Source organism: Vibrio sp. CB1-5 (assembly GCF_059412285.1).
In genome coordinates, this window is the sequence record NZ_JBJHPB010000026.1 from 1 (window position 1) to 57,473 (window position 57,473).

The 57,473-nt window shown below is 47.0% G+C and carries 54 protein-coding genes and 1 pseudogene (1 of these 55 running past the window's edge); 33 read left to right on the forward strand and 22 right to left on the reverse strand.

Features of this window, described 5'->3' with window-relative positions; translation table 11 throughout:
* Positions 1-76: 76 nt before the first annotated feature.
* The gene (locus ACJB0T_RS16820; RefSeq protein WP_479291067.1) at positions 77-427 is read right to left on the reverse strand and encodes a DUF4156 domain-containing protein; all 351 of its coding nucleotides are present in this window, start codon (positions 425-427) and stop codon (positions 77-79) included.
* The gene (locus ACJB0T_RS16825; RefSeq protein WP_479291065.1) at positions 414-752 is read right to left on the reverse strand and encodes a DUF2956 domain-containing protein; all 339 of its coding nucleotides are present in this window, start codon (positions 750-752) and stop codon (positions 414-416) included. The genes ACJB0T_RS16820 and ACJB0T_RS16825 overlap by 14 nt, the downstream gene beginning before the upstream one ends.
* A 128-nt stretch (positions 753-880) precedes the next feature.
* Here ACJB0T_RS16825 and ACJB0T_RS16830 point away from each other — a divergent pair, with 128 nt between their 5' ends.
* The 4 genes from ACJB0T_RS16830 (at position 881) to ACJB0T_RS16845 (ending at position 4,950) form a co-directional block, all read left to right on the forward strand.
* Positions 881-1,378 carry a DUF2919 domain-containing protein gene (locus ACJB0T_RS16830; RefSeq protein ID WP_479291063.1) on the forward strand — a complete coding sequence of 166 codons (498 nt, stop codon included), beginning with the start codon at positions 881-883 and terminating at the stop codon, positions 1,376-1,378.
* Positions 1,379-1,412: 34 nt separating this feature from the next.
* Complete coding sequence (locus tag ACJB0T_RS16835; protein WP_479291061.1) at positions 1,413-2,318, forward strand: Dyp-type peroxidase; 906 nt, start codon at positions 1,413-1,415, stop codon at positions 2,316-2,318.
* Between the two features lie 134 nt (positions 2,319-2,452).
* Positions 2,453-3,589: a flagellin gene (locus ACJB0T_RS16840; protein ID WP_479291059.1), complete on the forward strand. Its 1,137-nt coding sequence runs from the start codon at positions 2,453-2,455 to the stop codon at positions 3,587-3,589.
* A 227-nt stretch (positions 3,590-3,816) separates the two neighbouring features.
* A complete protein-coding gene (locus tag ACJB0T_RS16845; RefSeq protein WP_479291058.1) occupies positions 3,817-4,950 on the forward strand; it encodes a flagellin in 1,134 nt (377 codons plus the stop codon).
* Between the two features lie 191 nt (positions 4,951-5,141).
* Here ACJB0T_RS16845 and ACJB0T_RS16850 read toward each other — a convergent pair whose 3' ends face one another.
* The 3 genes from ACJB0T_RS16850 to ACJB0T_RS16860 form a co-directional block, all read right to left on the reverse strand.
* On the reverse strand, positions 5,142-5,426 hold the full coding sequence (locus ACJB0T_RS16850) for an Rdx family protein (RefSeq protein WP_479291057.1): 285 nt from the start codon (positions 5,424-5,426) through the stop codon (positions 5,142-5,144).
* Positions 5,427-5,496: 70 nt separating this feature from the next.
* Positions 5,497-6,015, reverse strand: coding sequence for a regulatory protein ToxS (locus ACJB0T_RS16855; protein WP_479291055.1), 519 nt, complete (start codon positions 6,013-6,015; stop codon positions 5,497-5,499).
* A 13-nt stretch (positions 6,016-6,028) separates the two neighbouring features.
* Positions 6,029-6,856, reverse strand: a complete 828-nt coding sequence (locus tag ACJB0T_RS16860; protein WP_479291053.1) for a winged helix-turn-helix domain-containing protein — start codon at positions 6,854-6,856, stop codon at positions 6,029-6,031.
* A gap of 259 nt (positions 6,857-7,115) precedes the next feature.
* Between ACJB0T_RS16860 and htpG the strand changes: the two genes are divergently transcribed.
* The 3 genes from htpG to hemH all read left to right on the forward strand — a co-directional run bounded on the left by htpG (position 7,116) and on the right by hemH (position 11,031).
* Entirely contained in the window at positions 7,116-9,020 is a 1,905-nt protein-coding gene (gene htpG, locus ACJB0T_RS16865; protein ID WP_479291051.1) for a molecular chaperone HtpG, read from the forward strand.
* Positions 9,021-9,309: 289 nt separating this feature from the next.
* Entirely contained in the window at positions 9,310-9,954 is a 645-nt protein-coding gene (adk, locus tag ACJB0T_RS16870; RefSeq protein ID WP_042497123.1) for an adenylate kinase, read from the forward strand.
* A 117-nt stretch (positions 9,955-10,071) separates the two neighbouring features.
* Positions 10,072-11,031: a ferrochelatase gene (gene hemH / locus ACJB0T_RS16875; protein WP_479291049.1), complete on the forward strand. Its 960-nt coding sequence runs from the start codon at positions 10,072-10,074 to the stop codon at positions 11,029-11,031.
* Between the two features lie 83 nt (positions 11,032-11,114).
* Here hemH and ACJB0T_RS16880 read toward each other — a convergent pair whose 3' ends face one another.
* Positions 11,115-12,500: a peptide MFS transporter gene (locus ACJB0T_RS16880; protein WP_479291048.1), complete on the reverse strand. Its 1,386-nt coding sequence runs from the start codon at positions 12,498-12,500 to the stop codon at positions 11,115-11,117.
* A gap of 328 nt (positions 12,501-12,828) precedes the next feature.
* Here ACJB0T_RS16880 and rfaH point away from each other — a divergent pair, with 328 nt between their 5' ends.
* Complete coding sequence (gene rfaH / locus ACJB0T_RS16885; RefSeq protein ID WP_479291046.1) at positions 12,829-13,323, forward strand: transcription/translation regulatory transformer protein RfaH; 495 nt, start codon at positions 12,829-12,831, stop codon at positions 13,321-13,323.
* A 110-nt stretch (positions 13,324-13,433) separates the two neighbouring features.
* Here the strand turns inward: rfaH and dapD are convergent, their stop codons facing one another.
* The 3 genes from dapD to ACJB0T_RS16900 all read right to left on the reverse strand — a co-directional run bounded on the left by dapD (position 13,434) and on the right by ACJB0T_RS16900 (position 16,119).
* On the reverse strand, positions 13,434-14,465 hold the full coding sequence (dapD, locus tag ACJB0T_RS16890; protein WP_042496834.1) for a 2,3,4,5-tetrahydropyridine-2,6-dicarboxylate N-succinyltransferase: 1,032 nt from the start codon (positions 14,463-14,465) through the stop codon (positions 13,434-13,436).
* Positions 14,466-14,788: 323 nt separating this feature from the next.
* Positions 14,789-15,085: a YebG family protein gene (locus tag ACJB0T_RS16895; protein ID WP_479291044.1), complete on the reverse strand. Its 297-nt coding sequence runs from the start codon at positions 15,083-15,085 to the stop codon at positions 14,789-14,791.
* Between the two features lie 101 nt (positions 15,086-15,186).
* Positions 15,187-16,119, reverse strand: coding sequence for a LysR family transcriptional regulator (locus ACJB0T_RS16900; RefSeq protein ID WP_479291043.1), 933 nt, complete (start codon positions 16,117-16,119; stop codon positions 15,187-15,189).
* A 96-nt stretch (positions 16,120-16,215) separates the two neighbouring features.
* On the opposite strand from ACJB0T_RS16900, the gene ACJB0T_RS16905 reads away from it, so the two are divergent.
* The 4 genes from ACJB0T_RS16905 (at position 16,216) to recD (ending at position 26,923) form a co-directional block, all read left to right on the forward strand.
* Positions 16,216-17,190: a TDT family transporter gene (locus ACJB0T_RS16905; protein WP_479291041.1), complete on the forward strand. Its 975-nt coding sequence runs from the start codon at positions 16,216-16,218 to the stop codon at positions 17,188-17,190.
* Between the two features lie 68 nt (positions 17,191-17,258).
* Positions 17,259-20,771, forward strand: a complete 3,513-nt coding sequence (gene recC, locus ACJB0T_RS16910; RefSeq protein WP_479291040.1) for an exodeoxyribonuclease V subunit gamma — start codon at positions 17,259-17,261, stop codon at positions 20,769-20,771.
* A 357-nt stretch (positions 20,772-21,128) separates the two neighbouring features.
* Entirely contained in the window at positions 21,129-24,761 is a 3,633-nt protein-coding gene (gene recB / locus ACJB0T_RS16915) for an exodeoxyribonuclease V subunit beta (protein ID WP_479292306.1), read from the forward strand.
* Positions 24,761-26,923 carry an exodeoxyribonuclease V subunit alpha gene (gene recD, locus ACJB0T_RS16920; RefSeq protein ID WP_479291038.1) on the forward strand — a complete coding sequence of 721 codons (2,163 nt, stop codon included), beginning with the start codon at positions 24,761-24,763 and terminating at the stop codon, positions 26,921-26,923. Before recB ends, recD begins: the two co-directional genes overlap by 1 nt.
* Before the next feature lie 120 nt (positions 26,924-27,043).
* Here the strand turns inward: recD and ACJB0T_RS16925 are convergent, their stop codons facing one another.
* Both ACJB0T_RS16925 and argA read right to left on the reverse strand, forming a co-directional pair.
* Positions 27,044-27,229 (reverse strand): hypothetical protein, encoded by a 186-nt coding sequence (locus ACJB0T_RS16925; protein ID WP_042496841.1) that lies wholly within the window; start codon positions 27,227-27,229, stop codon positions 27,044-27,046.
* A gap of 203 nt (positions 27,230-27,432) precedes the next feature.
* Positions 27,433-28,770: an amino-acid N-acetyltransferase gene (gene argA / locus ACJB0T_RS16930; protein WP_112478276.1), complete on the reverse strand. Its 1,338-nt coding sequence runs from the start codon at positions 28,768-28,770 to the stop codon at positions 27,433-27,435.
* A gap of 143 nt (positions 28,771-28,913) precedes the next feature.
* Between argA and ACJB0T_RS16935 the strand changes: the two genes are divergently transcribed.
* The 4 genes and pseudogenes from ACJB0T_RS16935 (at position 28,914) to ACJB0T_RS16950 (ending at position 31,996) form a co-directional block, all read left to right on the forward strand.
* Positions 28,914-29,369 (forward strand): DUF2850 domain-containing protein, encoded by a 456-nt coding sequence (locus ACJB0T_RS16935; RefSeq protein ID WP_479291036.1) that lies wholly within the window; start codon positions 28,914-28,916, stop codon positions 29,367-29,369.
* Between the two features lie 70 nt (positions 29,370-29,439).
* Positions 29,440-30,531, forward strand: a pseudogene (mltA, locus tag ACJB0T_RS16940) (murein transglycosylase A); the annotation flags it as partial.
* Between the two features lie 208 nt (positions 30,532-30,739).
* The gene (gene tcdA / locus ACJB0T_RS16945) at positions 30,740-31,555 is read left to right on the forward strand and encodes a tRNA cyclic N6-threonylcarbamoyladenosine(37) synthase TcdA (RefSeq protein WP_479291034.1); all 816 of its coding nucleotides are present in this window, start codon (positions 30,740-30,742) and stop codon (positions 31,553-31,555) included.
* 9 nt (positions 31,556-31,564) lie between these two features.
* On the forward strand, positions 31,565-31,996 hold the full coding sequence (locus ACJB0T_RS16950; RefSeq protein WP_479291032.1) for a SufE family protein: 432 nt from the start codon (positions 31,565-31,567) through the stop codon (positions 31,994-31,996).
* 79 nt (positions 31,997-32,075) lie between these two features.
* Here ACJB0T_RS16950 and csdA read toward each other — a convergent pair whose 3' ends face one another.
* From csdA to ACJB0T_RS16970, 4 genes are all read right to left on the reverse strand, one after another.
* Complete coding sequence (csdA, locus tag ACJB0T_RS16955; protein WP_479291030.1) at positions 32,076-33,275, reverse strand: cysteine desulfurase CsdA; 1,200 nt, start codon at positions 33,273-33,275, stop codon at positions 32,076-32,078.
* On the reverse strand, positions 33,268-33,873 hold the full coding sequence (locus ACJB0T_RS16960; RefSeq protein WP_479291028.1) for a DJ-1 family glyoxalase III: 606 nt from the start codon (positions 33,871-33,873) through the stop codon (positions 33,268-33,270). The genes csdA and ACJB0T_RS16960 overlap by 8 nt, the downstream gene beginning before the upstream one ends.
* Complete coding sequence (gene panE, locus ACJB0T_RS16965) at positions 33,866-34,759, reverse strand: 2-dehydropantoate 2-reductase (protein WP_479291027.1); 894 nt, start codon at positions 34,757-34,759, stop codon at positions 33,866-33,868. The genes ACJB0T_RS16960 and panE overlap by 8 nt, the downstream gene beginning before the upstream one ends.
* Positions 34,760-34,882: 123 nt before the next feature.
* Complete coding sequence (locus ACJB0T_RS16970) at positions 34,883-35,707, reverse strand: outer membrane protein OmpK (RefSeq protein WP_479291025.1); 825 nt, start codon at positions 35,705-35,707, stop codon at positions 34,883-34,885.
* A gap of 300 nt (positions 35,708-36,007) precedes the next feature.
* On the opposite strand from ACJB0T_RS16970, the gene ACJB0T_RS16975 reads away from it, so the two are divergent.
* The 3 genes from ACJB0T_RS16975 (at position 36,008) to ACJB0T_RS16985 (ending at position 37,956) form a co-directional block, all read left to right on the forward strand.
* Positions 36,008-36,604, forward strand: coding sequence for an LON peptidase substrate-binding domain-containing protein (locus ACJB0T_RS16975; protein WP_479291023.1), 597 nt, complete (start codon positions 36,008-36,010; stop codon positions 36,602-36,604).
* A gap of 91 nt (positions 36,605-36,695) precedes the next feature.
* A complete protein-coding gene (locus tag ACJB0T_RS16980; RefSeq protein ID WP_479291022.1) occupies positions 36,696-37,274 on the forward strand; it encodes an RNA polymerase sigma factor in 579 nt (192 codons plus the stop codon).
* A 1-nt stretch (position 37,275) separates the two neighbouring features.
* Positions 37,276-37,956 carry a ChrR family anti-sigma-E factor gene (locus ACJB0T_RS16985; RefSeq protein WP_479291021.1) on the forward strand — a complete coding sequence of 227 codons (681 nt, stop codon included), beginning with the start codon at positions 37,276-37,278 and terminating at the stop codon, positions 37,954-37,956.
* Positions 37,957-38,013: 57 nt separating this feature from the next.
* Here ACJB0T_RS16985 and ACJB0T_RS16990 read toward each other — a convergent pair whose 3' ends face one another.
* The 4 genes from ACJB0T_RS16990 to ACJB0T_RS17005 form a co-directional block, all read right to left on the reverse strand.
* Positions 38,014-39,390, reverse strand: a complete 1,377-nt coding sequence (locus ACJB0T_RS16990; protein ID WP_479292305.1) for an AmpG family muropeptide MFS transporter — start codon at positions 39,388-39,390, stop codon at positions 38,014-38,016.
* Between the two features lie 93 nt (positions 39,391-39,483).
* A complete protein-coding gene (locus ACJB0T_RS16995; RefSeq protein ID WP_479291019.1) occupies positions 39,484-40,032 on the reverse strand; it encodes a peptidylprolyl isomerase in 549 nt (182 codons plus the stop codon).
* A complete protein-coding gene (locus ACJB0T_RS17000) occupies positions 40,032-40,601 on the reverse strand; it encodes a YajG family lipoprotein (RefSeq protein ID WP_479291017.1) in 570 nt (189 codons plus the stop codon). The genes ACJB0T_RS16995 and ACJB0T_RS17000 overlap by 1 nt, the downstream gene beginning before the upstream one ends.
* 108 nt (positions 40,602-40,709) lie before the next feature.
* Complete coding sequence (locus ACJB0T_RS17005; protein WP_479291015.1) at positions 40,710-41,846, reverse strand: methyltransferase; 1,137 nt, start codon at positions 41,844-41,846, stop codon at positions 40,710-40,712.
* A gap of 154 nt (positions 41,847-42,000) precedes the next feature.
* Here ACJB0T_RS17005 and bolA point away from each other — a divergent pair, with 154 nt between their 5' ends.
* From bolA to ACJB0T_RS17070, 13 genes are all read left to right on the forward strand, one after another.
* On the forward strand, positions 42,001-42,309 hold the full coding sequence (bolA, locus tag ACJB0T_RS17010) for a transcriptional regulator BolA (RefSeq protein WP_479291014.1): 309 nt from the start codon (positions 42,001-42,003) through the stop codon (positions 42,307-42,309).
* A 504-nt stretch (positions 42,310-42,813) separates the two neighbouring features.
* Positions 42,814-44,154, forward strand: a complete 1,341-nt coding sequence (locus ACJB0T_RS17015; protein ID WP_479291013.1) for a Na(+)-translocating NADH-quinone reductase subunit A — start codon at positions 42,814-42,816, stop codon at positions 44,152-44,154.
* Between the two features lie 3 nt (positions 44,155-44,157).
* Positions 44,158-45,399, forward strand: coding sequence for an NADH:ubiquinone reductase (Na(+)-transporting) subunit B (locus tag ACJB0T_RS17020; RefSeq protein ID WP_479291011.1), 1,242 nt, complete (start codon positions 44,158-44,160; stop codon positions 45,397-45,399).
* A complete protein-coding gene (locus ACJB0T_RS17025) occupies positions 45,389-46,156 on the forward strand; it encodes a Na(+)-translocating NADH-quinone reductase subunit C (RefSeq protein WP_479291009.1) in 768 nt (255 codons plus the stop codon). Before ACJB0T_RS17020 ends, ACJB0T_RS17025 begins: the two co-directional genes overlap by 11 nt.
* Positions 46,156-46,788, forward strand: coding sequence for an NADH:ubiquinone reductase (Na(+)-transporting) subunit D (locus ACJB0T_RS17030; protein WP_479291007.1), 633 nt, complete (start codon positions 46,156-46,158; stop codon positions 46,786-46,788). The genes ACJB0T_RS17025 and ACJB0T_RS17030 overlap by 1 nt, the downstream gene beginning before the upstream one ends.
* Before the next feature lie 7 nt (positions 46,789-46,795).
* A complete protein-coding gene (nqrE, locus tag ACJB0T_RS17035; protein ID WP_479291005.1) occupies positions 46,796-47,392 on the forward strand; it encodes an NADH:ubiquinone reductase (Na(+)-transporting) subunit E in 597 nt (198 codons plus the stop codon).
* A gap of 17 nt (positions 47,393-47,409) precedes the next feature.
* Entirely contained in the window at positions 47,410-48,633 is a 1,224-nt protein-coding gene (nqrF, locus tag ACJB0T_RS17040) for an NADH:ubiquinone reductase (Na(+)-transporting) subunit F (protein WP_479291004.1), read from the forward strand.
* A 151-nt stretch (positions 48,634-48,784) separates the two neighbouring features.
* Positions 48,785-49,810, forward strand: coding sequence for an FAD:protein FMN transferase (locus ACJB0T_RS17045; RefSeq protein ID WP_479291002.1), 1,026 nt, complete (start codon positions 48,785-48,787; stop codon positions 49,808-49,810).
* Between the two features lie 12 nt (positions 49,811-49,822).
* Complete coding sequence (gene nqrM / locus ACJB0T_RS17050) at positions 49,823-50,056, forward strand: (Na+)-NQR maturation NqrM (RefSeq protein WP_042477741.1); 234 nt, start codon at positions 49,823-49,825, stop codon at positions 50,054-50,056.
* A gap of 118 nt (positions 50,057-50,174) precedes the next feature.
* A complete protein-coding gene (gene dinB / locus ACJB0T_RS17055; protein WP_479292303.1) occupies positions 50,175-51,245 on the forward strand; it encodes a DNA polymerase IV in 1,071 nt (356 codons plus the stop codon).
* Position 51,246: 1 nt separating this feature from the next.
* On the forward strand, positions 51,247-51,750 hold the full coding sequence (locus ACJB0T_RS17060; RefSeq protein ID WP_479291000.1) for a GreA/GreB family elongation factor: 504 nt from the start codon (positions 51,247-51,249) through the stop codon (positions 51,748-51,750).
* A 90-nt stretch (positions 51,751-51,840) separates the two neighbouring features.
* Positions 51,841-52,584, forward strand: coding sequence for a DUF2884 family protein (locus ACJB0T_RS17065; protein ID WP_479292301.1), 744 nt, complete (start codon positions 51,841-51,843; stop codon positions 52,582-52,584).
* Positions 52,585-52,816: 232 nt separating this feature from the next.
* Positions 52,817-54,178, forward strand: a complete 1,362-nt coding sequence (locus tag ACJB0T_RS17070) for a sodium-dependent transporter (protein WP_479290998.1) — start codon at positions 52,817-52,819, stop codon at positions 54,176-54,178.
* A 61-nt stretch (positions 54,179-54,239) separates the two neighbouring features.
* Here ACJB0T_RS17070 and ACJB0T_RS17075 read toward each other — a convergent pair whose 3' ends face one another.
* From ACJB0T_RS17075 to ACJB0T_RS17085, 3 genes are all read right to left on the reverse strand, one after another.
* Entirely contained in the window at positions 54,240-54,431 is a 192-nt protein-coding gene (locus ACJB0T_RS17075) for a DUF4250 domain-containing protein (protein ID WP_479290996.1), read from the reverse strand.
* Between the two features lie 9 nt (positions 54,432-54,440).
* Positions 54,441-54,647, reverse strand: a complete 207-nt coding sequence (locus ACJB0T_RS17080) for a YaeP family protein (RefSeq protein ID WP_042496892.1) — start codon at positions 54,645-54,647, stop codon at positions 54,441-54,443.
* A gap of 137 nt (positions 54,648-54,784) precedes the next feature.
* Positions 54,785-56,254, reverse strand: a complete 1,470-nt coding sequence (locus tag ACJB0T_RS17085) for an aminoacyl-histidine dipeptidase (RefSeq protein ID WP_479290994.1) — start codon at positions 56,252-56,254, stop codon at positions 54,785-54,787.
* An 891-nt stretch (positions 56,255-57,145) separates the two neighbouring features.
* Between ACJB0T_RS17085 and ACJB0T_RS17090 the strand changes: the two genes are divergently transcribed.
* On the forward strand, positions 57,146-57,473 hold the 5' portion of the coding sequence (locus ACJB0T_RS17090) for an NCS2 family permease (protein ID WP_479290992.1). The gene runs 965 nt beyond the window's last position; 328 of the gene's 1,293 nt are visible here — the first part of the coding sequence; the start codon lies at positions 57,146-57,148; the stop codon falls past the right edge of the window.

The window sequence follows — 57,473 nt, forward strand, 5'->3', positions numbered from 1 at the left end:
CGGTCGCTTATGAAAAAAGAACCCCGCTAAAAAGCGGGGTTCGTCAGCAATCTGAAGCCGAAGCTAAGCTTCGGCTTTATTTTTTGCAGCGATAGGCGCTACCAAAGAGGGTAACGGAAGTGTCGAAGTCGACCGGACTGAGCAGTAGTACGGTGTCACCACCTAATTTCGCTGTGTGATTCTTGATAGCGTTGACGGCACCTTGTGTCAGTGACGCATTATTGAAGAATAGATAGGTATACCAGTACCCCTCCGAACCTCTCACGTCCCCTTTCCATTCACAGTGGGATACATCCAAACTCGCATCCAGACGCACTTCTACCTGCGATGCCAGATCGGATTCCAGTTGGTTGAATGGCTGAACGCAACCCGATAGCAATACAGCCAGCGTCGCCACTAATGCAGAGGAGCGTTTAAAGTGCAACATAGGCAATAAATCCTACCCAGCTAATGGCAAGTAGTGCCCATGGCAAAACGCCGGAGTGAGAGGCTGAGACAGTGTCGCTGCTTTCAAGGGCTACAGGGCTCGCAACTGACTCGGAGGACTTAGTGCGCTTCTGCTTTTTCTGAGCTTTATCGGCCTGTCGTTTTTTCTCTTTTTGCTGCTTCTTGTAAAGCGCAATGCCTTTTTCGATGCCTTGAGCAACGAGCTTGGTCTGCTCCTTGGTTTGTCCCGGCTTTTGCGTAGCTTTGGCTATTTTAATCGCCTCTTGTTGAGTTTCCACTGAAGGGGTATTTTTATTGCTTTTCATTTAGGTCCCGTACAAACTTTTCACGCTTGTTGTTTTTCGCACATCTTAACACAATGGCTTATCTAGTCTTGAATCAAAGCGCGAATAGCACCATATAGTTTGATATTAGATAATTTTAGAGACGTACAATGCGCTATGCCATAGAACAGTATGACCAACATGGTTTGCTCAAGCCACCCGTTTGGTTGTGGTTGGGGTGGGCTTTTTTGATTCGCGCATGGGTGGTGTTCGTGGTTGCCGGTGCTAGTCGTCAAGAAGGCAGCAACATTCTCCAGTACGTCTATCCTAATCATACGATGTTGTATATTGGATTGGCGATGGGGTTGCCTATTGTTATCGGAATGTGGTTGGTCGGGCTTCGTAAGAGTGACTCTGATAAAACGAACTTTGCGGTGAGTCTGCTAAAGCCTGCAACCCTCGTGATAGTGGCAATGCAGTTAGTCCATACTGGGTACTTAGTTAATTTGCATCACTGGCAGTTTAGTTGGCCTAACGCTGTGACGTTGGTACTACTTGCGTGGTTCGCGATTTATCTTATGAAAAGCCGAAGGGTGAAAGATAGTTTAGCGTTGCCCGCTAAAATCACTTCAGTTCCTGATCAAGGTCATACAATCAACCATCAGTAGAAAATACACTGAGCGGAAAAACAGAGGAAAGACAATGTCATTACCACAAAGCGCGATTACGCCGGAAGCTGAACCTTTTGCGTTGTACGCTCAATTAAAAGTTAATCAGAACGCTCAACAGGTTTTGGATGCGCTACAGACCCTACCAAGTTTAGTAGAAGAGCTGAACCAATCTCAGCCTGGTGCAGAGCTGACGCTCTCTGTGGCGTTTTCTCATTCTTTTTGGTCACAGCTAGACCAAGCGATGCCTGCAGAGCTAAAACCCTTTCCTGAGTTAGGTGAAGGTGATGTGATTGCACCATCAACAGACGCAGACGTGTTGATTCATTGTCATTCACAGCGCCATGATTTGCACTTTTATCTGCTCAGAAAACTGATGAGTCAGATTTCTGAGCACGTCACTATTGTCGATGAGACGCAAGGTTTCCGTTTTATGGACTCGCGCGACATGACAGACTTCGTTGACGGTACTGAGAACCCTAAAGGCGAGCAACGTGCTGAAGTCGCTCTAGTGGCGGATGGTGAGTTTGCTGGTGGCAGCTATGTCATGGTTCAGCGCTTTGAACACAATCTGCCTGCGTGGAACCGTTTGAACGTTGCGGCGCAAGAAAAAGTGGTTGGTCGCACCAAGCCTGACAGTATTGAGCTAGAAGACGTTCCAGCAGCTTCACATGTGGGGCGAGTTGACATCAAAGAAGAAGGCAAAGGGCTGAAAATCGTTCGCCATAGCTTGCCTTACGGCACGGTGAGTGGCCCACACGGTCTGTTGTTTATTGCCTACTGTAATACTGTCCACAACTTCGATGCGATGTTAGAGAGCATGTATGGCGTTACTGATGGCAAAACTGACCAGTTGCTTCGCTTTACCAAAGCAGTCACAGGCGCATACTTCTTTGCTCCTTCACAGGCGATGCTAGCAGCGTTAACTGTTAAATCTTAATCTCAGTCGCTCTCCGATATAACACCGTCAAGGTCAAATCATTTGCCCTTGGCGGTGCCTCTCTAAATCTCTCAAGTTTCCAAATCATTGGTCGATAACTGATCTATTCAGTTCATCCCGATTTTGGAAGCGACATGTCGATTACTGTGAATACCAATGTCAGTGCTATGGTAGCGCAAAACCACTTGGGAGCGGCGAGCAAAGCGCTTAGCCAGTCCTTAGAGCGTTTGTCATCTGGACATCGTATCAACAGCGCAAAAGACGATGCTGCAGGTTTGCAGATAGCCAATCGACTCGATGCTCAGATTAGTGGACTTGGTGTTGCTCAGCGTAACGCGAATGACGGCATCTCCATCATGCAAACGGCAGAAGGTGCGATGAATGAAGCAACACAAATCCTACAGCGCATGCGTGATCTTTCTTTGCAAAGTGCCAACGGTGCTAACTCCTCACAAGACAGGCAAGCGTTAGAGCAAGAGTTTGTCGCGCTTAATGATGAATTAAACCGTATTGCTGAAACGACAAGCTTTGGCGGAAGGAAGCTCCTTAACGGCACGTTTGGTACCTCAGCGTTTCAAATTGGTGCTCAGTCGGGTGAAGCTCTGCAAGTGGGGCTTGCTAACTTGCGAACGGATCAATTGTCCATGGGCGGCGCAGTTTATCAAGCCGGTAACAGCGCCCCACCAGAGTGGAGAGTAGGGCAGAGCAATAATGCCCTAGCATTTAGCTATGTTGATGCCCAAGGGAGCAACCAATCAGTAACGATTGAGCTCAAACAAGGGGATGATATCGAGCAGGTGGCCACCTACATTAATGGGCAAACGGATGTATTGTCGGCGTCAGTTGATGAGAACGGTCAACTTCAGGTCTTTGCCGATTCGGACAAAGTAGCTGGAACGGTGAGTTTTTCGGGCAGCTTTGCCAGTGAAGTCGGTTTGCAAAATGGTCAAGTCGTGACCGTCAACGACATGTCTATTGGCACCGTCGGCGGAGCACAACTGTCAGTGTCTGTGCTAGATAAGGCGATGAAGTTTGTCGATCGCCACAGAGCAGAACTTGGCGCGACTCAAAATCGTCTCAACCATACCATCAATAATCTCGCCAATATGGAAGAGAACCTTTCCGCCTCACAAAGCCGTATCCGCGATACCGACTATGCCAAAGAGACCACTCAAATGCTTAAGCAACAGATCTTGCAGCAAGTGAGTACGACGGTTTTGGCGCAAGCGAAACAAACACCGAATTTGGCGTTAACCCTATTGCAAGGCTAAGGGCATCGACTGTTTAAAGTCGAACTTTAGCCTTTTTTTGATAAAACATTTCTTTTTACCATTTCCGTCACATCTTCCATTCAAAAGCTCAAAAATTGGTAACTTTGTTCACTTTTTATCTCAAGTGTTTGGTTTTAAGGACGATAAAGAAAGTAACTTTGAGAGAACTACTTGGTTTTCCGAGACGTCGGAAACCGCTACACCGGAAAATCAATTGGAGAAACACCATGGCAGTGAATGTAAATACAAACGTATCAGCGATGACAGCGCAGCGTTACCTAAACAACGCAAACCAAGCTCAACAAACCTCAATGGAGCGTTTGTCATCTGGCCACAAAATTAACAGCGCTAAAGACGACGCAGCAGGTCTACAAATCTCGAACCGTTTGAACGTGCAAAGCCGTGGTCTTGATGTTGCTGTTCGTAACGCCAACGACGGTATCTCAATTGCACAGACAGCTGAAGGTGCGATGAATGAGACAACCAACATCCTGCAACGTATGCGTGATCTATCACTTCAATCATCAAACGGCTCTAACTCAAAAGCTGAGCGTGTTGCGATTCAAGAAGAAGTGACAGCGCTAAACGACGAACTAAACCGTATCGCAGAAACTACCTCTTTTGGTGGTAACAAGTTGCTTAACGGCACATACGGCACTCAATCATTCCAAATTGGTGCTGATAATGGTGAAGCCGTGATGCTGAGCCTACGTGATATGCGCTCTGATAACTCCCAAATGGGTGGTAGCAGCTACCAAGCAGGCAACGCAAAAGACAAAGACTGGACAGTAGCGGCAGGTACTAATGACTTAACTATTGACCTAACAGACAGCTTCGGTGATGCGCAATCTATCACTATCAACGCGAAAGCGGGTGATGACATTGAGCAGTTAGCGACGTACATCAATGGTCAAACGGATTTAGTCAAAGCCTCTGTTGACCAAGACGGTAAGCTGCAAGTATTTGCTGGTAACAATAAAGTTGACGGCGCAGTGGCTTTCTCTGGCGGTCTAGCGGGTGAGCTAGACATGCAAGCAGGTAATGCAGTAACAGTTGATACGATTGATGTAACAACGGTTGGTGGTTCGCAAGAGTCGGTTGCTATTCTTGACTCAGCACTAAAATACGTGGATAGCCACCGTGCAGAGCTTGGTGCATTCCAAAACCGTTTCAATCACGCAATCAACAACTTGGATAACATTAACGAGAACGTGAACGCGTCGAAGAGCCGTATCAAAGATACTGACTTCGCGAAAGAAACGACGTCGATGACCAAGAGCCAAATTCTATCGCAAGCATCAAGTTCAATTTTGGCGCAAGCGAAGCAGGCACCCAATGCGGCATTGAGCCTACTAGGCTAATCGGATATATCGATAAAGCACTCAGTCATCCCCTTGAAAAAAGGGGCTTCTAAAGCGCGCTGTGGACGAAAAAAAGGTGAGCTCGTTTCCCTTTTAGTTTACAACGCGCTTTTTGCGATCTTCACGTTTGTGAAGATGACGTAGGTAAGAAAAACTGATGTAGGTTGGCGAAGAGTGTTTAGTGCATTTGGTTAACGCTTCGTACTATCCACATGCCCCAAGTCGCGATCTGGCGCGATAATATCTCGCACTTTCTGCTTAAGCACTTTAGCCTCTGGAAAGCCGCCATCGCGCTTTCGCTCCCAAATCTGCTCACCATTGCACCAAATTTCAAATCGCCCACCTGTATCTGGATGCAGACGGATGGTCTCGACTTCTTCGCTAAAAGTGTGCAGCAGCTCTTGGGTCATCCAAGTAGCGCGTAGCATCCAGTTACACTGGCGGCAATAATAAATATCGATGGTCGCTTTTTGCATAGTCTTCCCTGTTGTCATGACTAAAAAAGGAGGCTTGCGCCTCCTTTGAATGTTTCATATCTGAACTGTGTTAGTTTGAGAACAAGATAGAAGAGCCTTGGTTCAAGCTGGTCAACAGCAGTGTCTTCTCGTTCACAATGTCGATACGACGGCTTTGCTGCGCTTCCATTTTTAAGAACTGCTTGATCATCGCAAGTTGCTCATGAGTAAACTCATCAGACTGTGCGGCCGCTGTGTCCTTAAACTCTCGTGGCGAAATCAGAAGATAGTTATCACTGATTGTCCACGTGCCCATTTCAGAAATTTTAATCAACGTGTGAGTCTCTGGATCATCACCAAACAAGCGCATAGAAGACTCACGAATATACTCACCACCCGGTAAGTACTTCACGTTTGCTGACATTTCTAAACGGCTCAATGGACCAATATCCGTATCTGGATAATGTCGCGCGGCAATAATGCCAACCATGTTCGATTGCCATTCGTTGGAGGTCAGCACTTGCTCCAGCTTGAGATCGCTTCCCCAATATAGCCAGGCACTCAACGCAGTTGAGATTGCCAGTAAGATAGCGGCGTATTTCATTTTCATCGGTTACGACTCCTTACTGGCACACTTTAGACAAATCAGACTGTTCAGTGAAGATACGCATTGTGCTGTTCTCACTTGAATGATCGACAGTGTGAATGAAGTTGAGAGCGATTTGATCGGTTTGATCGCCAGTGACAATCACTTGTGCCGGTAGCATGTCACCAGTGTGTGTTTCCACGTATTTCGCTACGCATTGCTCAATTTTTGGCAACCAGCTTGTCACGTCAGGGTGACTTTCTGGCGTCACAATTTGAACTTCATTGACAACGCTCAGTGGTGTAAAGGTCGATTGCGCAGGGTTGGTGACCATTAACACTAATATCGGTAACAAGATAGCTGCCGCAATCATCGCCCAAACACTTGGTGGCGTTTTGGGTTTTGGTGTGATAGCAACAGTGGCCGCTGTTGGCGCAGCTGCAGTGGCTACCGTTTCTAGTTTGTCTGCTGGAAGTTCGGCAACCGGTGCTTCATCTAGTGTGTCAGAGGACGCTTTGGGTGCAGAGCGTTCCACGGCCGAAATCAGTTGGTAGCCACGTTTTGGCACCGTTTTAACAAACTGAGGAGATTTTGTAGGGTCTTTCAGCATTTTACGCAGCGTAGAGATAGCTTGCGTAAGGCTAGAATCGTCAACTTCGAAGCCTTGTTCACGCCAAACGAAATCATGCAGTTCGTTTCGAGTGACCACTTCATTCGGTCTTTCAGCAAGTAGAAGTAAGATGCGACTTTCATTACTACCAAGACGAACAACTTCATCGTTATTGGTTTGATCGACCAACGAATTGCTATTTGGGTCAAAAATGTACTTCTGGCCGAGTATAAACTTAGTGCCTATGTTACTCATTGCATTCTTCTTTTTAGTGCCGCAACGCGACGGAACAGATATTCAGGCGCTGCATGTCTTCAGAGCCAATTATAGAATTTTAGGATTTTTTTATAGTCAGGTGCAGTAGGATAATAAAAACAAATCAAAAAAACAGTATTTTTATGTATCTTTACCTTGAATTTACAATCTTCATCCTCATCTCTTTAATCAACTAATCATAGCGATATCGAGTGTGACTTTAGCGACACTCGGTATGAAATATGTAAATGGAGATAGCATGAGCACCGTTGAGACTAAGAACAAAGAGACCCGTGGCTTTCAATCCGAGGTAAAACAACTTCTTCACCTTATGATTCACTCTCTGTATTCAAACAAAGAAATTTTTCTAAGAGAGCTGATTTCAAACGCATCGGACGCCGCTGACAAGCTGCGTTTTCAAGCCCTATCTAATACAGAGCTATATCAAGGCGATGCTGACCTAGGCGTCAAGTTATCGTTTGATGAAAAGAACAATACTTTGACTGTTTCGGACAACGGTATTGGTATGTCCCGCGATGATGTGATTGAGCATTTGGGCACCATTGCTAAATCTGGAACCAAAGAATTTTTTGCCAAATTGTCTGAAGAGCAGAGCAAAGACTCACAGCTTATCGGCCAATTTGGTGTGGGTTTCTACTCTGCCTTTATTGTTGCTGATGCAGTGACCGTACGCACTCGCGCTGCAGGCACGTCAGCAGACCAAGCGGTGCAATGGCATTCGGCTGGTGAAGGTGATTACACCATCGAAGACATCACCAAAGAGACTCGCGGTACCGATATCGTGCTTCACATGCGTGAAGAAGGTAAAGAGTTCTTATCTGAATGGCGCCTACGAGATGTGATCAGCAAGTATTCTGACCATATCGGTATTCCAGTGTCTATTTGGACACTTGAGCGTGACGAAGAAGGTAAAGAGACCGACCAAGGTAAGTGGGAGCAAATCAATAAAGCTCAAGCGCTTTGGACGCGTAATAAATCTGATATCAAAGACGAAGAATATCAAGAGTTCTACAAACATGTTTCTCACGATTTCGCTGATCCACTAGTTTGGAGTCACAACCGTGTAGAAGGTAAAAACGACTATACCAGCCTGCTTTACATCCCAGCAAAAGCACCATGGGATATGATGAACCGTGACCATAAGAGCGGTCTAAAGCTTTACGTTCAACGCGTGTTCATTATGGATGATGCCGAGCAGTTTATGCCATCTTACCTACGATTCGTACGTGGTTTGATAGACTCGAACGATCTACCACTAAACGTTTCTCGCGAAATCCTTCAAGACAACAAAGTGACCCAGTCGCTACGTGGTGCCTGCACTAAGCGTGTGCTCACTATGCTTGAGCGCATAGCAAAGAATGACGAAGAGAAATATCAGTCATTCTGGAAAGAGTTTGGCCTAGTGCTAAAAGAAGGCCCTGCCGAAGATATGGCGAACAAAGAGAAAGTGGCAGGCCTACTGCGCTTTGCTTCGACAGAAGTTGATTCTGCAGAGCAGACGACTTCTCTAGCGTCTTATGTTGAGCGCATGAAAGAAGGCCAAGATAAGATCTATTACCTAACAGCAGACAGCTACGCAGCCGCGAAGAACAGCCCGCACCTTGAGCAGTTTAAAGCGAAAGGCATTGAAGTTGTCTTGATGTATGAGCGCATCGACGAATGGCTAATGAACTACTTAACAGAGTTTGATGGTAAGCAGTTCCAGTCAATCACTAAAGCGGGTCTTGATCTGAGCAAGTTCGAAGGCGAAGAAGAGAAAGAGAAGCAAAAAGAGACGGAAGAAGAGTTCAAGTCAGTGGTTGAGCGCACGCAAACCTACCTAGGTGAGCGCGTTAAAGAAGTTCGCACTACGTTCAAGCTAGCAAGCACACCAGCGGTTGTGGTCACTGATGACTTCGAAATGGGTACACAAATGGCGAAGCTTCTAGAAGCGGCGGGTCAAGAAGTACCAGAGGTGAAATACATCTTTGAAATTAACCCTGAGCACGAGCTGGTTAAGCGCATGGCAGATGAAGCCGACGAAGAAGCATTCGGCCGCTGGGTTGAAGTGTTGCTTGGTCAAGCGATGCTTGCAGAGCGCGGTTCGATGACCGATCCATCGCAATTCTTGGGTGCGATCAACAAGCTTTTGGCTAAAGTCTAATTCCCTTGCGGAGTCGAACACCCTAGTCTAATTCAAGAGCTCGAGGATTCGAGCTCTTGTTTTCTCAGGGCTAAACGCACACTTTTAGCTTACTTTAGAGTGCAAAGCAGGATCTTTAGACACTTTTGGCGTCAAGCAAGCGATTTCTATGATAGAATGCGCGCCAAGTTAAAGATTCAACTATTTTTGAATAAACCGTTTATACCGAAACGTATCGCAGCAAACATGCCCATTGGGTATCAAGCAGTAGGCTTCGGTATAAATCTTTTTTTATATAAGAGGACAAGTCATGCGCATCATTCTTTTAGGTGCTCCAGGTGCAGGTAAAGGCACACAAGCTCAATTCATCATGGAAAAATATGGTATCCCACAAATTTCTACTGGTGACATGCTACGTGCAGCAATCAAAGCAGGCACTGAGCTTGGTAAGAAAGCGAAAGCAGTTATCGATGCAGGTCAACTTGTATCTGACGACATCATTCTTGGTCTAATCAAAGAGCGTATCGCTCAAGACGATTGCGAGAAAGGTTTCCTACTTGACGGTTTCCCACGTACTATCCCTCAGGCTGACGGCCTAAAAGAGATGGGCGTAGATGTAGACTACGTGATCGAATTCGACGTAGCTGACGACGTAATCGTTGAGCGTATGGCTGGCCGTCGTGCTCACCTAGCTTCTGGTCGTACTTACCACGTTGTTTACAACCCACCTAAAGTAGAAGGTAAGGATGACGTAACAGGTGAAGACCTAGTGGTACGTGATGACGACAAAGAAGAAACCGTTCGTGCTCGTCTAGGTGTATACCACGATCAAACTGCGCCGCTAATCTCTTACTACGGTAAAGAAGCAGAAGCAGGAAGCACTAAGTACCTAAAATTTGACGGTACTAAGCAAGTGGCTGACGTAAGCGCAGACATCGAAAAAGCACTGTCTTAATCGACATTTGTGAATTCGCTAAAAAAACGACCTTTCGAGGTCGTTTTTTTTGATCCAAGAAAAGCGCACATAGGTATATAATTCGCTTAGAAATTATATAAATATCAAAGGAAGTCTATGAGCGATTCGTCAAAAACAGGTGTGTTGTTAGTCAACCTTGGCACACCAGATGAGCCGACAGCAAAAGGGGTAAGACGCTTTTTAGAGCAGTTTCTGCACGATCATCGCGTCGTAGACATGACCCGTTGGATTTGGTGTCCGGTGCTGCACGGTATCATTCTGCCTATTCGCTCTCCTAAGGTCGCTAAAGCCTATCAATCGGTATGGATGGACGAGGGCTCTCCGCTCATGGTGTACTCCAAGCGACAAGCCGATAAGCTGGCTCAGTTAATCAACGTCCCTGTTGAGCTTGGCATGAGTTACGGCAATCCATCGCTACAAAGCGGGATCACTAAACTGCTCGACCAAGGCGTAGAAAAGATAGTGGTATTGCCGCTTTATCCGCAGTACTCGGGTACCACAACGGCAGCTGCGTTTGATGGTATCGCTAAAGCGTGCAAGTCTATTTCAACCTTACCGGCCTTTTCTATGATTCGTGACTACCACGATCATCCAATGTACATCAAAGCGCTTGCTGACAAAGTCAGAGCTCACTGGGAGCAAAATGGCCGCGCAGATTACCTATTGTGTTCTTACCACGGCATACCAAAGCGTTATGCGGACAATGGTGATGTGTATCCACTACATTGTCAGGCAACCACTGAACGGCTGCGCCAAGAGCTCGGTTTGGATGAATCTCAGATGGGGATGAGCTACCAATCAATCTTTGGTCGAGAAGAGTGGCTACAGCCTTATACCGACAAAACTCTTGAGAAGATGCCAAGCGAGGGTATCAAAACCATCGATGTTATGACGCCAGCATTCTCAGTCGACTGTTTGGAAACTCTGGAAGAAATCGCTATAGAGGCCAAAGAGACCTTCATTGAGGCGGGAGGTGAGCGCTTTAGTTATATCGAATGTCTCAATGACTCAGATGCCCATGTCACCATGATGGCAGAATTGGTGAACAACGCTTAGCGCATCAATCTAAATGAGTTCAAACGAAAAAGGCCAGTCATGACTGGCCTTTGTAATTTCTATTCGATCAAACGAATAAGCAATTAAGCGATTTGAGCTTGCTGCTCTTCTACTTGTTCTGCATTGCTGACTGAGCTTTGCTCTGCGCCGTGCATCCATTTTACAAGCGTGTTAGCAAACAACAGTAGGATAACGCCACAGATAACGGCTGTGATGGCGATACCACTAAAGATAGCCATAGCGCCTAGTTCGCCCACATGTGAACCAACAAGACCTGCTACGTAGTTAGCAATCGCGTTGAAGCCAAACCACGCACCCATCATCAGAGACGCAAGACGCAGTGGCGCAAGCTTAGTCACCAGTGATAGACCAATCGGTGATAGGCAAAGTTCACCTAGCGTATGGAAGAAGAATGCACCTACTAGCCACAGCATAGAGGTTTTCACGCTGCTATCGCCACCTTGCTCAAGTACCGCGCCAATCATGCAAAGGAAGCCTGCTGCTAGGAAGAACAGTGCAAGTGCAAATTTAACCGGAGAGTTCGGCTCACGTTTGCCCAGTTTAACCCAGATAGCCGCTAGTACAGGAGCAAGTGTAATGATGAAGAACGGGTTCAGAGACTGGAACCATGCCGCAGGTACTTCAAAATCACCAATCATGCGATCTGTGTACTGCTGAGTGTAGATGTTCATCAAGCCGCCTGCTTGCTCGAAGCCTGCCCAGAAGACGATTACGAACAGACCCATAATCAGGATAACCTTCAAGCGATCCATCTCTTCACGAGTCAGTGGCGCTTTGGCTTTCGATTGGTTTAGCTCACGAGCACGTGCAGCCGCTGGGACATTACCAATGTCACCTAGCCAAGAGTTCGCCATAGTCATTTGCATCACTAGGCTGATAACCATACCGATACCCGCCACGATGAAGCCTGCTGACCAACCGAAAGAGTCAGTTGCTGAACCAACAACGATACCTGCAAGCAGTGCACCAATGTTGATACCCATGTAGAAGATGGTGAACGCGCCATCACGACGGTTGTCGCCTTCTGCGTAAAGGTCGCCAACCATGGTCGAGATATTTGGTTTAAACATACCGTTACCAGCGATAAGCAGTGCTAGGCCACCGTAGAACATCTGGGCACTTGGCTCACCGGATGCCGCAGCGGCTAACACAAATTGGCCTGCAGCCATTAGTACGCCACCGATGATGATGGACTTACGTTGACCTAAGTAGTTGTCGGCAATGTAACCACCGATAAGCGGAGTGATGTAAACTAGTCCAGTATAGATACCATAGAGATCCAGAGCATCTTTAGTAGACCAGCCCATACCACCATTGATTGTGGTGTCTGTCAGGAACAAAACTAATATTGCGCGCATTGCATAATATGAGAAACGTTCCCAAAGTTCGGTGCCGAACAGTAGGAAAAGGCCGCGAGGATGGCCGAAGATGTTGCGTTGTGCTGTCATAAGTTTTACTAATTTTTATCATCAAAGAATTTAATGTGCCAAATGGTATACCTGACAACATTAATAACCGCAAGGGGTGGTTTTTATAGATTTTGTGAATAAAATGTTTAACGTAATGAAATGTAAGAAAGTTTTTCCATGGTCGTACGTAAATTGCGTGCTGCAATCTAACTTTTCATTTTTACCGTGCACCATCTATTCGGACTTTTCATCGGTTGGATCGCAGACAAGTGATGGTTAAGCGGGCACAATGTCCGGTTTAGTGGTAGGATGCAGACAAACAAAAACATCAAGTAATTAAATTAAACCGTTTAATCGAACAGATAAAATGAAACGTTGGTATTTGCTTTATTGTAAGCGCGGTGACCAAGGCCGAGCGAAAATGCACCTCGAGAATCAAGGCTTATCCTGCTACTACCCAGAAGTAGAAGTGGAAAAGATTCTCAGAGGAAAAAGACAGAAGGTGAAAGAGCCACTCTTTCCCTCTTATATGTTTGTGGAGTTTGATTACGAACAAGGCCCTTCCTTTACAACCGTGCGCTCAACGCGTGGTGTGGTGGACTTCATTCGTTTTGGATCTCATCCCAAAGAGATCGACTCCGCGCTTATTGACGAGTTGCAACTGTTAGCCGAGCTTCCGGATGAACCGGAAACCGACAGCTTACCAAAACACGGTGAGACAGTTCGCGTAACGGGTGGTCAGTTCGCTGGTATCGAAGCGATTTTCCAAGAGGCTGACGGAGAAGCGCGTTCGATCATGTTGGTGAACATGATAAGTCGCCCAGTCGCAGTGAGTATTGAAAATAAAGATCTGGATATCTAGCGCTCTCAACAATCGAGCGTTTGTACGCTCACCGATATAAAAAACCTCAGTACCATAAAATGGACTGAGGTTTTCTGTTTTTGGGGTATTACCCCATCAGCAACCGGAGATTAGTTGTTGCTGTGAAGCTCGCTGTTCAGTTCAACGGCTGTTTTGTTCGTCAGACATTCGATCTGACCTGTCACTGAGTTGCGACGGAATAGAAGATCTGGCTTGCCAGCGAGGTCGCGAGCTTTAACAATTTCAACTTCCGCGCCAGAAGCGTCCAGCATGCGAACTTTAGAGCCCGCCGTTACGTACAGACCAGACTCAACAGTACAACGATCGCCTAGTGGGAAACCAAGACCTGCATTCGCACCTAGTAGTGAGTTTTCGCCGATAGAGACAACAACTGTACCACCACCAGACAGCGTACCCATAATAGACGCACCGCCACCGATGTCTGAGCCGTTACCAACCACAACACCTGCAGAGATACGACCTTCAACCATGCTTACGCCAGTTGTACCTGCGTTGAAGTTGATGAAACCTTCGTGCATAACCGTTGTGCCTTCACCAACGTGAGCACCAAGACGTACGCGAGACGTGTCCGCAATACGAACGCCTGTTGGAACCACGTAATCAACCATTTTAGGGAACTTGTCTACGCAATCGACAGTCAGTGTTTCACCTGCTAGACGCGCTTCGATTTGACGCTCAGCCAGCTCTGGAAGATCGATTGCACCTTGGTTCGTCCAAGCGATGTTGTGAAGTAGACCGAAGATGCCATCAAGGACTGTACCGTGAGGCTGTACTAGGCGGTTCGAGATAAGTTGCAGTTTTAGGAAGCCTTCAGCTACAGATTGAGGCTTCTCGTCTGTTGCTAGTACAACCAATACTAGTGGCTGTGAAGAGCTTGCTGCTTTTTCGGCAAATGCTGCGTTTTCTGCGTCATCATTGCTAGAGAATGCGGTTGCTAGAGCCGCGCTTTGTGCTGCAGAAATTTCGATAGCTTGGTTGCCTTCCGCGTAACCAGATACCTCTGCCACTGCTGCGATAAGCGCATCAGATGGGTTTAGGCGTGGGTGAGGGAAGAATGCTTCAATGATTTTACCGTCGCGGTTTTTGGTTGCAGTACCAAAAGCGATTGAGAATGCTGCCATGACTCTATGTCTCCATGTATAGATTTGTCTCAAAGCCGCGGCGATTGGTGGCGACTTTGACTGATTTGTTAGCAATCATCTTAAAGAGACGTGATGGCAGATGAAAGGGCAAAAACGACAAAAGTCTGTAAAACGATACCCTTTGTCTTTTCAGAGATATTTTTTCCTAATAAGAAATTTATCGGCGTGCATTCGCTTACTCGATAGCACTGACTTAATCGGTTGGATTTACTTGATTAAGGCGCAAAAAGCAAAATAGCCAGTAAAAGTCTACGCTCTACTGGCTATTGGATTTGCTTGTACAATGTTAGCAAGTTAACGCATTACGCTGCGTCTTCTGCGTCTTGCTCTTCAACAGGCTTAACCACTTTTGGCTTTTTTGGCGTTGGCTTGCGCTTCGCACCAAGAGCGTAAAGCACTTCTTCTTTATGCTGAGCAAGGTATAGTGACAGCTCTTCTTGCTTCTCTTCATCTTCGATAAGCTTGCTTTCACCTAGCAGAGAAAACAGCTCATCCGCCATATCCAACATTTTGTCATAAGCGTCAGCTTCTGCTTTAGAGGTAAAAGTCATCTTTTCTTCTCCGTTGCGTTCCACCACGTACTTGACGATTACAGCCATGGTTAATCCTCTAGTTAAATTTTAAGGTTCTAATACTGTCTGTTTATACAGAGGGTCAAAGTTAATGTCCAGTCGAGGGCGCAAAAGTGAGAGCTGTTTGCCTAATTCCTATTCGTATTGCGGCGCGTGTTTTTGACAGAAGTTGTTGCACGCCATTGCTGGCAGAATAGGATAAAGCGCTCCAGAAGGGGACTTTGATACTTCTCCTTATGAACCAGCAGCCAAAAGCGGCGTTTCATGTCGAGCGAAACGGAGATAGGGACTAAGCGGCCATCATCAATGGCGCTTTGCGCAGCCAGAGTGGATAGACAAGCCAAACCAAGATTGGCGGATACGCTGTTAATAATGGCTTCGGTGGTATTAAGCTCAAAGGCTTCATGCCAAATCTCAATTCTGGGGGCAACCGTTCGTAGGAAAAACTCTCGAGTACCAGAACCTGGCTCGCGTAAGATCCAGTCGCTACTTTCCAAGTCTTCAAGTGTGACACTCGATTTGTTGGCAAGGTGATGCTTGGGAGACACCACTATGCACATTTCATCTTCACTAAATGGGTAGCTATCAAGCTCAGGGTGTAAGGTTTTACCTTCCACCAAGCCGATATCAAGTTGATAGTCGATGAGCTTTTGGCAGATCAAAGCGGTGTTTGAGATAAACAACTGCTGAGACTTATGCTGATGCTCGTCGCGAAAATCGCTGAGCAGAAATGGCGCGACTTGGTTGCCTACAGTGTCACTGGCACCGATACGCAGTACGCCGCGATAGCTCTGCTCATCACCAAACAGTGATTCAATATCTCGGCTTCGGCTGAGCAGTTCATCGGCAAGGGGCAGCAGCTTTTGTCCCTCTTGGTTAATGACCAAGCGGTTGTTGACCCGATCAAACAGGGCGTGACCTATCTGCTTTTCCAACTCACTGAGCGACATGCTGACCGCCGCTTTGGAGAGAAAAAGCGTGTCCGAAGCAGCCGTCAGCGTTTGATGCTGAGTCACCGTAACAAAGACCTTGAGCTGTTTTAATGAGATATGTGGCTTCATGTTCAGTTTAATTTAACGAGTAAATTGAATAATTGAATATATATAAACATAAGCAAGGTTTACAATCACCGCAACTGAAGAATTGAGGTGATTGTGATGATTGCGAGAGTGACAAAAGCACATAACAGAGTAAAAGCGGCACCAACCCCAATGGCGGGTTTGGCTCTCGGTATCGCCAGCCTTGGCTGGTGCTGGGAAAATGCGCTGCCGCTCAATCATGTTGCCCAGTGGACAGGCGCTGCCATTGCCAGCGTGTTACTCATTGTTCTTGCCTACAAGTTCTTGTTCCATAATCACGTATTGCGACAGGAACTTGCCCACCCTGTGGTAGGCAGTGTTGCTCCAACGTTTGCGATGGCAACCATGGTGGTGTCTCACTCAGTTGGTCAATTTGCACCTAATGTTGGTGACGCACTTTGGCTTGGCGCTGTGGCGCTGCACATCGTGTTCTTGGCAAGCTTTACTTACCACCGCATGCGCGACTTCGAGTTGCACCACATGGTACCAAGTTGGTTTGTACCACCAGTCGGCATTATCGTTGCGGATGTGGCTTTCTCGGGAAATCCAGACTTAGCACGGGTTGCTAACAGCGCTTTAGTATTCGGTCTTGTTGCTTACGCAGTCATGCTACCAACCATGATCTACCGTTTGGTGTTTACTCATGAGATCCCAGATGCAGCAAAACCAACCATGGCGATTATGGCAGCGCCAGCGAGCTTATCGCTTGCCGGTTACCTAACGGTTGCGTCAGAGCCATCTGCCATCATTATTGCGCTACTATTCGGTATTGGTGTGTTGATGACACTGTTCATTTACCTTGCGTTTATCAAATTGATGCGCTTGCCATTCAGCCCGGGTTACGCAGCTTTCACCTTCCCGATGGTGATCAGCGCAACGGCGCAATACAAACTCGCAGCTTGGATGAGCGCACAACACGCGCCAGTTGAGATGGTGAAACAGATCACCGCGCTTGCCAATATTGAGCTTGCTGTGGCGACGATTGTTGTTAGCTACGTTGCGATTCGTTACCTCGTTGCTTATTTACCCAAACAAGCAAATATCACGGCGTAAAAGGTCTTAGATACACAGGGACTGTGTTAACCTTGAGGGAGGAAAATTAGCGAAAGGCGCGCCGTCACGTGTTCACCGTTTACCACTCAAATCAGATAGATGTGCTTAAATCCTTATTGGTTCAGCTCATCAAACTCGACCCAATTGAAAACCCGTTTGAGAAAGAACAAATTCTCGTCCAAAGCCCAGGTATGTCTCAATGGCTGAAAATGGCGTTGGCGGAAGAGTTTGGTATTGCGGCCAACATAGACTTCCCACTTCCAGCCACCTTTATATGGGATCGCTTTGTTCAAGTTTTAGATGATGTGCCTGCACGCAGTGCATTCAACAAAGAAGCGATGACGTGGAAGATCATGCACCTTTTGCCTGAGCACTTAACTGATCCCGACTTTGCGCCGCTCGCCCAATACTTAACCGATGACCAAGATGCATCGAAACGCTACCAACTGGCAGAGAAAATCGCCGATATCTACGATGGATACCTAGTGTATCGTCCAGAGTGGATCGCCTCATGGGAAGCCGGTTTACCGGTTTTTGAGCTTGAAGACGAGCAGCCGTGGCAGCCAAAACTTTGGCAAGCGCTGTACGATCATACCGTGGCGCTTGGTCAGTCTCCGTATCACCGTGCCAACTTATATGAGCACTTCATTGACGTACTCGCCAATAACCAAGATGTTAAAGCGCAGGGACTCAATCAGCTTCCTAAGCGTTTGTTTGTGTTTGGTATTTCTTCACTTCCACCTCGTTATCTCGACGCACTGAAAGCCCTTGGTGAGCATATCGATGTTCATCTAATGTTTACCAACCCTTGTCGATTCTATTGGGGTGAGGTGCGCGATCGTAAATACCTAGCAAAACTCGCCGCCGCCAAGCGTAAGCAGCTCAATGATCTCGATGCTTTTGCTGACAGTCAGCAGTGGCAAGAAGGTGATTGGGAGATGGCGCCGCAGCTTAAAGGCGATGTAGAAGCGAACGTAGACGACGAGCTGCATCTCTCTGAAGTGGGCAACAGCTTGCTGGCGTCGATGGGTAAACTCGGCAGGGATAACTTGTATCTATTGTCACAACTTGAATCGAACGAGATTGAAGCCTTTGTTGACGTAGATAGAGCTACTCTGCTTGGTAACCTTCAGGCGGACATTCTAAATCTAGAAGAGCATCAAGATGATACCTTGTTACTCTCATCAAGCCACAAACCGGCGATTGCCGCGGATGATACCTCGCTATCGGTGCATGTTTGTCATAGCCCGATGCGTGAGGTGGAGGTGCTGCATGACAACTTGTTGGCGATGTTCGACCGCAATCCGGATTTGAAGCCGCGTGACATCATCGTCATGGTGGCCGACATTAATGCTTATAGCCCGGCTATTCAGGCGGTGTTCGGCAATGCCTCCGGTGAGCGTTACATACCGTTCTCTATTTCTGACCGTACTGCAGATAAAGAAAGCCCGCTGCTCAATGCCTTTAACCAGCTTTTGCAATTGCCTGACTTGCGTTGTACCAGCAGTGAAGTGCTTGAGCTGTTGGAAGTGCCAGCAATCATGGCGCGATTTGATATCAGTGAACATGAGTTTTCGCTGCTGCGTGCTTGGGTGGAAGAGGCACAGATCCGTTGGGGTATCGATAATCAAACCGCAAGTGAGTTTGATTTGCCTGAGTTTGGTCAAAACTCTTGGATGTTTGGTATTTCTCGTATGCTGGCGGGTTATGCGGTGAGCGAGCAGGCAGGCCTACTGATGGTCGGCGAAGAGAGCATTTCCCCTTACGAGCAAACGCAAGGCATGCAAGCCGAAACTGCCGGTAAGCTGGCGCAGTTTATCGATAAATTGGCGCACTATCGCAAGGTGTTAAATCACACTATGGGTATCGAGCAGTGGCAGCGCGGCATCAATCAATTGGTCGATGACTTTTTTGCCGTGGATATTGAAGGAGAGGTCGTTGTTAAGTCGATCCGCGATACCTTATCGGCATTGGGTGACCAATTGTTGGATGCGCAATATGACGAGGCACTGGCACCGCGTATCGTGCGCCAGTACTTTATTGATAAGCTTTCTGGCTCGCGCGTCAGTCAGCGCTTTTTGGCAGGGCAAGTCAATTTCTGTACCCTGATGCCAATGCGCTCTATCCCGTTCAATACTGTATGCCTATTGGGCATGAACGACGGCGTCTACCCTCGCAGTGTGCCGCCGGAGAGCTTTGATCTCATGGTAGGCCGGACCAAGCCGGGCGACCGCTCACGACGTGACGATGACCGTTATCTGTTCCTCGAAGCACTGCTTTCGGCGCAACAAAGTCTCTACATCAGTTACGTCGGACGTTCCATTCAAGACAATACTGAGCGTGTGCCATCGGTGTTGGTTTCAGAGCTTTTGGAATACTGTGAGCAAAACTACTGTTTACAAGGTGATGAACCGTTAGACGTTGATAGTTCTGGCGCTAAGCTCACGCAATCACTGCTGCGTGAATACCCGATGGTGCCATTCAGCGCTGCGCACTTTGACGCGACGAGTGCACTACAAAGTTACGCCGCTGAGTGGTTGCCATCGGCGCAGCAAACAACGCTTGAGGCCACGCAAAGCTTGTCTGTGCCATTTAACTTAGAACCCATTGCTCGAGCGCAAGGTGAAAAAATCGAACTGGAGCTGACCGAGCTACAGCGTTTCTGGCGCTTGCCGGTGCAGTATCTGTTTAACCGTCGTTTGCAAGTCAACTTTGGGGAGAGCCTTCTTGGGCTGGAAGATGAAGAGCCATTTGCTCTGAGTGGACTGGAAAGTTTTGGTCTTCGTAAATCCTTGCTCGATGCAATGATAGAGGCTAATGGGCACATTGAAGGCGATAAGCTGCGCGCATTTAAAGCAGAGCAAAAAGCCAAGGGCTATTTGCCCGTCAATGAGTTTGGTGAACTGGAGTTTGCCGCTAACGTTTCTCAAACCCAAGAGTTGGCAGAGGCTATTGCACCGTTAGTAAGCCAAGAAGCTGAAGATGTCGAAGTGGATTTGAACTTAGACATTGATGATTGTCATGTCGCGCTGCAAGGTTGGGTAACCGGGTGTTATCAAAGTGGTGTAGTGCGCTATCGAAGCGGTAGGCTGCGCGCTACCGACTATCTCGCCGCATGGATAGATCATCTGCTGGTGGCCGTGGCAGGCAGGCAGTGTAAAACTCACATGCTGGCGTACGATAAAAAAGAAGGCGTCGTCCATCGCATTTATCCAGCGCTGAGCGATGAGAATGCCAAAGACTATTTAACCCAGCTAGTCAGCTTGTATCTGCAAGGGTTAGATACGCCGCTTTGCTATTTCCCTGAGACGGCGCTGGCTGGGATTGAGGCTAACTACAGCCGTGGGCAATGGACACCAAGTGATGAGGAAATGCTCACTAAAATGGCTGGCCGTTTCCAAGGTGGTTACATGCAGACTGGTGAAGGTGACAACCCTTATATCTCTCGGGTTTGGAATGAATGGAGTGATGCATTGGGTAGTGAAGCCAAAACTCTCGCGCACTTAGTACTAGAAGCGCCGCGAACCATGAGTATCAGTGCAGAAGAGTATTACTCGGTAAGCCCAGCGGGCTATCCTTGAGAGCCTATCTCCTTGAAAGCCTCTCACCTTGAAAAGAAGCCTTTGAAAGGGAGTGGCCGCCAGTCTTAATTATAGTGTGTAGGGAGAGTGCTGGACGGCCGGGGAGGGTCAGAGGGACCCGTATTTCTGGACGGAATAGTAGAGTGTGAGGGTGATTAATTCCGTGAATGGGATCGCAACTTACATAGTTATAAATTATATCCGTTTGTTTTAAATTAGATTTTAAGCGTTAGATCACAGTTGAGTTCAGACATGAAACCAAATGAGCACTCTTCAGATAACCCATTTATAGATAGCGATGCCCAAGGTCAATTCTTGGACGGTGCCTCGTCCTCGAAGCCGACTGCGCTTAATACCATGACTTTTCCATTGCATGGTGCTCGGCTAATTGAAGCATCCGCGGGTACGGGTAAAACTTTTACTATCGCGGGTCTCTATCTAAGGCTGCTGCTCGGTCATGGCAAAGATGGCAGCGCGCATCGTCAGCCACTAACGGTTGACCAGATCTTGGTGGTAACCTTTACCGAAGCCGCGACAGCAGAGCTTCGCGATCGTATTCGCGCCCGTATCCATCAGGCTCGTATCGCTTTTGCGCGAGGCGAAAGTGACGATCCGGTTATTCAGCCGCTGCTTTCGGAAGTAAGCGATCATCGCTATGCTACAGAAACTTTGCTTCAGGCTGAGCGACAAATGGATGAGGCGGCGGTATACACCATTCACGGCTTCTGTCAGCGCATGCTGACTCAAAACGCGTTCGAATCAGGCTCTCGTTTTAACAACGAGTTCGTGACGGATGAAAGCCGTTTAAAAGCGCAGGTCGCTGCAGATTTTTGGCGCAGTCAGTTTTATCCACTAAACCTCGCGATGGCGTCTGAAATCCGCAAAATTTGGGCAACACCAAGTGCGCTACTGAGTGATATCGGCCGCTATCTGACAGGCCCTGCCATTACCTTACAAGATATTGACTCTGCAACGGATAGCGATAGTCAGGGCATGGACATTGCCGCTTTGCATCAAGCCTATTTAGAGAGAATAAAGACGCTAAAGGCCAACTGGTTAGCAGTCAGTGACGACGTAGTGACTTGCATCTCCCAATCTGATGTGAATAAACGCAGTTACACCAAAAAATCCCTACCGACTTGGGTGGTAAGCATCACGGAGTGGGCTCAGCAAGAGACGCTGGATTACAGCTTACCGAGCGCGCTTGAGAAATTCTCCCAAGCGGTGCTGGTTGAAAAAACGCCCAAAGGCGAGCCACCAACGATGGCGATTTTTGCAGAGATTGAAGCCTTTCTCGCCACGCCTCCTGAGTTGAAAACCCCGCTGCTCGCAATGGCGATTAAAGCGTGTCGTCAGCGATTAGCATTAGCCAAACAGCAAAAGCAGTGGCTCTCTTTTGATGACCTGTTGACTCAGCTTAGCGCAGCGTTAGAACTAGAATCTGGCGAGCGCCTAGCAGAAAAAATTCGCAACCAATTCCCGGTAGCGATGATTGATGAATTTCAAGATACCGATCCACTGCAGTACCAAATTTTCAGCTCGGTGTATTTGGGTAATCCTGAGTGTGGCTGGTTTATGATTGGCGACCCTAAACAGGCGATTTATGGTTTTCGTGGCGCGGATATCTTCACCTATATCCAAGCAAGAAATCAGGTTGTTGATCACTACACCTTGGGCACCAACTGGCGCTCCAGTGAGCGTATGGTGAGCAGCGTTAATGCGCTGTTTGAACAGGCAGATTCACCGTTTTTATACGATAGCGATATCCCCTTTTACCCGGTCAATGCCAGCCCGAAAGCAGGAAAGCGTCAGTGGCTGCAACATGGTGAGAGTCAACCTGCACTGCAGTTTTGGCTCCAAGACGCTGACGCGCCAGTCGCCAAAGGGGACTATCAGCAGCACATGGCCGCTTCCACTGCCCAGCACATCAAAATGGTGCTGACTGAATCGCAAACTAAAAATGTCGTGTTAGCGGATGGTGATAGTGAGCATCCGGTTGAAGCGGGTGATATTGCCGTGCTGGTTCGAACCGGTAGTGAAGGGCAACTGATCAAACAAGCGTTAGCTGAGCGTGGCATTGCCAGTGTTTACCTGTCGAATCGAGACAGTGTGTTTTCTAGTGCAGTGGCAGAAGATATGCTGCGCCTACTACAAGCGATTTGGTATCAAGACGATGAACGACTGCTGAAAACTGCACTCGCCTCAGAGCTGTTCGCACTACCTGCCGATGTGCTTGATGGCCTGAATAACGATGAAAATTTGTGGGAGCAAGTGGTAGCGGAATTTCGTGATTACCGTCAGTTGTGGCAGTCACGCGGCGTATTGCCTATGCTGCGCTCGGTACTGTTTAAGCGTGAAATGTCGAAACGCTTATTGGCTACCGTTGGCGGAGAGCGTTTACTGACCGACTATCTTCACTTGGGCGAGCTATTGCAGGCCGCAAGGCAAGATGTGGAAAGTGACACTGCCTTGCTACGTTGGTTTGCCCAGTCAATCGAAGATGCTAAGCAAGGGCTAGGCGCCTCCGATGAGCACATTCAGCGTTTAGAATCGGAGCGAAATCTGGTGCAAATCATCACGATTCATAAGTCGAAAGGTCTTGAATATGATCTGGTTTACTTGCCGTTTGTGGTCAGCTATCGCGAAGCGATGGAAGCGAAATACTATGATGCAGCAAACCAGGAATCGGTGCTGGATCTTAGAAAGTCCAAAGCCGCACTGGCTCAGGCAGACAAAGAGCGATTGGCGGAAGACTTACGTCTAATCTATGTAGCGCTGACTCGTGCCGTGTATGGCTGTTTTATCGGTATGGCGCCACTTCGCAACGGACGCTCTACTAAAGAGCCTACCGGCGTTCACCACAGCGCTCTTGGCTTCTTGGTGCAAAATGGCCAAGAGCTTGGTGTCAGCGAGCTAGAAACCATGCTAAACCAGTTAGCAAAATCCTGTCGGGACATCGCGATTACAGCGCCACCAGAGCCCGATGGTGAGTCGTATCGTTTACCGTTAGCATCCACGCCTGATCTAGGTGCGAAAATGCAGCGCCACGCGATTGATCGTGATTGGCGTTTGACGAGCTACTCAGCATTGGTAAAACAGAGTCACCATGGCAGCAGTGATGAGGTGTTTATCGAAGAGTCGGGTTTGGACATCGACTCTTCAGACGAGCAGCAACTGGATCCACTGTTGGAGCCGGAGAAAACCATCTTCCATTTTCCTAAAGGCGCACGTCCGGGTACCTTCTTACACACGGTATTTGAGGAGATCGAGTTTACTGAGCCCGCTGGCTCTGAGCATAACGAAAACATCATCGCTGAACTGCTTGCCAAAGAGCAGTACGACGCAGAGTGGCTGCCAGTGATTACTTTGCTGGTGGATCAGGTGATGAACACGGCTCTAGATGGTGAGAACCTATATCTTCGAGATAAAAGCCCTTCACAGCGCTTGGTGGAAATGGAGTTTCTATTGCCGATAGATGTGCTGGATGCACCTTCGCTTAATCGCGTAATTCAGCGCCACGACAGTTTATCTGCCAAGGCTCATGAACTAGGCTTTTATACGGTAAAAGGGATGTTGAAAGGCTTTATTGACTTGGTGTTCGAGCATAAAGGCAAGTACTACGTCCTCGACTGGAAATCGAATCACCTTGGTGAGGACAACAACAGTTACCAGCGAGCTCAACTCGAACATGCCATGGTCGACCATCGCTATGACTTACAATATCAACTTTATGCCTTGGCGCTACATCGCTTCTTAAAAACGCGTATTCGCGATTACGATTATGAGCAGCACTTTGGCGGTGTCTATTATCTGTTCTTGCGTGGTATTGAGCCGAATTCCGACTCGGGCATTTTCAATGCGCGTCCTTCTAAGGCGATGATTGAAAACTTAGATGCATTGATTTCTGGTGAACTATCGCCGAATACCATTGATACTGATAGCAGTGATATGGACGAAGGAGAAAATCAACAAATGGGGCTTGGATTTTAATGACTGAACAGCGCGCTTTTTCCCATTGGATTGCCGACCTTGTTGATAAAAAATGTTTACGACCGCTGGATCATCAGTTCGCCAAGTTTGTTGCTTCCATTGAAACCGAGTATCCCGATGAGGTGATGTGGCTGGCGGCTATCGCAAGCGCTCAGCTAGGACAGGGGCACATTTGCGTCAACTTAGATAGCGACTTGGTTGAGCAGGCGCTACCGCCGTTACCAAGCCTTATTGGGCTTTATGGCGCGGCTGCAGCTCCGCTGGAAGATAAGGTTAATCAGGTTGATTGGCAACGAGTAATGGGCAGTGCATCAACAATCAATGTACTTGAGCCCAGAGCCAATTTAGAAGGTGCAGTCACACCGTTGGTATGGCAGCAAAAGCGGCTCTATTTGCAGCGTTACTTTTACTATGAACAAACGATTGCTGAGCGCCTGCTGTCGAAGGCGACGCCTATTGAGTTGGCAAACACGGATATTCAACAAGCAGCGCAGATACTCGATCAGTTGTTTGCTCGTGAGTATCACTACTTGTACTCGGCGCTCGCATCGATGTCTGCTGAATATAATAATCAGGTATCGCGACAGCAAATAGTATGTGATTTCCTAGACGTTGTTGATGATAGCGTGATCGACTGGGATCAGGTTGATCGCATCGTTACCTCAGCGGGCTCTGCCAGCGAACTTGAGCGATTAGATACTGCAATCCCACTCACTGCCTGCTTGAACTGGCAAAAGGTAGCGGCTGCGGTTGCGCTGACTCGTCGTTTCGCCGTCATTTCCGGAGGCCCTGGCACCGGTAAAACCACGACAGTCACCAAACTGCTCGCGGCAATGGTGCATCAGGCGAGCGCGCAAGGAGAAACACCCACCATTAAGTTAGTTGCACCAACGGGTAAAGCGGCGGCGCGCCTGACTGAATCGATTGGTAAAGCGGTAGATGCCTTGGCGCTGTCACCGGAGCTTAAACAGCGCATTCCCACCGACTCGAGTACCCTGCATCGATTGCTTGGTGCCATTCCTGGCCGTGTTGAGTTTAGGCACGATAAAACCAACCCGTTACATCTGGATGTGTTGGTGCTCGATGAAGCCTCTATGGTCGATTTGCCTATGATGCACCGATTGCTCGATGCGTTGCCAAGCCACGCGCGACTTATCTTATTAGGCGATAAAGATCAGCTCGCCTCAGTAGAAGCGGGAGCGGTACTATCCGATATCTGTGATTTTTCGGCTCAAGGTTATAGCCAAAAGCAAAACGAACGGGTGAAAGCGCTCACTCAGTTTGATTGCCAGTTTGGGCGTACTGCCAAGCAGTGGGTATCGCCACTCGCTGATAGTCTGTGCGTTCTGCAAAAAAGCTACCGATTTGACGCGCGTTCAGGCATTGGCCAACTGGCTAAACAGGTTAACGCTGCGAGCAGCCGAGGCTTTGAGCAGGTTTGGAGTAAAGGGTTTGAGGATATTGAATGGCTGCCACTTAGTGGTGATAGCTATCAAAAATTGATTGATTCTATGGTGCGGGTTTACAAGCCGTATTTGGCTGAGTCGAGAGCAGCATCACCACAAGGTGAATCGTTGCAAAGCGCGGATGCTTTAGTGCACTGGCAGCACAGCGTTGCGCGTCAAGTCTTAGGTTTATTCGCTCAAAACCGCTTGCTGTGTGCAGTTCGAGAGGGTGATTTTGGCGTTACTGGACTTAATCAGAGGGTAGAGTCGCGTCTGAAGCAGCGCGGCGTGATTTCGCGAGGTGAAGAGCTTTGGTATGTGGGTCGACCGCTGATGGTGACGAAAAACGATCATGGGCTTGGACTTTACAATGGAGATATTGGTATTTGCCTATGGGATCATAGTGCTCAAACACCAAGGCTGAAGGTCTTCTTTGAGCTCCCTGATGGCAGCATAAAATCGGTCTTGCCGAGTCGAATGCCAGAGCATGAAACGGCTTATGCCATGACGATTCACAAATCTCAAGGCAGTGAGTTTGCCCATACCTTCATGATATTACCGGGTGAATATAGCCCTCTGCTCACCAAAGAGCTGATTTATACCGGAATTACCCGTGCAAAATCGCGTTTCACCTTAGTGGCGGATGGCAAAGTATTGGGTAAGGGGATACGTCATAAAACGCTGCGTCACAGTGGACTGTCATTGCGTTTGGCGTAATTGCGATTGGTTCAATTAATAGTTTGGGGAAAGTAAATGCGTAGCTGAGGTGGAAAGTGAGTGAGAGAGAAACTCTACCGTCCTTGGCAGTACCTATTCTCTGGGGATAATTTGGCCGCGTTAGGCTGGATTAAAGACCTCAGAATAGGTGATTTGCTTGATCCGATACTGCTGCTGGTAAATCGCCATTAACGATCTGACTTTTTCGGATACAGGAAAAACACAGTGGACGTTGAGTCCTTCTAGGAAGTGGTTTTCCGCCATATCCCAGAAACTTTGAATCGAATTACAAATAACCGTTCGCATAGATGTCACTCTTGAATGTGGTGTTCACCTAGCATTCCTTGCACTGCCCGCCAGCACGCTGCTTTTTGGGAGTCCTGTCACATAAATAGTTGTGATTTGGGCGAATTTTAAACAGAAATTGACCTTTTGTAAAACGATTTGTGCTTATTCATGACGGCAATCGATTTCATAAATGTCAAGCCGTCATGAATCATTCAGTAAAACTACACCGAGACCGATAGGATCTTTGAGCGCCTTTGTAAATTGTAGAGGTCTTGTTTCGCCATCGGCAGCGATTCTACTCCTACTTCGAGAAAGCCTTGCTCTCTAAACCAGTGCAGGCTGTGTGTGGTGAGTACAAATATATGCTCAATCCCCATCATTTTTGATTGCTGCTTCATGTGATTCAGGAGCAGTACGCCGCGATTGCCATCGCGATAATCGGGATGGATCGCCACGCAGGCCATTTCGGCCATCTTTTCTTGCTGGTAAGGATAAAGTGCTGCGCAGCCAATCACCAAACCATCTTTCTCGATCAAGGTGAACTGATGGATCTCTTGCTCAAGCTGCTCTCTAGAGCGGCGAACCAAAATCCCTTTTTCTTCCAAAGGTCGAATCAGCTCAAAAATGCCGCCAATATCATCAATGTCAGCTTGTCTGACTTGTTCAGCGCTGGCCATGACGATTTGTGTACCGATACCATCAATAGAGAACAGTTCCTGAATCAGCGCGCCATCGATTTTATAGCTAATTAAGTGGCAACGTGGAATCCCTGCACGACAAGCTGATTGCGCGCCGCGTAAGAAACGCAGTGTACCGCTACTATGGCCTTCGTCAGCCAGTTCTTTGGCTTCAAGCTGTTCTATCAGTTGATTGACCTCAGATGGGAACAGCTCAGCGATGGCATTGCCATTTTCATCGAGCACCCCTTGCTCAGAGCAAAAACCAATTAACTTATCAGCATTTAATTTTATAGCAACTTGGGTCGCCACTTCTTCAGAGAGGAGATTGAAGGTCTCACCCGTTACCGAACCCGCCACAGGGCCGAGTAGAGCGATTGAACCTTGCTCAAGAACGCGATTGATACCTTGAATGTCAATGCGGCGCACACGACCACTGTGACAGTAGTCGATGCCATCATCAACACCAAGCGGTTGAGCAATGACAAAGTTACCGCTAATGACATTGAGCTGGTTGCCCGCCATTGGTGTGTTATTCAGGCTCATAGAGAGACGTGCAGTGATATCTAGTTGCAGACGCCCCGTCGCCTGCATCACATAATCTAAGCACTTTTCTGTCGTGACTCGAATGCCCTTGTGATAGGGACAGTGACAATCATTGTGTTCTAGAAGTTGGTTTATTTGCGGCCTTGCGCCATGCACCAGCACTAACTTGACGCCTAAGCTATGTAGCAACGCGATGTCACTCACAATATTGGTGAAGTTTTTGTCGGTGAATGCTTCTCCACCCAGCATGATGACCATGGTTTTGTTGCGGTGAGCATTAACATACGGAGTGGACTGCCGAAATCCTTTTACTAGGGCGGTACTACGGATCTTCACAATGATTACTCGTGGTTTATTTATGTTGAAATAATGACTTTTTATTCAAAAATGCGCAAGGAAAATTTAGCTGATAGCGATGGATTGACTTGCCCCTTTATAAATCAAGTGACACACTGCTGTGGAATAGGAGAGGGCGCACTATGAGTGAAGGCAAAGAGAGTGGTATTGTCAGTAGCGTGGATGTCACGCTAACGCCTCGCAGTACGATAAGACCCAATAAATGGATAGAGCGAGCATTGATTTTGCTGGCGCTAGTGGGGACGGCCTCCGTTGTTGGTTTGTACAACGATTTATATGGACGTTTTCAAGAGCACGTCAATCCCAAGGCGGCAGTATATGGGTTGTGGATGGAGAAAGATGTTGCCCCTTATGCTAGAGCGTCGTTTGAGCTTGGGAATAACAAAGTGGTGATCGATAATCGCGTAGTAACGACGTCGTTTGAGTTATCGGCTAAAGAGCTCTGGTTTACTGTTGGGGTGACCGAGTATCGTTATCAATTTCTTAACAGCAACAAGACTGAGATACGACAGCTTTCACCAACGCATTACAACCCCACGTTTGTTTTGTCAGGAAAACACAAAAAAGACCTGAGATAACCATCGGTTTTATTGCGCTTTTTTATAGAGTTTGCCATCCTCAATGCACAAACCATAAGGGATGACTAACTTGATCAAACGTATTTTGCCTCTTGCTTCTGTTTTATTGGTGTTTGGCTGCGCGCAGAGCGATCGCGCTCAGCAGAAACACGACGGTGAGTTCACTAGCCTACTCAATAAAACAGAGCAAATTGAATCCAACAAACCTCGCAACTTTCACACATTTGCTGCCCAAGCGAATGAGGTGGTCACTGCCTCGCCATCCATGGCGAAAACCTACCAGCCTTTATACGAACAGCTAGAAACATGGGCTGTACAAAGTGGTGACCCGAAACAGTTGGCAAATTACGGTGTTCAAGCGGCACAGCTTGGCGGTGGTGATAACAAAGGCAATGTACTTTTCACAGGTTATTTCTCACCTGTGATGGAGCTTCGTCACAAGCCAGATGAGAAGTTCCGCTATCCGGTGTACGCGATGCCAGACTGTCAGCAAGAGTGTCCAACTCGCGCAGAAATCTATGGCGGCGCACTCAACGGCCAGGGACTTGAACTCGGCTATGCCGAAAACCTCATCGACCCATTTATTATGGAAGTGCAAGGCAGTGGCTTCGTTCACTTTGAAGATGACGACACCTTAGAATACTTTGCCTACGCAGGGAAAAACAACAAAGCGTACGTGAGTATTGGTCGCGTGTTGATTGAACGCGGTGAAGTGCCAAAAGAGAAAATGTCACTTAAAGCGATCAAAGATTGGGTGATGGCACAAGATGAGAAAACGGTTCAGGCACTCCTTGAGGAAAATCCATCGTTTGTATTCTTCCAGCCTCAAAATGCAGCGCCAGTAAGAGGTACTGCAGGTATTCCGCTATTACCGATGGCATCGGTTGCGGGCGATCGCTCGGCATTCCCAATGGGGACTCCGATACTGGCGGAAGTGCCACTGCTTAACGCTGATGGTACTTGGAGTGGTGCACATGAGTTAAGACTGCTAATCGTGCTCGATACTGGTGGCGCAGTGAAGGGTAACCACTTCGATCTCTATCATGGTATGGGCGAGTTTGCCGGCACTCAAGCTGGTCATTACAAGCATTTTGGCCGCGTGTGGAAATTGGGTTTAGAAAACTCGACAACGGCAGACCCATGGTTGATGCCAGGAGAAAAGACCACTCCAGCAAACCCGCCTGAAGCGTCGGCTAAGTCTTCTACCTCTTCGCAAGACAAGCCTGATACCGAAACGGATACCGAAGCGGATAGCAAAAGCAAATAGGCCATTGCAATTAGCGGCTGCTTCGCCGACAGAGTTGACCTTTTTAGTAAGAGTGCGTATAAATCGCACTCTTCTTTTTTACTTGGACAATGCAAGGTAACCCATGCGCGAATTGAACCAGCCAGCCTCTGACAGCTACAACCAACGTTTTGGTGGCACACGCCGACTTTATGGTCATAGTGAGGTCGACATTTTACGTGCGGCGCACGTGTGTGTAGTCGGTATTGGTGGCGTAGGATCGTGGGCGGTAGAAGCGCTAGCGAGAACCGGTGTGGGTGAATTGACGCTCATTGATATGGATGACGTTTGTGTGACTAACATTAACCGTCAAATCCATGCGATGTCAGGTACCGTTGGTCAAAGTAAAATCGAAGTGATGGCAGAGCGCGTTAAGCTGATTAACCCAGAGTGCAAAGTGAATCTGATAGATGACTTTATTACTCCAGACAACGTAGCCGAGTACATCAGCAAAGAGTTTGATTACGTGCTTGATGCCATTGATAGCATCAAGCCGAAAGCGGCGTTGCTAGCCTATTGTCGTAGTAATAAGATTAAAGTTATCACGACCGGTGGCGCAGGTGGTCAGGTTGACCCAACCCAAATTATGGTGGCGGATTTGACCAAAACGATTCAAGATCCGCTCGCTAAAAAGCTGAAAGATACTTTGCGCCGTCATCACAACTTCACTAAGAATCCTGCTCGTAAGTTTGGTATTGATTGTGTGTTTTCTACCGAGCAGCTCAAATACCCTCAGGCTGACGGCAGCGTGTGTGGTGTGAAATCTACCGCAGAAGGACCTAAGCGAATGGACTGCGCCAGCGGTTTTGGTGCAGCAACGGTGGTCACGGCGACATTTGGCTTTGTCGCGGTATCGCGCATCGTTGAAAAAATTCTGCAAAAGTACGCAGCAAAGTCATAGGCAGTCGAGATGAGTAATAGCAATCCATTTGGCAGTAAAATCCAAGCGCAGCAAATTGTCGACATCATGACTCAGTTGAAAGGCTGGGAAGATCGCTACCGGCAAGTCATTCAGTGGGGCAAGAAATTACCGGTCATGGATGAGGCTGATAAACAAGAACAAGTGCTGGTGGCGGGCTGTGAAAGCTCAGTGTGGCTAGTACTTGAACAGGTTGATGAGTCTTGGGTTATTAAAGCGGATTCTGATGCACGTATCGTTCGCGGTTTGATTGCGATTGTGTTGGCTGCCTTCAATGGCAAAACCTCACAACAAATCGCTGAGTTCGATCTTGAAGGCTATTTCGAGCAGTTAAATCTCATTAATCATCTTAGCCCTTCACGCGGCAATGGCCTTAAGGCTATCGTCAATACGATTCGCGAACAGGCGCAGCGCTCGCTTTAACCGCGTTTAGAAGCACTATCGAATGCAGTGATTTTAAAAAGGCCATTGGCGGGCGTTTCTACCAATGGCCTTTTTGCGTTTAAAGCATATCGACGGCTTTTTCTACCGATGCGATAAAGCGGTCAACATCTTGCTCAGAATTGTAGATCGCGAATGAGGCTCGCACGGTACCTTTCACGCCCAGTGCGTCCATAAGCGGATGAGCGCAGTGGTGTCCTGCTCGTACGGCGACATTTTGCTGATCGAGTAGCGTGGCCAAATCTTGATGATGCACGCCATCCATAACAAAGGTGATGACGCTAGCACCAGGCTGATAGCCGATGATTTGAATATCATCGAGTTGGCTAAGAGCGTCGTAAGCGCGTTTTTGTAGTGCGCAGATGTGCTTTTCAAGATCGGTATGGCTATATTGGCCAAGCCATTCAATAGAGCAGGCAAGCGCTAGAGCACCAGCAACATTAGGTGTACCCGCTTCAAACTTACCCGGTAGCTCACTAAATGTAGTGCCTTCAAAGGAAACCTTCTCGACCATTTTTCCGCCACCATGCCATGGTGGCATTGCTTCGAGCAGAGCGAGTTTCCCATACAGTACGCCAATACCTGCTGGTGCATAGAGTTTATGTCCCGAAAAAACGTAGAAATCGGCATCGAGCGTTTGAACGTCTGTCGGCTGATGTACCACGCCTTGCGCGCCATCGACTACAACGACAGCTTGGCTATTGGCGCGAGTGATAGCAATGATCTCGTTGAGCGGTAGCACGGTTCCTGTCACGTTGGTGACTTGAGCTACGGCTACGATTTTGGTGCGGCTGTTGACTAATTCTCGGAATGCATCGAGATTAAACTGACAACCTTCACCCATTGGTACCTTGAGCACTTTAGCACCGGTTTGCTGTGCGACAATTTGCCATGGAACGATGTTGGCGTGGTGCTCCATTTCAGAGACTAAGATCTCATCTCCCGGCTGCAATTGATTACGGGCATAAGTTTGCGCGATAAGGTTAAGCGCTTCCGTTGCTCCGCGCGTCCAAATGATCTCTTTCTCGCTGCTAGCATTAATAAAGCGCGCTACCGTTTCACGTGCTGCTTCAAATCTTGATGTTGCCAGCGCAGTTAATGAATGTGTGCCGCGATGGACATTCGCGTTTTGGTTGCGATAGTAGTCGGTAATACAATCGATCACTGCTTGCGGTTTCTGTGTTGTCGCCGCGCTATCGAGATAAACGGTCTCGCCATCCATCGCTGGAAACTGGTCGCGGATTGCCTGTAAATCAGTCATCGTATTTGCCCATCTTGTGGTAGTGCAATGTTGGGTTGGTGACCATTGGCTCGGCGACTTCCCAAGCTTTTTCTTTACCACAAAGGGCAATGATGATCTCGACTGCAAACTCAAGGGCAGTACCCGGGCCTTGGCTGGTGATCAGGTTGTGATTGATGTCCATCGTTACTCGCTTGTCACGCCAACGGCTCTCTGGGATATGAGATTTAAAACTTGGGTGGCAGGTCATTAACGCATCTGGATAAAGCTTATGATGCTGAAGCACAAGAGCAGGGGCGGCGCAAATGGCTGCCATGAGTTTGCCATCGTATTTGTGTTGGCGAACTATCTCGACCAATAGCGTGCTGTCACGAAATACTTCCGAGCCGCCGACACCGCCAGGTAGCGCAATAACATCAAACTCGTCGTCTGCAACGTCAACCAATTTACAATCGGCTGTTAATGTCACTCCGCGGGAGGCCTTCATTGTCAATGCGCCATCGAAGTCGGCGCTAGCCACCGTGACCTCGAACCCCGCCCTCACCATAGTATCTATGATGGTGATAGCTTCCATTTCTTCCGTGCCAGGGGCAATAGGGACAAGTACCTTTTTAGTCATGCTGGCTCCAGCTTGCTTCTATCTGTTTGATGTGTTGAAAAAGGGTGGCATTTTGAGGGACTGCCAGTTGGTTCTGTTGGGCAATGTCCAACAAGTAGCCAGTGATAAAATCGATTTCACTCTGCCTTTTATTATAAATGTCTTGATGCATTGAAGAGTAGTTTTCTGCAGTAGCTTGCGCGACGGTGAATACCGTTTGTAAAAGCGCTTCGTCATCAAGTCCGATACCTTGAGTTTGCGCACACATTACTGCTTCGCTGACAATTGCGCTAAGTTGCGAACGATATTCAGGGCGGGTTAATTGGCCATTTTGGCAATCAAGGGTAGCCGTAAGTGGGTTGATCGCACAATTGATGACAAGCTTAGTCCAAAGCGCAGTTTGAATGCTATCGTGCCATTTGGCCGGAGTGATGGCATGGTCGAGTACGTCAGCGACAAACTGACATTGTTGTCCTAGAGCATTCCACGCGCCAATAAGGGTCTGACCTTGGCCTGTATGGCGAATCTGGTTGCCCGTTACTCTTAGTGCGCCGTGTGTTGTGGTGCCGAGCAGAACCGGCCTATTGTGCAATTGATTTTGCAGTCTTTCCACCGTTCCCATGCCATTGTGCAAAAACAGAATGATCGCATCTTGATGCAGCATTTCTAATATTGGGCTCAGTGCTGTTTCCACTTGCCATGCTTTGAGAGTGACAATCAGCAGATCGCAATGCTGCAGTTTCTGAGTGTCTTGGTTGGCAAAAGTGAGGGGGGGCAGTGAATCTACTGAAAGCTCAATGCTGTTCGAGGGCGCGCGTCCCCACAAAGAAACCGAATGCCCGGCTTGGTTGAGCCGATATGCATACAAAGAGCCGATGGCGCCGGGGCCTAGAATGGTGATATTCACAATAGTTACAAGGTGATGAGTGAAGATCGAAGGATAACAAAGATATGGTTAATGGTCGAAAATAACCTTAGAGTTGTAGGCACAAAAAATGGCGCCGAAGCGCCATTTTTCTAACTTCAGCAATTAGAAGTCGTATTGTACACGGTAGATAGCAAAGTCATTCCAACCTTTGATACCTAGCTTGTTGTACGTATAACGGTATGTGATACCCGTTTTCACGTTTTTCACTGGGTGCCAGAATAGGCTTAGGCCACCGTTTACACCTTCTTTACCGCCTTGAGACTGAGCGTAACGACCGTTGCGAGCAAATTCGATTTCATTCCAGTTAACAGTCGAGAACTGTTGACCTGCAACGTTGAAGTTGTATGCGGCAGTCCAACCAGCCATGTAACCATTCCAGCCTGAAACGTTTTCAGTTGGTTGGCTACAAGCTGTTGAGCCAGGAATTGCATCCGGGCCTGTATCAGGCACTTGGTTGCCATTACAGATAGTGCCAGTAGTACTAACGTGGTGAACACCAATCCAAGGCTTGAAGAAACCGTTGTCAGAAACAAGGTCAGTGTAACCAAAACCAACTACACGGTTGTGCTCTGCGAAGCCGCCTGAACCAGTGTCGTATACTTGACCGTACAAAGAAGCACCAGTATCACCAAGATAAACGTGAGCAGTACCTTTAAGAGACGCACCGTGTTTTTCACCGTCGCCTTTGTTGAAGTTTTCGTAGTCGTAGAAACCGTAGATCTCACCCCAAGTGAAGCCTGCACCACCTTCAATACCTAGTACTGCTTTGTTACGAGAACTGTTCGCATCGCCGTTGTTTGATGTGAACTCGTGATCCCATTTTTGGTAATCAAGATAAACGCCACCAAAACCGTATAGATATTCTGCAGATGCTGGCACTGCAGCAACTGCTGCAACAACGCCAAGAGCTAAAAGTGATTTACGCATAGTGTGAAAACTCTTCAAGTTGTACTGTTAATTGGCCGCTGTCCGTGCGAACTCATCCGATGGGTGGGCATGATAGCGATTTATATCCCAAAGTAAATGTGCAACTCCGCAAACGTTTACTAAAGTTTGTGAGGTTTATCACAATTTAAGGATAATCAAGGGAACTTCTATAGAGTGTACACAAATCGATCAATCTTTTGTGTCTGGAAGTCAACATTCTACTGCAATTGTTAACAAGGTGATGTTGATCGTATTTCAATTGCGGGCGTAAACACTGATGTAGTAACAAAGGGAACAATCATGTCACAGATTATGCTTTTTCCACTGCGCTCAGTGGTTTTGCCTGAAGGAAAAATGAGGCTAAGGATATTTGAGCCTCGCTACAAAAGAATGGTCACCGAATGCCTCAGGAACGAAACTGGGTTCGGCGTCTGTCTTATTAGTGACGATGCTAGTGTGGCTCCGAAAAATGTGTCGAAAATCGGAACTTTTGTCAGTATTGTCGATTTTGAAACCCTCGACGACGGAATGCTTGGAATAACGGTTTCTGGTATTAAAAAATTCCGCATTTCTGATATTGGCGCAGACGATGACGGTTTGCGGTCCGCATCCGTAGAATGGGTCGAAGGGTGGGCGACAGAGGAGCTTAACGATGAGAACCAGTTCTTAGGCGAGCGTTTGCAAGACGTCTACAAGAAGTTTCCTCAAATCGGTGAACTCTACCTTCATCGCTTCTTCGATGATGCGTCATGGGTCAGTCAGCGCTGGCTCGAAGTGCTACCTTTAGAATGTCACCATTTTGAACATTTGGTCACGCAGCCCGATTGTAGGTCGGCTGTAGATTTCCTAACTCAGGCCTTCAATTCAGGCGATATCCAAGAGGAAACGCGACACTGAACGCAATTAACAGTGATCTCGCAACAACGAGTTGTCGTAAGATGAAATGGTTAGGCAGCAATGTTGCGATATCAACTTTAGGGACATAGACATGATAGTAGAAAGTCCGGAAGCGCTCACCAAGCAAGAGTGGGCAGAATGTATGGAAAGGGTAAAACAGCGCGATAAAAAGGCGTTTGCGACTGTATTCAGCTACTTTTCACCGCGTCTCAAACAGTTCACTTACAAGCATATGGGCAATGAGCAAGTTGCGGTCGAAATGGTCCAAGAAGCTATGGCGACGGTCTGGCAGAAAGCACATTTGTTTGATGGTAGCAAAAGTTCCCTGTCAACTTGGATCTACACCATTGCTAGAAACCTTTGCTTCGATATGCTGCGTAAGCAAAAGGGCAAAGAGTTGCATGTTCATGCTGACGATATTTGGCCTACCGATTACTGCCCACCTGATTTCGTGGAGCACTATTCGCCAGAAACCGACAGACTAAAAGAACAAATTTTGAAGTTTCTTGAGGATTTACCAAAGGCGCAAAGGGAAGTAGTTAGGGCCGTCTATTTAGAAGAGTTACCACATCAACAAGTAGCAGACATGTTTGACATCCCGTTGGGGACTGTCAAGTCCCGTCTCAGACTCGCTGTAGAAAAATTAAGACATTCAATGGAGGCGGAGTAGTATGAGTTACCACCCAGATGTACAGATATTGAAGCGCTTCGCGACCGGGGAGATCGATTCAGCACATGGTGCTGCCGTCGCAACGCATTTAGAGACATGCTCTCACTGCCGTCAATTGGTGGCTAAGTTTGAGGAAGAGGCTGCCGATGATTTGGTTGCTTTCGGTACTGAGGGCGCCTTATCGGATAATGACCTAGCGTTAGTGTTCAACAACATGATGAACGACATCATGGAACTCGATGCCGACTACAGCAAGCCAAAGGCCCGAACAGCAGCCAAGATAGAGGTGAATGGGAAATCGTTTAAGGTACCTGCTCCGCTCAGTCCTTTCGTCGACCAAATGGGCGAATGGAAGAGCTACGGTGGCAAAGTGTTCACGTCGAATATCGCTCTAGACGAAGATTGTAAGGTGAGCTTGCTCTACATTACTGAAGGTGTTCAGGTGCCACAGCATACTCATAAAGGATATGAATCTACACTGGTACTGCACGGCAGTTTTAGCGATGAGAATGGTGAGTACCACGAGGGCGACTTCATAAGAGAAGATGGTGAAACCAAGCACGCACCACAGACAGCAGCAAACCAAGATTGTTTGTGTTTGTCGATATTGACCGAGCCGATGATTTTCACTCAGGGCGTGGCTAGGGTCTTCAACCGCTTCGGAAAAGGTATGTATCCTTAACAAGTACTGAACTGAAAGGCTCGCTGGTTAGCGAGCCTTTTTTCGTTTTGGCGAATACTATTGTTGAGCTGAGTTTTCTTGCTTTTTGGATATGGTAGCCTCATCTCTGTGCTTTGCTTTCTCAAGTAGGTCAGTAAAGTAATGACGCAATGAGTAGAGCATGATCAGGCTCGGGATCACCATGAGCGACGTGATGATAAAGAATAAGCTCCAATCGTTAAGTGCATCTACCATCTCACCACTGAAAGAGGCTAATGTTGTCCGGCCAAAGTTACCTAGCGATGCCAAAAGCGCATACTGCGTTGCGGAGAATGCTTGTCCTGTGAGTACTGTCAGGAAGGAGACAAACGCAACCGTTGAGAAGGCTGTCGTGAAGTTGTCGACAATGATGGTTGCCAAGAACAGTGTCTCGCTTGGGCCGACTTTGGCAATCCAAGCGAACATCAAGTTGCTGGCACTCATTGCAATGCCACCAATCATCAATCCTTTCACGATACCAAAGCGTACATTAACCATACTGCCTAGTAACGTAAAGACGATGGTTGCACCCCAGCCAATAAGCTTGGAGTAGTAGCCAATTTGCTCATTACTAAAACCAATTTCCTTATAGAAGGTGATCGACATGCGCCCTAGGAAGGCCTCACCAATCTTAAATAGGAATACAAATAGTAATAAGGTCACTGCGACCTGTACCCCATTGCGACGGAAGAAGTCTAAAAATGGCTCGACGACCGTCACTGAAATCCAGCTAGTAAAGCGGTTGCCTACTAATTTGTTGTGACGTGCTTCAGCTTGCGCTTGTAGTGCTTCGCGATCGGTTTTAGGCTCGCTAACGAAAAGAGTAAACAGCATAAGGATAACGACGATCCCTGCCATGCCATAATAGACGCCGTTCCAACCCATAGAGTCTGCATTGATAAACGCTAAGTAGCCCGGCAAAGAGTAACCCGTCCACCAACCGATCACGGCCATCGCCGACGCTTGCGGGAGCTTGTTAGACTCCGATTTCGGGAAGGTATCGATACGGTAAGCATCAATCGCGATGTCTTGTGTCGCAGATGATATGGCAATACAGAGTGCCAGCATGGACGTAAACATCAAGTTGTTCGCTGGGTTTACCCCTGCAATAAACAGTGTCCCGATCAAAATAAAGCTCTGGCAAAGGAAGATCCAGCTTCGACGTTGGCCTAAAGTACTGTGCAGAAGGGGAAGTTTTACCCTATCGACTAAGGGAGCCCATAGAAAGTTAATGGCATAAACAGCGAACACAGACCCAAAGTAGCCGATCGCCGCGCGGGTCAGACCTGCATCTTTTAGCCAGCCAGACATGTTCGAGCCAATTAAAACCCAGGGAAAGCCACTTGAGCATCCCATCATAAAGACCCAAAGTAGCCTTTTATCCCAGTAACTTTTGACTGTATCAAGCCAAGTCATTTTTTGTTCCACAGGTGTGCTCCTTGCGAGTGCAGCGAAAGGGAGTGAAATTGCGCAACGAGCAAAACGAGAGGCTAGCCTCTCTTTTTGTTGTTATTCGCTGATTTTTTCTATTTTAGTAATAACGATGGGTTCGAGTGGTACGTCACTCATCCCACGGGTGCTGCGAGTTGGTTTTTGTCCCATTTTTTTGACCACATCGAAGCCTTCGACAACCTTACCGAAAACCGCGTACCCAGGGTTGGTGACGCTGTAGTTAAGGAAGTCATTATCGACGAAGTTAATAAAAAACTGGCGTGTCGCTGAATCAGGATCACGAGTACGCGCCATTGCAATGGTTGCAGCATCGTTGTCTAAGCCATTCGAGGCTTCATTTTTGATTGGCGAATAAGTGGGTAGACGCTTGAAGTCCTTTCCAAATCCACCACCTTGCGCCATAAAGCCTGGGATGACACGGTGGAACTGACTGTTTACATAACTACCGTCATCGACATACTTGAGAAAGTTCTCAACACTGACAGGGGCTTTTTCTTGGTTAAGTTCAACCACAAAGCGACCTAAGTTGGTATCCACAGCAACTTTAGGACCTGCGAATACGCTAGTTGCAACAAGCGCAAGGGTAGCAATAGCTGTTTTTAGCATTAGAAACGCTCCTTCATGTAGTCTTGTAGCTCTTTGTCGTTAGCGATTTCTTTAAGTACCAAGTTAACTGTGTCGTTCAGTACGGTTTCGATATCGTCGTTAGATGCGCTCATAAGGCCTGAGCGTTTTGCCGTACCCGTGTAAGTTTTTACCAGCTTACCTTTTGCATTCTCAGCCGTAAGTTCGAGCACAACGTTTGCTGTCATGTCATTTTCCATCACGGTATGTTTAACCGAAACCAATGCCTCCTGCACTTCAATTTGAAGCGCATTTTCGCTGTTTACCGTAACTTGGTAGCCTTGTGATGAAAATTGATTCACTAGCGCATTTTCAATGCCAATACGAAGGTTTTGACGAGTATGTACCGGCGTAATGTTCGAGCGGCCATTGTCGAGTAGTGCAACGTATTGAGCCGTTCGCACGTCTTTACTAGAGAGTGACATCGATTTGTTTTCGACAACTTTAGCGGCACTAGTTGTCGCTTTAGGCGCAAAATTGATTTGTTCTTGTTGAGGGCTTGCACAAGCAGCAAGCAATACGACTGAAGCCGCTAAAACGAGCTTTTTCATTAATGATTCCTTTTCACACTCTAAAACTATTGAAGCCAAGCGATGGCTGGCATCATAGCGAATTCTTATTTTTATGCACGTTGCCTAAGGGCAACTATGACTCAATCTTTACTTAGTTGCCTGTAAAATAACAAATTTGGCATTAGAAGCGACAAGCTTCACATTGTGCTTGCCAAAGAGACGTGCCAGTTTTTTATCGTAGCCTAGGTGGCGATTGCCGATAACCATTAATTCGCCTTTAGGGCGAAGAACATGCTTTGCATCACAGAACATTTGCCAAGCGATGTGATCGGTGACGGCTTGCTGTTGATGGAAGGGTGGATTGCAGACCACTCGATCTTGTGAGGCCGCTTCAAAGCCATCCAAGCAATTGTTCGTAATGAACTTGCACTGAGCGTCGTCTAACTGATTAAGTTCAAAGTTATGTTTTGCTGAGGCTGATGCCATAAAGCTCTCATCGACCGCGATAATGCGAGCGGCGGGGAAAAGCTGCTTGAGCTTTATCGATAACACGCCATTGCCACAGCCAAGGTCGACGACATCTTTATTGTCCGCGTCGAGTTTGGAAAGATGCTCTAGCATAAAGCGAGCGCCCAAATCCAAGCTTTCGCCTGAGTAAACATTGGGTAAATTCGCCAGCGTTAGGTCATGCCCTTCAACCCGCCAAGTCGTATGCGCATCCACAGCAGGTCTCTGTGAAGCACTCGATAGCTCAGTAAACACTAGACGGTGTTTTTTCCACGCCAGCGAGGTTGTGGTGGAACCTGCAAACTTCTCAAACAGTTTCAGTGTTGAGGTGTGGATCTCTTTCGCTTTATTAACCGCAATTAGTTGGCAGCGGCCTGCGTACTTTTGAGCAAGTTGGTCTAACTGCCAAGTTAAGTAGCGATTATTGCGTGGGATTTGCATCAGCACGAGGTCGATGTCGCTTGGCCATGCGTCCGTAGAATTGAGAAGGGTCACTCCACTGAGCTGGTTTGTCGACAAGTTATTTTTTATACCTTGCTGAGAAACAAAAGAGTCCGTGACGGTAGTCACCTTATGTTCTTCACTAAACCAACAGCTTAGTGCTCCAAAGTTATCGTTGAGGATCAGAATGTTCGATGACTTGGGCAAAGCGAGCTCTTCAACATGTTGAATCAGATACTCGTCTCCCGCATCCCATGCTTGGAGCTGCTCATTGGCAAGTTTAGGGTAGCGAAAAAGCGAGTAGCTGCGCTCAAGTAGGTTCAGTTCAGTTTTCATAATTTCTTGAATTGGTGACAATGGTTGTATTTTGACAAAATCCCCTCAACTAAGCCAAGCAGAATGTGATTTAAGGGAAGATTATTGATTAAGTAAAGTATATACTTTACCGACTATATAAAAATAAATGTCGGTTTTAGCCCAAGGAAGTAAGATGATTCAACAATCTATCGAGCAAAAGCTCCATCAAGCTTTCCATCCAACACATCTCGATGTTCGCAATGAAAGTCATATGCATAATGTCCCGCCAGGCTCAGAAAGTCACTTTAAGGTCATTATTGTCAGTGAAGATTTTTCTAGCGAGCGTCTTATTACTCGGCATCGTAAGGTTAATACTGTACTTGCTGAAGAGCTCGCAGGTTCGGTGCATGCCTTAGCGATCCACACCTACACTCCCGAAGAGTGGAACGAAGAGAACCAACTTGCCCCTGCTAGCCCAAATTGTGCTGGTGGCGGTAAGTAACGGTAAACCTGTTATGGGTGCGGTACCAACAACACAGTTTAGCAACAAGGTAAGGGTTTACTGATAATTACCGTCAATTTATCTGCATAAAGCCACGGCTGCACTTACCCCTTTAGGGGTAAGTTATTAACAGTATATCAACATATAATGTTATGTGATTTTGATGATGGTGAATGTTTCAGATTGTGAACAAGCCAATCGCTTATTTTCAAAAGCATTAATAACAGTTTGTGCGTTTGGTCAAAGTTACACATATTCGCAACCCCATATGTGGCAAAAGTTTCGAAATAAAGAGGCTATAGCTGGGATTCATCATGGCATCCCCTTTGTAAAAGATGCTAAACTACCGCACCAGGAAAATCTCGCAGCGATTCTATGACGAGATTGTTAAAGTGATGTTGCTGCTTTGGCCTGTAAAAAGTCAAAGCCAGACACTCAATGTCGTGTCTAAATGTTACGCAAATTAAAAGAATCTTTTTCCCGATAAAAGTAGTGCAAGTGCGTATGATTACAATAAAGAAGGGTTTGGATCTTCCTATCGCAGGAACTCCATCCCAGGTGATTAATGATGGTAAGTCCATCACTAAAGTCGCCTTGCTTGGCGAAGAGTACGTGGGTATGCGTCCAACGATGCATGTTCGCGTGGGTGATGAAGTGAAAAAAGGCCAGGTTGTTTTTGAAGACAAAAAGAACCCAGGCGTTAAATTTACTTCTCCAGCAAGCGGTAAGGTTATTGAAGTTAACCGTGGCGCGAAGCGTGTCCTACAATCTGTTGTGATTGAAGTGGCAGGCGACGAGCAAGTTACTTTCGATAGCTACACAGCTGACCAACTAGCAGGCCTTGATCGCGACGTGATCAAATCTCAACTGGTTGAGTCTGGTATGTGGACTGCGTTGCGTACTCGTCCGTTCAGCAAGGTTCCGGCGATCGATTCAACAACTCAAGCGATATTCGTGACTGCTATGGATACTAATCCTCTAGCAGCAGAGCCTGAATTGATCATCAACGAGCAAAAAGAAGCGTTTGTTGCAGGTCTAGATCTTCTATCTAAACTGACAGACGGTAAAGTCTACGTCTGTAAAACAGGCACTAGCCTTCCTCGCTCAACTCAATCTAATGTCGAAGAGCATGTCTTCAATGGTCCGCACCCTGCGGGTCTAGTAGGCACTCACATGCATTTCCTATATCCAGTTGGCGTTAACAACGTTGCTTGGAGTATCAATTATCAAGATGTGATTGCATTCGGTAAGCTGTTCACTACAGGTGAGCTGTTCACGGATCGCGTTGTTTCTTTGGCTGGCCCTGTTGTGAATAACCCTCGCTTGGTTAGAACACAGCTTGGTGCAAGTCTGGAAGATGTGACAGATAACGAGTTGATGCCTGGTGAAGTTCGAATCATTTCTGGTTCTGTTCTTTCTGGTACACATGCTACTGGTCCACACGCCTACCTAGGTCGTTACCACCAGCAAGTTTCTGTACTTCGTGAAGGTCGTGACAAAGAGCTGTTTGGCTGGGCGATGCCTGGTAAGAACAAGTTCTCAATCACTAAATCATTCCTTGGTCACCTATTCAAAGGTCAGTTGTTTAACATGACAACCACAACCAATGGTAGTGATCGTGCAATGGTTCCAATCGGCAACTACGAAAAAGTACTGCCACTTGATATGGAGCCAACGTTATTACTTCGTGATCTTTGTGCTGGCGATTTAGACAGTGCACAGCGTCTTGGCGCACTTGAGCTAGACGAAGAAGATTTAGCGTTATGTACCTTTGTTTGTCCAGGTAAGTACGAATACGGTCAACTCCTACGTGAGTGCCTAGACAAGATTGAGAAGGAAGGGTAATCCATGCTTAAGAAATTCATCGAGGATATCGAGCATCATTTCGAGCCAGGTGGCAAACATGAAAAATGGTTTGCACTGTATGAAGCAGCGGCAACGCTTTTCTACACGCCAGGTCTTGTAACGAAGCGTAGCTCGCATGTCCGTGATAGCGTTGACCTAAAACGCATCATGATCATGGTTTGGTTCGCAGTATTCCCAGCAATGTTCTGGGGCATGTACAACGCAGGTAACCAAGCTGTTATGGCACTTAACCATCTTTACACTGGCGCAGAGCTTGCGGGTGTTATCGATGGCAATTGGCACTACTGGCTAACTCAAGGTCTTGGCGGCACGCTAGGCACCGATGCGGGTTGGGGCAGTAAGATGATTCTAGGTGCAACCTACTTCCTACCTATCTACGCGACAGTCTTCATTGTTGGTGGTTTCTGGGAAGTGTTGTTCTGTATGGTGCGTAAGCACGAAGTCAACGAAGGTTTCTTTGTAACTTCTATTCTTTTCGCTTTGATCGTTCCGCCAACACTTCCACTTTGGCAAGCAGCACTAGGTATTACCTTCGGTGTTGTTGTTGCAAAAGAAATCTTTGGTGGTACAGGTCGTAACTTCCTTAACCCTGCGCTTGCGGGTCGTGCTTTCCTATTCTTCGCTTACCCAGCGCAAATCTCGGGTGACGTAGTTTGGGTTGCAGCTGACGGCTTCTCTGGTGCAACAGCACTGAGCCAATGGGCACAAGGTGGTGAAGGCGCGCTAATCAACAACATCACTGGCCAAACAATCACTTGGATGGACGCGTTCATCGGTAACATCCCAGGTTCGATTGGTGAAGTATCGACGCTAGCACTAATGATTGGTGCAGCAATGATCGTCTACATGGGCATTGCGTCATGGCGCATTATTGCTGGTGTAATGATTGGTATGGTTGCAGTAGCAACTCTGTTCAATGTTGTTGGTTCTGACACAAATGCACTGTTTGCTATGCCTTGGCACTGGCACCTAGTACTAGGTGGTTTTGCGTTTGGTATGTTCTTCATGGCAACAGACCCAGTATCTGCATCGTTTACTAACAATGGTAAATGGGTATACGGTATTTTGATTGGCGCTATGTGTGTCATGATCCGTGTTGTTAACCCGGCTTACCCTGAAGGTATGATGCTAGCAATTCTATTTGCTAACCTGTTCGCACCTCTATTCGACCACTTCGTGATCGAGAAGAACATCAAACGGAGAGAAGCTCGCTATGGCAAGTAATAACGATAGCATTAAAAAGACTCTGTTTGTTGTTATCGCGTTGAGCTTAGTGTGCTCAATCGTTGTATCGACCGCAGCAGTCTTTCTAAAAGATAAGCAGGTTGCTAACGCCAAGCTCGACAAGCAGTCAAAAATTGTCGACGTTGCAGGCATCACTGCTGAAGGTTCAGTTGCTGACCTTTACCATGAATATATCGAGCCTCGCTTGGTTGACTTCACAACAGGTCAGTTTGTTGAAGGTGACGCGGAAGCGTATGACCAACGCCGCGCAGCTAAAGATCCTGCTAAGTCTGTTCGCCTAACTGCGGATGAAGACAAAGCTAAGATCCTACGCCGTGCCAATATCGGCACTGTATATCTTGTTAAGCAAGGTGGCGAAGTCACTAGCGTGATTCTGCCTGTACACGGTAATGGTCTTTGGTCAATGATGTACGCGTTCGTAGCTGTTCAAACGGATGGTAACACGGTTAACGGCATCACTTACTACGAGCAGGGTGAAACTCCTGGACTTGGTGGTGAAGTTGAGAATCCAACTTGGCGTTCACAATTTGTTGGTAAAAAACTGTTCGATGAGAACTTGAAACCAGCAATTAAGATCGTTAAAGGCGGTGCTCCTGAAGGTTCTGAGCACGGTGTTGATGGCCTATCTGGTGCAACACTAACGGCGAACGGCGTTCAAGGTACTTTCGACTTCTGGTTGGGTGATATGGGCTTTGGTCCTTTCCTAGCAAACGTTCGTGACGGAGGTCTAAACTGATGTCTGACGCTAAAGAAATGAAGAAGAGCTTGCTCGCACCGGTGTTGGATAACAACCCGATCGCGCTACAGGTTCTGGGTGTTTGTTCTGCATTGGCAGTAACCACCAAACTAGAAACAGCATTTGTTATGACGGTCGCAGTAATTTTTGTAACTGCTCTGTCGAACCTATTTGTTTCTCTTATCCGTAACCACATGCCTAACAGTGTACGTATCATCGTACAGATGGCGATCATCGCATCATTGGTAATCGTGGTAGACCAAGTTTTGAAAGCGTATTTATACGATATTTCAAAACAGCTTTCGGTATTCGTTAGCTTGATCATCACGAACTGTATCGTAATGGGTCGTGCTGAAGCATACGCAATGAAATCTGCGCCACTACCGTCATTTATCGATGGTATTGGTAATGGTCTAGGTTATGGTTTCGTACTACTAACGGTAGCGTTTTTCCGTGAACTTCTTGGTTCAGGTAAGCTATTTGGTATGGAAGTTCTACCACTAGTGAGCAACGGTGGTTGGTATCAGCCAAACGGTATGATGCTTCTAGCGCCTTCAGCGTTCTTCCTGATCGGCTTTATGATTTGGGCAATTCGTATCTTTAAGCCTGCACAAATAGAAGCGAAGGAGTAAGGTAGTCATGGAACATTATATTAGTCTACTTGTTAAGTCGATTTTCATTGAAAACTTGGCGCTATCTTTCTTCTTAGGTATGTGTACATTCCTTGCGGTATCTAAGAAAGTTAAGACCTCTTTTGGTCTGGGTGTAGCAGTTATCGTTGTTCTTACCGTTGCGGTACCTGTGAACAACCTGCTGTATAACCTAGTGCTAAGAGAGAATGCGTTGGTTGCCGGTATCGACCTTAGCTTCTTGAACTTTATTACCTTCATTGGTGTAATCGCAGCGCTAGTTCAGATCCTAGAGATGGTACTAGATCGCTTCTTCCCGCCTTTGTACAACGCACTGGGTATCTTCCTACCGCTAATCACGGTTAACTGTGCGATCTTTGGTGGTGTATCATTCATGGTACAGCGTGATTACAACTTTGCAGAATCTGTCGTGTACGGCTTTGGTTCTGGTGTGGGTTGGATGCTAGCTATCGTTGCGCTAGCAGGTATCCGTGAGAAGATGAAGTACTCTGACGTTCCTCCTGGTCTTCGTGGTCTTGGTATCACGTTCATCACGGTAGGTCTGATGGCACTAGGCTTCATGTCATTCTCTGGTGTTCAACTGTAAGGTATAAGGAATAGTCAATGGACATTATTCTTGGTGTAGTGATGTTTACGCTGATTGTTCTAGCCCTAGTTTTGGTGATTTTGTTCGCCAAATCTAAGCTAGTACCAACAGGCGACATCACGATCTCTGTAAACGAAAACCCTGATCTCGCGATCACCACACAACCAGGTGGCAAACTGTTGAATGCACTAGCAGGCGCTGGCGTATTCGTATCATCTGCTTGTGGTGGCGGTGGCTCTTGTGGTCAGTGTCGCGTAAAAGTGAAATCTGGCGGTGGTGACATTCTACCAACCGAGCTTGACCATATCTCTAAAGGTGAAGCGCGTGAAGGTGAGCGTCTAGCGTGTCAGGTAGCAATGAAGACTGACATGGACATCGAGCTTCCAGAAGAGATCTTCGGCGTTAAGAAGTGGGAATGTTCTGTTATCTCTAACGATAACAAAGCGACATTCATCAAAGAGCTTAAGCTTCAAATCCCAGATGGCGAATCAGTACCTTTCCGTGCTGGTGGTTACATCCAGATTGAAGCGCCTGCTCACCACGTTAAATACTCTGACTTCGACGTACCAGAAGAGTACCGTGAAGATTGGGACAAGTTTAACCTGTTCCGCTACGAGTCTGTAGTTAACGAAGAGTGCATCCGTGCATACTCAATGGCTAACTACCCAGAAGAAGAAGGCATTATTATGCTGAACGTGCGTATCGCTACGCCACCGCCTAATAATCCTGATGTACCACCTGGTATCATGTCTTCGTTCATCTGGTCACTGAAAGAAGGTGACAAGTGTACGATCTCTGGTCCATTTGGTGAGTTCTTCGCGAAAGATACTGACAACGAGATGGTCTTCATCGGTGGTGGTGCTGGTATGGCACCAATGCGTTCGCACATCTTTGACCAGCTTAAGCGTCTGAACTCTAAGCGTAAGATGTCATTCTGGTATGGTGCACGTTCACGTCGTGAAATGTTCTATGTGGAAGACTTCGACGGCCTACAAGCTGAAAATGATAACTTCCAATGGCACGTTGCTCTGTCTGACCCAATGCCAGAAGATAACTGGGATGGTTACACAGGCTTCATCCACAACGTCATCTATGAGAACTACCTCAAAGATCACGAAGCGCCAGAAGATTGTGAATACTACATGTGTGGTCCACCAATGATGAACGCGGCTGTCATCGGCATGCTGAAAGATCTTGGTGTAGAAGATGAAAACATCCTTCTAGATGACTTCGGTGGTTAATCTTCCTTGAAGTAATAAACATGGCTGGCTCATGTGAGCTGGCCATTTGTTTTTAGAAGTTGAGCAAAATAAAGAGTGCTTTCTTTTGCAAGTACATCAATCAAGATGCTGTAAATGTGAGCATTTTTAAATTCATTAGGTGAGTAAAGGCATGTTTCATCTAACCAAACAATTAAAACTCGTGTTAGCAACGTTGCTAGCCTCGGTACTGTTGACCGCTTGCGGTAACGATCGCGAACAGGTGCATTTGAGTGGCCCGACCATGGGCACGATTTATAATGTGAAATACATTGCGACCGATAGCAGCCCAAAACCAGAAACGATCCAAGCAGAGCTTAATCGTCTACTGGAGCAAGTTAACGATCAAATGTCGACGTATCGTCAAGATTCAGAGCTAAGTCGCTTTAATCGTTTCTATGGCACTGAGGCATTTCCAGTCTCAAAGCAAACAGCAATTGTGGTGAAAGAAGCGATTCGTCTTAGCGAGGTAACACAAGGCGCACTTGATGTCACTGTCGGTCCTTTGGTTAACCTCTGGGGCTTTGGCCCTGAGGCTCGTCCAGAAGTTGTGCCTACAGCAAAGCAGCTTGCGGAACGTAAAGCCCAAACAGGCATAAAACACTTGTCTGCAACAGACACGACACTTAAGAAAGACCTGCATGGTTTGTATGTGGATTTATCGACTATCGCAAAAGGGTGGGGTGTCGATGTATTGGCTGGGTATCTGAACCAAATTGGGGTTCAAGATTACATGGTCGAAGTGGGTGGCGAGATGCGTTTGAAAGGCCTGAATCGCGAAGGTGTGAAATGGCGTATCGCGATTGAAAAGCCAGCAACGGATGAGCGTAGAGTTCAGGAAATCATTGAGCCGGGCGACATGGCTATTGCAACCTCGGGCGATTACCGTAACTACTTCGAACAAGATGGCGTTCGCTACTCGCACATCATTGACCCAAAGACGGGTAAGCCGATCAACAATAAAGTCGTTTCTGTTACTGTTCTCGACAAGTCTTCGATGACAGCAGACGGTTTGGCGACGGGTTTGATGGTTCTAGGTCAAGACAAAGCGCTTGAAGTTGCCGAGAAAAATAGCATTCCAGCGTTTATTATTGTAAAAACAGAAGATGGGTTTGATGAAATCGCGTCTAGCGCATTCAAGCCTTACCTCAACAAGTAACGGGTGACAACTATGAGTACATTTCTAATTACTTTCGGCATTTTTCTTGCGGTGATTGTTGCCATGTCCGTTGGTTACATCTTCCAAAAGAAAGTGGTAAAAGGCAGCTGTGGTGGTCTTGGTGCGCTAAGCATTGATAAAGTTTGTAACTGCCCTGAGCCATGTGATGCACGTAAAAAGCGTGAAGCACGTGAGCAAGCTCGTGCAGAGAAGCTGGCTGCTTGGGAAAAAGATCGCATTGCCTAATCGATACGTGAATCGATAAATGCGCATGAAAGACCAGAGCAACGCTCTGGTCTTTTTGGTTGGTTCTCACTCAAAATCGGCGTATACTTTTAACTGTATAAATAAACAGCTTAATGCCGTGTCTGACTCTATTCGAAAATTCATCCATGTGGATATGGATTGCTTCTACGCTGCGGTAGAGATGCGTGATAATCCACATTATCGAGGTAAGCCCCTGGCGGTTGGTGGTAGCGAGCGCCAGCGTGGGGTGATCAGCACTTGTAATTATGAAGCGAGGAAGTTTGGCGTCCGTTCGGCGATGCCAACGGCTCAAGCCCTAAAGTTATGTCCTAATTTGCTTCTCGTCCCTGGACGAATGGAAGTCTACAAAGAAGCCTCAAAGCACATTCGTGCGATTTTTGCTCGCTATACCTCGCTCATTGAGCCGCTGTCGCTAGATGAGGCCTACCTGGATGTCACAGACTCCCCTCACTGTCAAAACTCAGCGACGCGCATTGCTGAGCGTATTCGTGCCGATATCTGGAATGAACTGCAACTGACCGCGTCTGCCGGGGTGGCGCCGCTTAAGTTTTTGGCCAAGATTGCCTCGGATATGAATAAACCCAATGGGCAGTTTGTGATCCCGCCCGATCAAGTGCAGCAAGTGGTTGATGAGTTGGATTTGGGCAAAATACCGGGTGTCGGGAAGGTTAGTTTAGATAAGCTCAATAGTGCCGGCTTTTTTACCTGCTTAGATATTCGCAATAGTGACTACCGAGATTTGATTGTGCGCTTCGGTCGTTTGGGGGCTTCCTTATGGAAGAAAAGTCATGGCATTGATGAGAGACAAGTTGTCGTGGAGCGAGAAAGAAAGTCGATTGGCGTTGAGCGCACCTTTAGCGTCAACATCTCCAGTTTTGAGGAGTGTTGGCAGGTGATTGAAGACAAACTGTATCCTGAACTCGAATCTCGCCTCGCAAGAGCGACGCCTAAACGCAATGTCATCAAACAAGGAATTAAGGTAAAGTTTGCAGACTTTAAGTTAACCACCATTGAACACGTACACAACCAGCTTGATCTCCCTTATTTCAAAGACCTGCTTCGCGAGGTACTTGAAAGGCAACAAGGGCGAGAAATTCGGCTGCTGGGGCTGAGTGTGATGCTAGAGCCTTTAGAGCAAGCTCGGCAACTGTCAATGTTTGAGGAATAGTATGGACAAGCGCGCACTGCTGACTGCAGTGATAAATGAACTTGAAAGCAAAGTGACAACACTGGTCTCTGCCATGGAGCAAACCGTGGATGCTGCGACCAATGAAGAAACCGTACCAGAGCACAAATATGACACGTTAGCACTGGAAGCGTCCTATTTGGCACATGGTCAGGCGATGCGTTTAGAGCAAGTAAAGAACGACATCGCAACGCTAAAGCGCACGACGCTGCGAGAATTTTTTGAGCAAGACAGTGTTGGGTTAACGGCTTTAGTTTGTGTCGAGAATGATGATGAGCATATCGCATGGTATTGGATGTTGCCCTGTGGCGGTGGCGTGACAATAAAGGATGCTGAGGTAACAACGGACTCTGTGTTGGCGGCGCTCACTGTGGTGACTCCCCATTCGCCACTCGGTAAGGCTTTGCTTGGGCAGAATATAGATGATGAAGTGAGTCTGGCTATCGGAGATTCCGTGCAGCACTATGCTATTATCGCGATTCAGTAACGACTTTGGATCGCTTCGAGAACTGTACAGACGATCTGACCAATAGGGTGTGCTATGAAATTACCTAAACTTTTTCCAACGACAACAGCGCTGCTTAGCGTTGTCGCACTTAGCAGTGCTTTAGTGGCGAGCAATGCTTACGCTTTTGGGCAGTGCGGAGTGGACATTAAGAATGAAGTTCACCTAGATGGTGAACAAGTAGAAATCGTTAAAGCCAGTTCTAAAGTCTTGATTGATGAAGACAATAACCTGTTCATTAACGGTAAAGCGATTGAACTGAGTCAGCTACAACAAGATGCCTTGGAAAGCTATCGTGAGAACATGAACAAGTACGTGCCTCAAGCGAAAGAGCTCGCGTCTAATGGCCTTGAGTTGACCAATGAACTTATCGATGACGTCGCTGAGAGTTTCGATAACTCTGAGGCGTTTCAAAACGTCAAACAAGCGGTTGGTGAGTTTTTTGCTGATGTTCAATCTCGCTACGAAGAGAGCGGTGATTTTGTCCTAAAGTCTGAAGCCTTTAGCAGTTTTATGGACAATTGGGAGCAAGATTTAGCAAAGGCAAAAGAGGTCTTCAACAAAGAATTTTTCAGTAGTGCATTTACTGCGTTACAAGAAAAGATGAGTGAAGAGGGTGGGTTAAATCTTACAGAGCTCTCTAAGCAGATGGATGAACTCAAAGCAAAAATGTCGGACACCATGAAAGAGCAGTCAGAGTCATTAAAGCAGCAGGCAGAAGAGTACTGTGATTCACTCAATGATGTCGCAGAGCAAGAGCAGCAGTTACAGAAAACCATTCCGGAGCTTAAGGACTATCAAGTCTTTACTATCTAATCACTGCTCTAAATGATGCGTTCGCCCCAAGGTAAATAGGTGTTTGCTTTGGGGCTTTTTATTTTATTTAAGTAGACTTTTTTAGACTGGATATCTACATGGTGCTCACCTTGTGGATTCTTTCTTTGCTTGGATGGCAAAAATTAGAGTATTACCCCAAAAACATTTGCTCTTCACTCATTTTTCACATACCGTACCAGCAAACTAGTACGATATGGTAAGTGCAGTAGGTATGTCAAACACATCTTCCGCTCCAAGAGAGCGCTTTGGTTCCCGATTAGGCTTTATTCTTGCCGCTGCAGGTGCGGCCGTTGGATTGGGCAATATTTGGGGTTTCCCAACACAAGCTGCCAGCAACGGTGGTGGTGCTTTCCTTTTGGTGTATTTAGTCATGATATTGGTCGTGGCGTTTCCTATGTTAGTGGTGGAAATGGCCATCGGTCGACATGGTCAGGCGAACCCTGTCGATAGTATGAAATCTCTTACCTCCAACCCTATCGGTAAACTTATTGGTGGTATGGTCGGATGGATTGGCCTAGCCGTACCTTGCGCGGTATTGGCGTTCTATTCCATTGTTGGTGGTTGGCTGATTTGCTTCTTGTTTGGCGCATTGGCAGACATCGCCGGCCTGACGTCACTTGCAGATTGGTTCAAAGGTTTTAGTGTCGAAAGAAACGTGTTTGGTACGGTGCTTTTCTATCTGTTGACGGTGTTGATTGTTCAAGGCGGGGTAAAGAAGGGCATTGAAAAATGGTCGACACGCTTGATGCCATCGCTGTTTATCCTTTTTGGACTGCTGTTTATCTATATCATGATGCAGCAAGGTGCAATTGAAGGTCTTAAACATTACTTGATCCCAGATTTTGAAAAAGTATGGGACAGAAAACTCATTCTCGCAGCCATGGGACAAGGCTTCTTCTCGTTGACGATTGGTGGCTGTTCAATGCTTATCTACGGCTCTTATTTGTCGAAAAAAGAGAACCTACCGAAGATGGCGATGAATGTGACCTTAGTAGATACGTCGGTGGCGTTTATAGCTGGTCTTGTGGTGATGCCGGCAATGTTTGTCGCGATGCAAAAAGGCGTTCAGATTTACGCAGAAGATGGCTCATTGCTCAGCTCAGATACTTTGGTCTTTACAGTATTACCATTGATGTTTGAGTCATTGGGCATGCTTGGTTTAGTGTTCTCTGTGGTGTTCTTCTTGCTATTGACCATTGCAGCGCTAACTTCATCTATCTCGATGCTGGAGTGTCCGGTTGCCCTTGTCGATGAGCGCTTTAACACCGGTCGTAAGAAAACCAGTTGGGTACTCGGTGCGCTTATTGCGCTGTTTAGTATCTACATTGTATTTAACTTTGGTGGACTGTTCGGCTTTGTCGCTATGGTTGCAACGCAATACTTACAGCCTATTGCTGCACTGTTGTTCTGCTTGTTTGGTGGTTGGGTATGGAGCCGGGCGAGTAAGATCAAAGAGCTTGAGCAAGGTTGCCCAGACTTCCAACTTGGCTGGTTTGGTAAGGTATGGCCTTGGTACGTGAAGTTTATCTGCCCAGTGCTCGTCGTTACCGTGATCTGGGCGTCATTTGGCTAATCACTGACTATGAATCAAGAATGAAAAAACACCGCTGAGGGAAACCTAGCGGTGTTTTTGTTTACCTGAACTGACCTGCATCTTCTAGAAAGTCAAAGCCAGCACTGGCAAGCTTCTCGATAAGAGCCGATTTGCTAATGTCGAAGTAGTTGACGAGCTTATCTAAATCCCCGCCAAAGTCGTCACGCAGTTTCATGTTGACGATACTCATTAGCATCACAGGATCCATAGTTTCAAAGTTGGCTAGATTCATCTTTAGTCTCTACTTGTCTTCAAAATCCGAAATCAATAAGTTTGCCGCCGCGAATGCCGCTTGTTCACGGACATCTTTTGGCAGGCTTTCATTGGCAGCCACTTCGTTTAGTGCTCGGACGGCACATGAGATTGCTTGTGGAATGTAGGCTTGGTCGCCACTACCAATTTGTGCGTAGATTTCACGAACCAATTCACAACAACCGTAAACTTGCATAATGTCTTTCTCTAAAAATGATAACTGGTCTCAATATACACAGGCTGCAGAGGAAACTCAAAAGCCACAATTGATGTGAAACAAAAAAGCCGATGTTTTGGTTAAACATCGGCTTATCAATCACAATACTGGCTAAATTAAGCTTTAGCAGGAATCGCTTCTAGTAGGGCTACCATTTGGTTCCAGAATAGCTCAACCGTGTCGATTTTTACTTTCTCGTCAGGCGAGTGAGGGAACTTAATGGTTGGGCCGAAAGAGACCATGTCCATGTTTGGATACGGTTCTTTGAATAGGCCACACTCTAGACCCGCGTGGATCACCATGATGTTTGGTTTGTGACCGTAGATACCTTCGTACATATCACGGAAGATAGCCATGATCTCTGACTCTGGGTCTGGTTTCCAACCAGGGTAAGCACCAGAGCACTCAATCGTCGCACCGGCAAGCTCTGCGACTGATGCTAGCATGCCTTCTACTTGAGAGCGGCCAGAATCGATAAGCGAGCGAATAAGGCATAGCACTTCAACTTTATCCGCTTGCGTCGTGATTACACCAACGTTTAGTGACGTCTCAACGACACCTTCAATGTCGTCACTCATACGAATAACACCATTCGGACAAGCATTCAGTGCTGCGATAAAGCGGGATTGAGCGTTAGACTCGAACACATCGCCAAGATTTGCGGCTTCGTTAAAGCTAATAATGTCAGTTTCAATAGCGCCTAGCTCAGATTTCAGGAGCTCAGTGTAGAAGCTGTAAAGTTCTTCTAGCTTCGCTAGGTTTTCTTCTGGTAGTGCTAAAGTAACAAAACCTTCGCGTGGAATAGCGTTACGTAGGCTGCCACCACGGAATTCAATTAGGCGAGCACCAAGTTCCTTTGCGTGACCTGCTAAGAAACGGCCAAGCAGTTTGTTGGCGTTGCCACGACCAGTGTGAATATCACAGCCAGAGTGGCCGCCTTTCAAACCTTTCAGTGTTAGCTGACGTGCAACATAGCCTTGAGGTGCCGCTTCGCGAGTGATGTCGAACGTGATAGCTGCGTCAATACCGCCCGCACAACCCATGTATACTTCGCCTTCTTGTTCTGAGTCAGTGTTTAGAAGAATGTCACCTTCTAACCAACCTGCCTCTAGACCGAATGCGCCAGTCATGCCAGCTTCTTCATCGATGGTCAGTAGAACCTCTAGTGGGCCGTGTTTGATATCGTTTGAAGCAAGTACAGCTAGGCACGTTGCCATACCGATGCCATTATCAGCACCTAGCGTTGTGCCTTTTGCGGTTACCCACTCACCATCAATGTATGGCTGGATTGGGTCTTGAGTGAAATCGTGGTCAGTGTCTTCATTTTTTTGAGGCACCATATCGATGTGCGCTTGTAGAACCACTCCTTTCTTGTCTTCCATGCCTGCCGTTGCTGGCTTTTTAATGAATACGTTGCCTGTCGCGTCGCGTTTTACATCAAGACCCTGCTCTTTCGCCCAGCCAATAATGTACTGTGCTAATGCTTCTTCATGCTTTGAAGGGTGTGGGATTGAGCAGATTTTGTCGAAAAATTGCCAAACCGGTGCCGGTGACAACTTGCTGATTTCAGAATGGAATTCAGACACGGAACTCTCCTTTATGCAGACTAGGCTAGATTGTTATTCCTCAGATGTTTGGATTCGAGGTGAAAACATCTGGTTTTCTAGCTTATTTAAGATAAAGGCAAGAATACCATTAGTTGTAAACAACGAGTAGTAAAAGCAAAGCAATTATGTAATGTTGGGTGTTACTGAAATGATTTACAAAGTGCGCAGAAGTGCATATTGATGATAACATTATCCGTAATAAAATTACAAAATTGGTGGTGAATTTCAGGAATTATGAAATTTATGTGACTTGGATCGCTATTGGTCTTGTAATTTAAATTCAATATGGTATTCTTTTGAACAGTTGATTGATTCAACATAGCTTGTTCAAGGATTGAGCCCGATTTATCGCCTCCAAGGAACCGAGATTCAAAGCAACTTTATCCACTATTTGTTTTGTTAGAAGGTGATGTTATGCAAGGTTTAGCAAGCGCGATGTTTTGGACCAGCCAAAACGTATATACGAAAGACTTCGCGTACAATGTCTACTACGGTAGATAGTAATTAAGATTTTCCCCTAAATTGAGAATTTATTGTTGGTTATATACCCCAATTGATGACCAAATTATTCTACCGCCACTCTCAGGAGTGGCGTTTTTTTTACCTTTTTCTAAGAAATGCCATCTTAATCTCAAAAAGTATGGTGAATTTTCGTCCAGTTATCCCACCTTATCGCTATGATTAAATAGGGCGTAAATGCGGTAACTATTTCAATTTGTTAGCAGTCGTTACCGAATAGGTTTCATATCAACCGGAAAATATGTTGATTAGAGTCTAAATTCTAGCTGGAATTTGCGTTTTGATAACCTTATAATTCGCGCCAATCGTTTACGCAACCGTTTACTTTTTACACTTTTTAGGGATTCGATTATGCTCGAGAAGCTGTTCAAGCTCAGTGAAAATGGCACCACAGTGCGCACTGAGATTATCGCAGGTATCACTACCTTCCTGACGATGGCTTATATTATTTTTGTTAACCCAGCAATTCTAGCTGATGCCGGCATGGATCGCGGCGCAGTATTCGTTGCAACCTGTCTAGCAGCTGCGATTGGCTGTTTTATCATGGGTTTTGTTGCTAACTACCCAATTGCTCAAGCGCCAGGTATGGGTCTAAACGCCTTCTTTACCTACGCGGTTGTTCTGGGTATGGGTTATACATGGCAAGTCGCACTGGCGGCGGTATTCTGCTCTGGTATTT

Bases quoted from the DNA above. Each gene is read 5' to 3' on its own strand.
- ACJB0T_RS16820 (WP_479291067.1), bottom strand. From the start codon at position 427: ATGTTGCACTTTAAACGCTCCTCTGCATTAGTGGCGACGCTGGCTGTA.
- ACJB0T_RS16825 (WP_479291065.1), bottom strand. From the start codon at position 752: ATGAAAAGCAATAAAAATACCCCTTCAGTGGAAACTCAACAAGAGGCG.
- ACJB0T_RS16830 (WP_479291063.1), top strand. From the start codon at position 881: ATGCGCTATGCCATAGAACAGTATGACCAACATGGTTTGCTCAAGCCA.
- ACJB0T_RS16835 (WP_479291061.1), top strand. From the start codon at position 1,413: ATGTCATTACCACAAAGCGCGATTACGCCGGAAGCTGAACCTTTTGCG.
- ACJB0T_RS16840 (WP_479291059.1), top strand. From the start codon at position 2,453: ATGTCGATTACTGTGAATACCAATGTCAGTGCTATGGTAGCGCAAAAC.
- ACJB0T_RS16845 (WP_479291058.1), top strand. From the start codon at position 3,817: ATGGCAGTGAATGTAAATACAAACGTATCAGCGATGACAGCGCAGCGT.
- ACJB0T_RS16850 (WP_479291057.1), bottom strand. From the start codon at position 5,426: ATGCAAAAAGCGACCATCGATATTTATTATTGCCGCCAGTGTAACTGG.
- ACJB0T_RS16855 (WP_479291055.1), bottom strand. From the start codon at position 6,015: ATGAAAATGAAATACGCCGCTATCTTACTGGCAATCTCAACTGCGTTG.
- ACJB0T_RS16860 (WP_479291053.1), bottom strand. From the start codon at position 6,856: ATGAGTAACATAGGCACTAAGTTTATACTCGGCCAGAAGTACATTTTT.
- htpG (WP_479291051.1), top strand. From the start codon at position 7,116: ATGAGCACCGTTGAGACTAAGAACAAAGAGACCCGTGGCTTTCAATCC.
- adk (WP_042497123.1), top strand. From the start codon at position 9,310: ATGCGCATCATTCTTTTAGGTGCTCCAGGTGCAGGTAAAGGCACACAA.
- hemH (WP_479291049.1), top strand. From the start codon at position 10,072: ATGAGCGATTCGTCAAAAACAGGTGTGTTGTTAGTCAACCTTGGCACA.
- ACJB0T_RS16880 (WP_479291048.1), bottom strand. From the start codon at position 12,500: ATGACAGCACAACGCAACATCTTCGGCCATCCTCGCGGCCTTTTCCTA.
- rfaH (WP_479291046.1), top strand. From the start codon at position 12,829: ATGAAACGTTGGTATTTGCTTTATTGTAAGCGCGGTGACCAAGGCCGA.
- dapD (WP_042496834.1), bottom strand. From the start codon at position 14,465: ATGGCAGCATTCTCAATCGCTTTTGGTACTGCAACCAAAAACCGCGAC.
- ACJB0T_RS16895 (WP_479291044.1), bottom strand. From the start codon at position 15,085: ATGGCTGTAATCGTCAAGTACGTGGTGGAACGCAACGGAGAAGAAAAG.
- ACJB0T_RS16900 (WP_479291043.1), bottom strand. From the start codon at position 16,119: ATGAAGCCACATATCTCATTAAAACAGCTCAAGGTCTTTGTTACGGTG.
- ACJB0T_RS16905 (WP_479291041.1), top strand. From the start codon at position 16,216: ATGATTGCGAGAGTGACAAAAGCACATAACAGAGTAAAAGCGGCACCA.
- recB (WP_479292306.1), top strand. From the start codon at position 21,129: ATGACTTTTCCATTGCATGGTGCTCGGCTAATTGAAGCATCCGCGGGT.
- recD (WP_479291038.1), top strand. From the start codon at position 24,761: ATGACTGAACAGCGCGCTTTTTCCCATTGGATTGCCGACCTTGTTGAT.
- ACJB0T_RS16925 (WP_042496841.1), bottom strand. From the start codon at position 27,229: ATGCGAACGGTTATTTGTAATTCGATTCAAAGTTTCTGGGATATGGCG.
- ACJB0T_RS16935 (WP_479291036.1), top strand. From the start codon at position 28,914: ATGAGTGAAGGCAAAGAGAGTGGTATTGTCAGTAGCGTGGATGTCACG.
- tcdA (WP_479291034.1), top strand. From the start codon at position 30,740: ATGCGCGAATTGAACCAGCCAGCCTCTGACAGCTACAACCAACGTTTT.
- ACJB0T_RS16950 (WP_479291032.1), top strand. From the start codon at position 31,565: ATGAGTAATAGCAATCCATTTGGCAGTAAAATCCAAGCGCAGCAAATT.
- csdA (WP_479291030.1), bottom strand. From the start codon at position 33,275: ATGACTGATTTACAGGCAATCCGCGACCAGTTTCCAGCGATGGATGGC.
- ACJB0T_RS16960 (WP_479291028.1), bottom strand. From the start codon at position 33,873: ATGACTAAAAAGGTACTTGTCCCTATTGCCCCTGGCACGGAAGAAATG.
- ACJB0T_RS16970 (WP_479291025.1), bottom strand. From the start codon at position 35,707: ATGCGTAAATCACTTTTAGCTCTTGGCGTTGTTGCAGCAGTTGCTGCA.
- ACJB0T_RS16975 (WP_479291023.1), top strand. From the start codon at position 36,008: ATGTCACAGATTATGCTTTTTCCACTGCGCTCAGTGGTTTTGCCTGAA.
- ACJB0T_RS16980 (WP_479291022.1), top strand. From the start codon at position 36,696: ATGATAGTAGAAAGTCCGGAAGCGCTCACCAAGCAAGAGTGGGCAGAA.
- ACJB0T_RS16985 (WP_479291021.1), top strand. From the start codon at position 37,276: ATGAGTTACCACCCAGATGTACAGATATTGAAGCGCTTCGCGACCGGG.
- ACJB0T_RS16990 (WP_479292305.1), bottom strand. From the start codon at position 39,390: ATGACTTGGCTTGATACAGTCAAAAGTTACTGGGATAAAAGGCTACTT.
- ACJB0T_RS16995 (WP_479291019.1), bottom strand. From the start codon at position 40,032: ATGCTAAAAACAGCTATTGCTACCCTTGCGCTTGTTGCAACTAGCGTA.
- ACJB0T_RS17000 (WP_479291017.1), bottom strand. From the start codon at position 40,601: ATGAAAAAGCTCGTTTTAGCGGCTTCAGTCGTATTGCTTGCTGCTTGT.
- ACJB0T_RS17005 (WP_479291015.1), bottom strand. From the start codon at position 41,846: ATGAAAACTGAACTGAACCTACTTGAGCGCAGCTACTCGCTTTTTCGC.
- bolA (WP_479291014.1), top strand. From the start codon at position 42,001: ATGATTCAACAATCTATCGAGCAAAAGCTCCATCAAGCTTTCCATCCA.
- ACJB0T_RS17015 (WP_479291013.1), top strand. From the start codon at position 42,814: ATGATTACAATAAAGAAGGGTTTGGATCTTCCTATCGCAGGAACTCCA.
- ACJB0T_RS17020 (WP_479291011.1), top strand. From the start codon at position 44,158: ATGCTTAAGAAATTCATCGAGGATATCGAGCATCATTTCGAGCCAGGT.
- ACJB0T_RS17025 (WP_479291009.1), top strand. From the start codon at position 45,389: ATGGCAAGTAATAACGATAGCATTAAAAAGACTCTGTTTGTTGTTATC.
- ACJB0T_RS17030 (WP_479291007.1), top strand. From the start codon at position 46,156: ATGTCTGACGCTAAAGAAATGAAGAAGAGCTTGCTCGCACCGGTGTTG.
- nqrE (WP_479291005.1), top strand. From the start codon at position 46,796: ATGGAACATTATATTAGTCTACTTGTTAAGTCGATTTTCATTGAAAAC.
- nqrF (WP_479291004.1), top strand. From the start codon at position 47,410: ATGGACATTATTCTTGGTGTAGTGATGTTTACGCTGATTGTTCTAGCC.
- ACJB0T_RS17045 (WP_479291002.1), top strand. From the start codon at position 48,785: ATGTTTCATCTAACCAAACAATTAAAACTCGTGTTAGCAACGTTGCTA.
- nqrM (WP_042477741.1), top strand. From the start codon at position 49,823: ATGAGTACATTTCTAATTACTTTCGGCATTTTTCTTGCGGTGATTGTT.
- ACJB0T_RS17060 (WP_479291000.1), top strand. From the start codon at position 51,247: ATGGACAAGCGCGCACTGCTGACTGCAGTGATAAATGAACTTGAAAGC.
- ACJB0T_RS17070 (WP_479290998.1), top strand. From the start codon at position 52,817: ATGTCAAACACATCTTCCGCTCCAAGAGAGCGCTTTGGTTCCCGATTA.
- ACJB0T_RS17075 (WP_479290996.1), bottom strand. From the start codon at position 54,431: ATGAATCTAGCCAACTTTGAAACTATGGATCCTGTGATGCTAATGAGT.
- ACJB0T_RS17080 (WP_042496892.1), bottom strand. From the start codon at position 54,647: ATGCAAGTTTACGGTTGTTGTGAATTGGTTCGTGAAATCTACGCACAA.